75 protein-coding genes, 1 tRNA gene and 1 pseudogene are annotated in these 54372 nt (G+C 37.5%); 10 read left to right on the plus strand and 67 right to left on the minus strand.

Going from position 1 to position 54372, the window contains the following annotated elements; genetic code table 11:
• Positions 1-74: 74 nt before the first annotated feature.
• The 45 genes from ACJQWY_RS02150 to ACJQWY_RS02370 all read right to left on the minus strand — a co-directional run bounded on the left by ACJQWY_RS02150 (position 75) and on the right by ACJQWY_RS02370 (position 31066).
• Entirely contained in the window at positions 75-914 is an 840-nt protein-coding gene (locus ACJQWY_RS02150) for a peptidoglycan amidohydrolase family protein (protein WP_407076118.1), read from the minus strand.
• Positions 915-929: 15 nt separating this feature from the next.
• On the minus strand, positions 930-1442 hold the full coding sequence (locus tag ACJQWY_RS02155; protein ID WP_407076119.1) for a hypothetical protein: 513 nt from the start codon (positions 1440-1442) through the stop codon (positions 930-932).
• A gap of 5 nt (positions 1443-1447) precedes the next feature.
• Complete coding sequence (locus ACJQWY_RS02160; protein WP_407076120.1) at positions 1448-1843, minus strand: hypothetical protein; 396 nt, start codon at positions 1841-1843, stop codon at positions 1448-1450.
• Positions 1844-1845: 2 nt separating this feature from the next.
• Entirely contained in the window at positions 1846-2037 is a 192-nt protein-coding gene (locus ACJQWY_RS02165; protein ID WP_407076121.1) for a hypothetical protein, read from the minus strand.
• Positions 2030-5563 (minus strand): phage tail spike protein, encoded by a 3534-nt coding sequence (locus ACJQWY_RS02170; protein ID WP_407076122.1) that lies wholly within the window; start codon positions 5561-5563, stop codon positions 2030-2032. Before ACJQWY_RS02170 ends, ACJQWY_RS02165 begins: the two co-directional genes overlap by 8 nt.
• Positions 5560-6291: a hypothetical protein gene (locus ACJQWY_RS02175; protein WP_407076123.1), complete on the minus strand. Its 732-nt coding sequence runs from the start codon at positions 6289-6291 to the stop codon at positions 5560-5562. The genes ACJQWY_RS02170 and ACJQWY_RS02175 overlap by 4 nt, the downstream gene beginning before the upstream one ends.
• 7 nt (positions 6292-6298) lie before the next feature.
• The gene (locus ACJQWY_RS02180; protein WP_407076124.1) at positions 6299-10750 is read right to left on the minus strand and encodes a phage tail tape measure protein; all 4452 of its coding nucleotides are present in this window, start codon (positions 10748-10750) and stop codon (positions 6299-6301) included.
• Positions 10751-10924, minus strand: a complete 174-nt coding sequence (locus ACJQWY_RS02185; protein ID WP_407076125.1) for a hypothetical protein — start codon at positions 10922-10924, stop codon at positions 10751-10753.
• Positions 10925-10941: 17 nt separating this feature from the next.
• On the minus strand, positions 10942-11325 hold the full coding sequence (locus tag ACJQWY_RS02190) for a hypothetical protein (RefSeq protein WP_407076126.1): 384 nt from the start codon (positions 11323-11325) through the stop codon (positions 10942-10944).
• A gap of 74 nt (positions 11326-11399) precedes the next feature.
• A complete protein-coding gene (locus ACJQWY_RS02195) occupies positions 11400-12056 on the minus strand; it encodes a major tail protein (protein WP_407076127.1) in 657 nt (218 codons plus the stop codon).
• Positions 12057-12100: 44 nt separating this feature from the next.
• On the minus strand, positions 12101-12478 hold the full coding sequence (locus tag ACJQWY_RS02200) for a DUF806 family protein (protein WP_407076128.1): 378 nt from the start codon (positions 12476-12478) through the stop codon (positions 12101-12103).
• 2 nt (positions 12479-12480) lie between these two features.
• Positions 12481-12996, minus strand: coding sequence for a hypothetical protein (locus ACJQWY_RS02205; RefSeq protein WP_407076129.1), 516 nt, complete (start codon positions 12994-12996; stop codon positions 12481-12483).
• 2 nt (positions 12997-12998) lie between these two features.
• Entirely contained in the window at positions 12999-13349 is a 351-nt protein-coding gene (locus ACJQWY_RS02210; RefSeq protein WP_407076130.1) for a phage head completion protein, read from the minus strand.
• The gene (locus tag ACJQWY_RS02215; RefSeq protein ID WP_407076131.1) at positions 13342-13665 is read right to left on the minus strand and encodes a head-tail connector protein; all 324 of its coding nucleotides are present in this window, start codon (positions 13663-13665) and stop codon (positions 13342-13344) included. Before ACJQWY_RS02215 ends, ACJQWY_RS02210 begins: the two co-directional genes overlap by 8 nt.
• A 23-nt stretch (positions 13666-13688) precedes the next feature.
• Positions 13689-14123, minus strand: coding sequence for an Ig-like domain-containing protein (locus tag ACJQWY_RS02220; protein ID WP_407076132.1), 435 nt, complete (start codon positions 14121-14123; stop codon positions 13689-13691).
• Positions 14124-14181: 58 nt separating this feature from the next.
• Positions 14182-15348 (minus strand): phage major capsid protein, encoded by a 1167-nt coding sequence (locus ACJQWY_RS02225; RefSeq protein WP_407076133.1) that lies wholly within the window; start codon positions 15346-15348, stop codon positions 14182-14184.
• A complete protein-coding gene (locus ACJQWY_RS02230) occupies positions 15341-16078 on the minus strand; it encodes a head maturation protease, ClpP-related (RefSeq protein WP_407076134.1) in 738 nt (245 codons plus the stop codon). Before ACJQWY_RS02230 ends, ACJQWY_RS02225 begins: the two co-directional genes overlap by 8 nt.
• Positions 16050-17285, minus strand: coding sequence for a phage portal protein (locus ACJQWY_RS02235; protein WP_407076135.1), 1236 nt, complete (start codon positions 17283-17285; stop codon positions 16050-16052). Before ACJQWY_RS02235 ends, ACJQWY_RS02230 begins: the two co-directional genes overlap by 29 nt.
• A 15-nt stretch (positions 17286-17300) precedes the next feature.
• On the minus strand, positions 17301-19082 hold the full coding sequence (locus tag ACJQWY_RS02240; RefSeq protein WP_407076136.1) for a terminase large subunit: 1782 nt from the start codon (positions 19080-19082) through the stop codon (positions 17301-17303).
• Positions 19079-19525, minus strand: a complete 447-nt coding sequence (locus ACJQWY_RS02245; RefSeq protein WP_407076137.1) for a phage terminase small subunit P27 family — start codon at positions 19523-19525, stop codon at positions 19079-19081. Before ACJQWY_RS02245 ends, ACJQWY_RS02240 begins: the two co-directional genes overlap by 4 nt.
• Positions 19526-19764: 239 nt before the next feature.
• The gene (locus tag ACJQWY_RS02250) at positions 19765-20190 is read right to left on the minus strand and encodes an HNH endonuclease (RefSeq protein WP_407076138.1); all 426 of its coding nucleotides are present in this window, start codon (positions 20188-20190) and stop codon (positions 19765-19767) included.
• The gene (locus ACJQWY_RS02255) at positions 20183-20572 is read right to left on the minus strand and encodes a hypothetical protein (RefSeq protein ID WP_407076139.1); all 390 of its coding nucleotides are present in this window, start codon (positions 20570-20572) and stop codon (positions 20183-20185) included. Before ACJQWY_RS02255 ends, ACJQWY_RS02250 begins: the two co-directional genes overlap by 8 nt.
• A 25-nt stretch (positions 20573-20597) precedes the next feature.
• Positions 20598-21539, minus strand: coding sequence for a DNA-methyltransferase (locus tag ACJQWY_RS02260; RefSeq protein ID WP_407076140.1), 942 nt, complete (start codon positions 21537-21539; stop codon positions 20598-20600).
• A 456-nt stretch (positions 21540-21995) separates the two neighbouring features.
• Positions 21996-22226, minus strand: a complete 231-nt coding sequence (locus ACJQWY_RS02265) for a hypothetical protein (protein ID WP_407076141.1) — start codon at positions 22224-22226, stop codon at positions 21996-21998.
• 397 nt (positions 22227-22623) lie between these two features.
• Positions 22624-23046, minus strand: coding sequence for a helix-turn-helix domain-containing protein (locus ACJQWY_RS02270; RefSeq protein WP_407076142.1), 423 nt, complete (start codon positions 23044-23046; stop codon positions 22624-22626).
• A 1-nt stretch (position 23047) separates the two neighbouring features.
• Positions 23048-23527 (minus strand): hypothetical protein, encoded by a 480-nt coding sequence (locus ACJQWY_RS02275; RefSeq protein ID WP_407076143.1) that lies wholly within the window; start codon positions 23525-23527, stop codon positions 23048-23050.
• Positions 23528-23696: 169 nt separating this feature from the next.
• Positions 23697-24161, minus strand: coding sequence for a hypothetical protein (locus ACJQWY_RS02280; RefSeq protein WP_407076144.1), 465 nt, complete (start codon positions 24159-24161; stop codon positions 23697-23699).
• An 83-nt stretch (positions 24162-24244) separates the two neighbouring features.
• The gene (locus ACJQWY_RS02285) at positions 24245-24970 is read right to left on the minus strand and encodes a hypothetical protein (RefSeq protein WP_407076145.1); all 726 of its coding nucleotides are present in this window, start codon (positions 24968-24970) and stop codon (positions 24245-24247) included.
• Positions 24971-24988: 18 nt separating this feature from the next.
• Positions 24989-25396 carry a replication terminator protein gene (locus tag ACJQWY_RS02290; protein ID WP_407076146.1) on the minus strand — a complete coding sequence of 136 codons (408 nt, stop codon included), beginning with the start codon at positions 25394-25396 and terminating at the stop codon, positions 24989-24991.
• A 16-nt stretch (positions 25397-25412) separates the two neighbouring features.
• On the minus strand, positions 25413-25625 hold the full coding sequence (locus tag ACJQWY_RS02295) for a hypothetical protein (RefSeq protein WP_407076147.1): 213 nt from the start codon (positions 25623-25625) through the stop codon (positions 25413-25415).
• The gene (locus tag ACJQWY_RS02300) at positions 25604-25855 is read right to left on the minus strand and encodes a hypothetical protein (RefSeq protein ID WP_407076148.1); all 252 of its coding nucleotides are present in this window, start codon (positions 25853-25855) and stop codon (positions 25604-25606) included. The genes ACJQWY_RS02295 and ACJQWY_RS02300 overlap by 22 nt, the downstream gene beginning before the upstream one ends.
• On the minus strand, positions 25855-26193 hold the full coding sequence (locus ACJQWY_RS02305) for a hypothetical protein (protein ID WP_407076149.1): 339 nt from the start codon (positions 26191-26193) through the stop codon (positions 25855-25857). Before ACJQWY_RS02305 ends, ACJQWY_RS02300 begins: the two co-directional genes overlap by 1 nt.
• 2 nt (positions 26194-26195) lie before the next feature.
• A complete protein-coding gene (locus ACJQWY_RS02310) occupies positions 26196-26639 on the minus strand; it encodes a DUF1642 domain-containing protein (RefSeq protein ID WP_407076150.1) in 444 nt (147 codons plus the stop codon).
• Positions 26632-26988: a hypothetical protein gene (locus ACJQWY_RS02315; protein WP_407076151.1), complete on the minus strand. Its 357-nt coding sequence runs from the start codon at positions 26986-26988 to the stop codon at positions 26632-26634. The genes ACJQWY_RS02310 and ACJQWY_RS02315 overlap by 8 nt, the downstream gene beginning before the upstream one ends.
• 116 nt (positions 26989-27104) lie before the next feature.
• Positions 27105-27266 carry a hypothetical protein gene (locus ACJQWY_RS02320; RefSeq protein WP_407076152.1) on the minus strand — a complete coding sequence of 54 codons (162 nt, stop codon included), beginning with the start codon at positions 27264-27266 and terminating at the stop codon, positions 27105-27107.
• Between the two features lie 2 nt (positions 27267-27268).
• The gene (locus ACJQWY_RS02325) at positions 27269-27439 is read right to left on the minus strand and encodes a hypothetical protein (protein WP_407076153.1); all 171 of its coding nucleotides are present in this window, start codon (positions 27437-27439) and stop codon (positions 27269-27271) included.
• On the minus strand, positions 27436-27624 hold the full coding sequence (locus ACJQWY_RS02330; RefSeq protein WP_407076154.1) for a hypothetical protein: 189 nt from the start codon (positions 27622-27624) through the stop codon (positions 27436-27438). Before ACJQWY_RS02330 ends, ACJQWY_RS02325 begins: the two co-directional genes overlap by 4 nt.
• Positions 27621-27812, minus strand: coding sequence for a helix-turn-helix domain-containing protein (locus tag ACJQWY_RS02335; protein WP_407076155.1), 192 nt, complete (start codon positions 27810-27812; stop codon positions 27621-27623). Before ACJQWY_RS02335 ends, ACJQWY_RS02330 begins: the two co-directional genes overlap by 4 nt.
• A complete protein-coding gene (locus tag ACJQWY_RS02340) occupies positions 27799-28053 on the minus strand; it encodes a hypothetical protein (RefSeq protein WP_407076156.1) in 255 nt (84 codons plus the stop codon). The genes ACJQWY_RS02335 and ACJQWY_RS02340 overlap by 14 nt, the downstream gene beginning before the upstream one ends.
• The gene (locus tag ACJQWY_RS02345) at positions 28046-28489 is read right to left on the minus strand and encodes a RusA family crossover junction endodeoxyribonuclease (RefSeq protein WP_407076157.1); all 444 of its coding nucleotides are present in this window, start codon (positions 28487-28489) and stop codon (positions 28046-28048) included. Before ACJQWY_RS02345 ends, ACJQWY_RS02340 begins: the two co-directional genes overlap by 8 nt.
• Positions 28486-28689 (minus strand): hypothetical protein, encoded by a 204-nt coding sequence (locus ACJQWY_RS02350; RefSeq protein WP_407076158.1) that lies wholly within the window; start codon positions 28687-28689, stop codon positions 28486-28488. Before ACJQWY_RS02350 ends, ACJQWY_RS02345 begins: the two co-directional genes overlap by 4 nt.
• Positions 28679-29563 carry a hypothetical protein gene (locus tag ACJQWY_RS02355; protein WP_407076159.1) on the minus strand — a complete coding sequence of 295 codons (885 nt, stop codon included), beginning with the start codon at positions 29561-29563 and terminating at the stop codon, positions 28679-28681. Before ACJQWY_RS02355 ends, ACJQWY_RS02350 begins: the two co-directional genes overlap by 11 nt.
• 9 nt (positions 29564-29572) lie before the next feature.
• Entirely contained in the window at positions 29573-30064 is a 492-nt protein-coding gene (locus ACJQWY_RS02360; RefSeq protein WP_407076160.1) for a single-stranded DNA-binding protein, read from the minus strand.
• Positions 30065-30093: 29 nt separating this feature from the next.
• Positions 30094-30663, minus strand: a complete 570-nt coding sequence (locus ACJQWY_RS02365) for an ERF family protein (protein ID WP_407076161.1) — start codon at positions 30661-30663, stop codon at positions 30094-30096.
• A gap of 10 nt (positions 30664-30673) precedes the next feature.
• Positions 30674-31066 carry a hypothetical protein gene (locus tag ACJQWY_RS02370; protein ID WP_407076162.1) on the minus strand — a complete coding sequence of 131 codons (393 nt, stop codon included), beginning with the start codon at positions 31064-31066 and terminating at the stop codon, positions 30674-30676.
• A gap of 156 nt (positions 31067-31222) precedes the next feature.
• Here ACJQWY_RS02370 and ACJQWY_RS02375 point away from each other — a divergent pair, with 156 nt between their 5' ends.
• The gene (locus tag ACJQWY_RS02375; RefSeq protein WP_407076163.1) at positions 31223-31438 is read left to right on the plus strand and encodes a hypothetical protein; all 216 of its coding nucleotides are present in this window, start codon (positions 31223-31225) and stop codon (positions 31436-31438) included.
• Here ACJQWY_RS02375 and ACJQWY_RS02380 read toward each other — a convergent pair.
• The 4 genes from ACJQWY_RS02380 to ACJQWY_RS02395 all read right to left on the minus strand — a co-directional run bounded on the left by ACJQWY_RS02380 (position 31435) and on the right by ACJQWY_RS02395 (position 32987).
• Positions 31435-31689 (minus strand): hypothetical protein, encoded by a 255-nt coding sequence (locus ACJQWY_RS02380; protein ID WP_407076164.1) that lies wholly within the window; start codon positions 31687-31689, stop codon positions 31435-31437. The two genes, ACJQWY_RS02375 and ACJQWY_RS02380, sit on opposite strands and share 4 nt — an antisense overlap.
• The gene (locus tag ACJQWY_RS02385; RefSeq protein WP_407076165.1) at positions 31689-31856 is read right to left on the minus strand and encodes a hypothetical protein; all 168 of its coding nucleotides are present in this window, start codon (positions 31854-31856) and stop codon (positions 31689-31691) included. The genes ACJQWY_RS02380 and ACJQWY_RS02385 overlap by 1 nt, the downstream gene beginning before the upstream one ends.
• Before the next feature lies 1 nt (position 31857).
• Positions 31858-32115: a hypothetical protein gene (locus ACJQWY_RS02390; RefSeq protein ID WP_407076166.1), complete on the minus strand. Its 258-nt coding sequence runs from the start codon at positions 32113-32115 to the stop codon at positions 31858-31860.
• A gap of 95 nt (positions 32116-32210) precedes the next feature.
• Complete coding sequence (locus tag ACJQWY_RS02395; RefSeq protein ID WP_407076167.1) at positions 32211-32987, minus strand: phage antirepressor; 777 nt, start codon at positions 32985-32987, stop codon at positions 32211-32213.
• A 302-nt stretch (positions 32988-33289) separates the two neighbouring features.
• On the opposite strand from ACJQWY_RS02395, the gene ACJQWY_RS02400 reads away from it, so the two are divergent.
• Positions 33290-33508: a hypothetical protein gene (locus ACJQWY_RS02400; RefSeq protein ID WP_407076168.1), complete on the plus strand. Its 219-nt coding sequence runs from the start codon at positions 33290-33292 to the stop codon at positions 33506-33508.
• A 30-nt stretch (positions 33509-33538) separates the two neighbouring features.
• Here ACJQWY_RS02400 and ACJQWY_RS02405 read toward each other — a convergent pair whose 3' ends face one another.
• A complete protein-coding gene (locus ACJQWY_RS02405; RefSeq protein WP_407076169.1) occupies positions 33539-33766 on the minus strand; it encodes a hypothetical protein in 228 nt (75 codons plus the stop codon).
• Between the two features lie 277 nt (positions 33767-34043).
• On the opposite strand from ACJQWY_RS02405, the gene ACJQWY_RS02410 reads away from it, so the two are divergent.
• From ACJQWY_RS02410 to ACJQWY_RS02440, 7 genes are all read left to right on the plus strand, one after another.
• Positions 34044-34400: a helix-turn-helix domain-containing protein gene (locus ACJQWY_RS02410; protein WP_407076170.1), complete on the plus strand. Its 357-nt coding sequence runs from the start codon at positions 34044-34046 to the stop codon at positions 34398-34400.
• Positions 34401-34406: 6 nt separating this feature from the next.
• On the plus strand, positions 34407-34829 hold the full coding sequence (locus ACJQWY_RS02415) for a hypothetical protein (RefSeq protein ID WP_407076171.1): 423 nt from the start codon (positions 34407-34409) through the stop codon (positions 34827-34829).
• A 47-nt stretch (positions 34830-34876) separates the two neighbouring features.
• Positions 34877-35593, plus strand: coding sequence for an SHOCT domain-containing protein (locus ACJQWY_RS02420; protein WP_407076172.1), 717 nt, complete (start codon positions 34877-34879; stop codon positions 35591-35593).
• 73 nt (positions 35594-35666) lie between these two features.
• Entirely contained in the window at positions 35667-36482 is an 816-nt protein-coding gene (locus tag ACJQWY_RS02425) for an FxLYD domain-containing protein (RefSeq protein WP_407076173.1), read from the plus strand.
• 78 nt (positions 36483-36560) lie between these two features.
• Positions 36561-36881, plus strand: a complete 321-nt coding sequence (locus ACJQWY_RS02430) for a DUF2628 domain-containing protein (protein WP_407076174.1) — start codon at positions 36561-36563, stop codon at positions 36879-36881.
• A 73-nt stretch (positions 36882-36954) separates the two neighbouring features.
• Positions 36955-37410 (plus strand): hypothetical protein, encoded by a 456-nt coding sequence (locus ACJQWY_RS02435; protein ID WP_407076175.1) that lies wholly within the window; start codon positions 36955-36957, stop codon positions 37408-37410.
• Positions 37411-37510: 100 nt separating this feature from the next.
• A complete protein-coding gene (locus ACJQWY_RS02440; RefSeq protein WP_407076176.1) occupies positions 37511-38653 on the plus strand; it encodes a tyrosine-type recombinase/integrase in 1143 nt (380 codons plus the stop codon).
• Between the two features lie 134 nt (positions 38654-38787).
• Here the strand turns inward: ACJQWY_RS02440 and ACJQWY_RS02445 are convergent.
• The 16 genes and pseudogenes from ACJQWY_RS02445 to ACJQWY_RS02520 form a co-directional block, all read right to left on the minus strand.
• Positions 38788-38859: transfer RNA gene (locus ACJQWY_RS02445), tRNA-Arg, on the minus strand.
• A gap of 53 nt (positions 38860-38912) precedes the next feature.
• A complete protein-coding gene (locus ACJQWY_RS02450; protein WP_407076177.1) occupies positions 38913-39368 on the minus strand; it encodes a hypothetical protein in 456 nt (151 codons plus the stop codon).
• Entirely contained in the window at positions 39365-39730 is a 366-nt protein-coding gene (locus ACJQWY_RS02455; RefSeq protein ID WP_407076178.1) for a helix-turn-helix domain-containing protein, read from the minus strand. The genes ACJQWY_RS02450 and ACJQWY_RS02455 overlap by 4 nt, the downstream gene beginning before the upstream one ends.
• Before the next feature lie 466 nt (positions 39731-40196).
• On the minus strand, positions 40197-41075 hold the full coding sequence (locus ACJQWY_RS02460; RefSeq protein ID WP_407076179.1) for a DNA/RNA non-specific endonuclease: 879 nt from the start codon (positions 41073-41075) through the stop codon (positions 40197-40199).
• A gap of 29 nt (positions 41076-41104) precedes the next feature.
• The gene (locus tag ACJQWY_RS02465; RefSeq protein WP_407076180.1) at positions 41105-41668 is read right to left on the minus strand and encodes a DNA-3-methyladenine glycosylase I; all 564 of its coding nucleotides are present in this window, start codon (positions 41666-41668) and stop codon (positions 41105-41107) included.
• Positions 41669-41767: 99 nt separating this feature from the next.
• Positions 41768-43099: pseudogene (gene eno, locus ACJQWY_RS02470) on the minus strand (phosphopyruvate hydratase).
• An 82-nt stretch (positions 43100-43181) separates the two neighbouring features.
• A complete protein-coding gene (tpiA, locus tag ACJQWY_RS02475; RefSeq protein WP_407076181.1) occupies positions 43182-43988 on the minus strand; it encodes a triose-phosphate isomerase in 807 nt (268 codons plus the stop codon).
• Between the two features lie 189 nt (positions 43989-44177).
• A complete protein-coding gene (gene ptsP / locus ACJQWY_RS02480) occupies positions 44178-45902 on the minus strand; it encodes a phosphoenolpyruvate--protein phosphotransferase (RefSeq protein WP_407076182.1) in 1725 nt (574 codons plus the stop codon).
• 41 nt (positions 45903-45943) lie between these two features.
• Entirely contained in the window at positions 45944-46207 is a 264-nt protein-coding gene (locus tag ACJQWY_RS02485) for a phosphocarrier protein HPr (RefSeq protein WP_057754625.1), read from the minus strand.
• A gap of 181 nt (positions 46208-46388) precedes the next feature.
• A complete protein-coding gene (locus ACJQWY_RS02490) occupies positions 46389-46568 on the minus strand; it encodes a hypothetical protein (RefSeq protein WP_407076183.1) in 180 nt (59 codons plus the stop codon).
• 37 nt (positions 46569-46605) lie between these two features.
• Positions 46606-47529, minus strand: coding sequence for a thioredoxin-disulfide reductase (gene trxB, locus ACJQWY_RS02495; protein ID WP_407076184.1), 924 nt, complete (start codon positions 47527-47529; stop codon positions 46606-46608).
• Positions 47530-47685: 156 nt separating this feature from the next.
• Positions 47686-48561 (minus strand): UTP--glucose-1-phosphate uridylyltransferase GalU, encoded by an 876-nt coding sequence (gene galU, locus ACJQWY_RS02500; protein ID WP_407076185.1) that lies wholly within the window; start codon positions 48559-48561, stop codon positions 47686-47688.
• 7 nt (positions 48562-48568) lie between these two features.
• Entirely contained in the window at positions 48569-49588 is a 1020-nt protein-coding gene (locus tag ACJQWY_RS02505; protein WP_407076186.1) for an NAD(P)H-dependent glycerol-3-phosphate dehydrogenase, read from the minus strand.
• A 102-nt stretch (positions 49589-49690) separates the two neighbouring features.
• Entirely contained in the window at positions 49691-50629 is a 939-nt protein-coding gene (gene hprK, locus ACJQWY_RS02510; protein WP_407076187.1) for an HPr(Ser) kinase/phosphatase, read from the minus strand.
• Between the two features lie 14 nt (positions 50630-50643).
• On the minus strand, positions 50644-51003 hold the full coding sequence (locus ACJQWY_RS02515) for a phage holin family protein (RefSeq protein ID WP_407076188.1): 360 nt from the start codon (positions 51001-51003) through the stop codon (positions 50644-50646).
• Positions 51004-51330: 327 nt separating this feature from the next.
• Positions 51331-52761: an MFS transporter gene (locus tag ACJQWY_RS02520; protein ID WP_407076189.1), complete on the minus strand. Its 1431-nt coding sequence runs from the start codon at positions 52759-52761 to the stop codon at positions 51331-51333.
• Between the two features lie 180 nt (positions 52762-52941).
• Here ACJQWY_RS02520 and ACJQWY_RS02525 point away from each other — a divergent pair, with 180 nt between their 5' ends.
• Positions 52942-53391: a universal stress protein gene (locus tag ACJQWY_RS02525; protein ID WP_407076190.1), complete on the plus strand. Its 450-nt coding sequence runs from the start codon at positions 52942-52944 to the stop codon at positions 53389-53391.
• Positions 53392-53472: 81 nt separating this feature from the next.
• Here ACJQWY_RS02525 and ACJQWY_RS02530 read toward each other — a convergent pair whose 3' ends face one another.
• Positions 53473-54330: a peptidylprolyl isomerase gene (locus ACJQWY_RS02530; RefSeq protein ID WP_407076191.1), complete on the minus strand. Its 858-nt coding sequence runs from the start codon at positions 54328-54330 to the stop codon at positions 53473-53475.
• Positions 54331-54372 lie beyond the last annotated feature (42 nt).

Below are 54372 nucleotides of genomic sequence, written 5' to 3' on the forward strand. Positions count from 1 at the left end.
CATTTGCTGTACATAACAAAAAAGCCTACCAACTAGAAATCAATCTAGTCAGTAGGCTTTTTGTTTATTCTATTTTAGTGATTCATTACAGCGTCTGCATCGAACCAAGTACCACCATATGCATTATTCCAAACAATGAATACTCCATTACTTTCGGCATCGTATTGGTCGATAGTTCCGTAGTTATATCCATCATCTAGCTTAACCATAGCTCCGGGCTCAATATTCATATTGTCGCCGCCGTCCACTCGGCTAACGAACGCTAGTGGAATACCTTGATTATACCAATTGGCATCTTCAACTCGAGTGATGCCAGCCATCTCAAAACTAATTCCTTGGTAAATACCTTTATAGAATCGAACAGCGTCAATCTTAAAAGGCTTATAAAGTGTGAATTGGTTCCCAGCTTGCTTAAAAGCTTTAATTGCATCGCTATCATTATCTGTCGAAGGTTGTACCCCAGTATTACGCCAAATCTCATAATACATTCCGGCATTCGTTAGATAGGTATTAATGTTGTTGATTGATACCGCTGTTCCAGCTTGTCCTTGAGTAGTCCAATCAGTTGAAATGAAGTTAATGTCATCCATCATTACACCAACATGGCCACCAGCTCCAGCTGATTCAGCCATTGACGCACCACCAGACATCATTACAATGTCACCTTCCAGAGCGTCCCAAGTACCATTAACACAAATTCGTTCATAACCATTAATAGCCAAATATCCGGGCAATGTAACGGTTGAATACAAGTATCCGTATTCTGAACCACCTGCCTCATAAATGGCTTGCGTCACTGAACCGGAACAGTCTGCTGTTCCATCCGCTCCATTTCTAGAGCCAGACATTGAGTACGTCAAAATACCTTCATGATTGATGAACCATTGTACAACTTTTTCATTATTTACTGTCATTACATAGTCCTCCGTTTATTTAAATTGTTCATTGTCATTACGACTACCATATTTAGACGTTGTCTTATTTTGCTGTTTATCCTTTTTAGCTGAGTTTGGTTCAGTTTCCATTTTTTCTAATTTAACGTGATACTCATCTTCAATATACTTACCGACCCAAGTCGGAGGGTTATATCCCGCCAATTTAGCATTAGCGATAATAGACTTAATCCAATACCAACCAATTAAAACAAACATGGCAAAGGCGATAATATCGAAAATAGCTGGATTAAAGTTCATTTGTAGTCCGGCAATATGATCCGGTGCTAACGACAATGGTATTTCAAAACTCCAAATAATAACCGGCATTAGAGCCAACGGAATTGATTTAATCAATCCACCTAAGCCACCGCCACTGGTAATTGCCACCCCTCGTTTCTTTCGCCACGAATTAGCAAAAATTGTATCAATAATCATGAACAAAAAAAGGACCGACGTTTCAGTTGGCCCGTTAAGATTGAGATACATAAAATTTAAAAATTGTTCCATTAGAATTATTCCTTATTGTCTACTTCTAGCGCATCAAAAAGCACGTCATAGGCATTGGCATTCTCAGCTGAAACTTCTCCGTCCCAATCTTCAAAATATGCTTTTAACGTGCTGAATTGTTCGTTGTATGCTGCTTGAATAATAGGCGTTTCATTGTCTAAATCATAGACTTCTGAATTAGCCGCATCTTTTTCCTTATCTGGAAATGTGACCACTCCTGTTTTCTCATTAATATCACCGTTGTGATCTTTAATAATCTCTTGCCGAGCGTCGTTATATTCGGTTAATCGTTCTTGTAGCGTTTTAACTAACTTAGTGCGTGCTCGTGAAACCTTTGCGGGTAAGGTTAGACTATTTAAAAAATTACCAACTAACACTAATTCATTATTTTTGATTTGCATAATTAAATCTCCATTTCTTTTTTAAATAAGTCAATAATATATTGTTTTATTTCATCAATCTTGAAATTCGGATCTGATGCATCAAGCATCGCTGTTCCTCGAAAACTAATCGAGTCTTCATGATTCAAAACAAACCGTACTTCTTTCGTGTTTTCATCTCGATTGACAATGGCAACAATTTCTAAATTATTCATTCTTTTCCTCCTGTTTTACTAATCTCCGATTCATATCTGCCAGCGCAGGCAATAACGCTACTACTAAACGATCATAGTAAATTGATTGCACTTGTCCAGTTTTCGCATCAACATCAACATATTCAGATAATCCTGCTTGCAACAGATTCTCGGCGATTAGTCCTACATAACGTTTTGGAACAACATCCTCATCATCTGCACCATTCCAGTAAGCTTTCTCAGTTGCTAATTCCTGTTTATCCAGCCAAGAAGTAGGTTTCATATACATCAATGAATAGCCTAAATCAACATCGTTTGTATACTGAATGTCCGTCTTATATCGTCTAGCACTTGAACTAGTAAAAAGCGCCCCACTGCTAGATATAACAGCGTTGGCGCTAGCGGAAGTTTTAGGCGGATTATTCGCATAGTCAATAATCACGAATCGAGACGGTGTGGTTCCGGACATTTGATAAAAAGATAATTGTAAACTTTTTGTTGCGTCCGAAGGGTCATTGCTAAATTCAAACCGTTTAGCTTGAACGAATCCAGTATCAGAATATAATCCGATAGTTGGCTTATTAATATTAGTCCCCATCGCCAAAACATTAGGCGTCATAATTAAATAATTACTTACGTTTTTCCCAACTTGGCTTTTACTTGAAAATACAGAGCTTTGAATTCCCGCTTCTGAAATGATAGTTCGTCCATAAGCTTTGTTACTGCCTTTCCCGCCCAAATCAGTGTGGTACCACATATAACCTGGTCCGGAACTATTCGGTGCGGTTAAATCTCCCATCATGGTAATATTACCGCTAGTGTTCATCGTGACCGTTCCAGATTCTTTAATGGGGATAATTGCTGTTCCATCAGGAGTTCCGCCCCAATACTTTTTATCTGATGAAAATGAAAAATATGAAGAATTAGATGTCCATGTGACTTTCCCACCAGTTGCTATCGTTAGCGTTTTATTGACGTTGATATTAACCCCAGTAAGTGTCCCGGTTGAAATTGAACTAGCATTCATATTGATAATATTCACATTAGCTGCATTCAATGTTCCGGCCGTCATATTAGAAGCGTTTAGATTTTTAAAATTACCACCCTTAGCATAAAAATCTCCGGTCACAGTAACTGTCCCATCTAACACAATTTTCTTACCAGAAATAACGGTCCCGCTGCTATCTCCATTGATACCCGAAATAATATCACCGGAATGATTTTTAATGCCTAAAGCAAAATTATCGTTAAATAATTGTAAGACGGTCGAATTACTGCTTACTGGTCCCGGAGCATATCCACCTTCAGACAACTCAGTTACACCAACGTAAGGACGGGCAATATATAAATTACCATTTCCACGCATTTGAAATGTTAAATTCATAAATTGTGTATTTACATCTAAAGCTATTTTATTTCTATAATTATGCCATTTATTATCAGCCTGTTTGTTAGTTATTGTCCCAATCACATTATCAGATTTAATAAGCGCGCCGGCTTTATCATATTCGTGCAAATAAACAACGAAATAATCTGTCGAAGTTCCACCCATCTTGGCTACAAATAAATCAACCGAAATAAACGTTGTTGCATTATTGTTATTCCCTATTTTATCCATTCGTTGAGAAGTCATAAATGAATATTCACCATTTAAAGTGGTCTGATTATACCCGATTGACGGAACTCCTTTATATGAAGCCCCCTTAGAATAATAATATTTTCCATCAACATGCTTACCACCTTGATTTATTGATTGCCATTGTTCAAGTTGGTTAATAAGTGATGAATCAACAACTTGGTTAATTGCACTCACTGATGCAATGATTCCATTAGCTGTCTGGGTCAGTTGCGTTTGGAGTCCGGTATCGTAAGACTTAATCTGACTAGTAGTAAAGTCTTTTGATTGAGTCAGTGTATTGGCATCACCCGTCACGCGGTCTTTAATTTCCTGTTGAATAGCATTGCTTAGCTGCACTCGTGTTGATGATAATCCTGTTTCTGGATCATTAACTATTTCGGTAATATTATCTATACCTTGTTGAATAATAACGTCTTTGCCATCAGAATGAGCAATTGCATCATCTCTAGCCTGGTCAATCCGCGGCTGAATACTTTCTAGCTGACCATTAACATCATTGATAGTGTTGTTGAAATTATCATTTGTTACTTTATTTAGATTGTCGGCATAATCATTTGCTTCATTTATAGCTTCATCAACGGCTTGATCTATCCGTTCTTGAGTTTTCGAATCTATTACATCTACCCATTCGCCGTTTTGATAAATTTTAAGTCCGTAATTATCGCCATCGGTCCAGTACCAGAGGTCGCCTTCAACAGGGTGGCTTGGTTTTTCTTTACCATAATAAATAGTGTTTTTTCCATTTGCTGATGCAATCGCATTATTTGCATCTTCATGGATTTCATCAATTTTATTTTGCATATCATCAAGTGCATTATGATTGGAATCGGCAAATGATACTTTAGTCGCACCGACTACCAAACTAGTAATACGTTCATTTAATGGATCATAATGCAACTCATTCACAACAGCTGTAACGTTAATTTTAAATTCAGGAACATAAACTGTAACTGTATCAGTCAATTCCACTGTCTCTAAATCTTTAAACTTTTCTTGATAATCGGAGCTGTCTTGCAAACTTAATACATTAATATCAATCGTTACTTTTGGTTCATCTTTGTGCGTATTTTCTGATTTAGTAAACCAGTTTTTAGCATACTCATTAATTTTGTCGATTATTTCTACATTAGTATCTTTATCAGACACAGTGATATTTTGAGAAACGTCGACCTGTTGTACATATATACCCGGATAGTTTTCGATTTTATTACTATTAACAACGTTTCCATAAATATATTCTGTATTTTCGGTCCCGTTTTCGGTTCTAGTGACATACGGAATGATTTGAGTAACCAGACTACTCATATCTACAGAATACTTTAAACCACTTAAATTTTTGCCTAAACGAAAGGACGTAACATTGTCACGTCCTCGTCTATTAAGCATTGAAACTTTACGATTTTCTCGTTTTAGTTCACCACCCCAGATTTGAAGCACTGAACCAGATGTACCAGCTATAGCTTCCATCGGATTAACATTATTTAGTTCTGACTTACCCTCGTGCTGCAAATCAGAACTAAACGTAAACATGTGCGGATTAACAGTAGCATTCTGTAATTGTGACATCACCATCTGACCATTACCTTGCAACACAACATGCTTAATCAAGTTATGCGTTAAATCATAAGTAATAGAATCAGCCGTGATTTGTAAGCTATGGCCGAATACATCTAAGTCAGAAGTCACAATCCTAAAAGCATGTAGCAAACCAGTGGGATATGGCTTAACTAATATGATTCTGCCAACCTCTATTTCCTTATACAGACTTCCCGTTGTTGGATAAGTAGCTGTTAAATTAAACAACCCATTCCGTTGCTCGGCAATGTCTACATTCTGTATTTCTTCTAAAGGTCCTAATCCATTATTCAAAAAATCAATCTCGGTTGACTCGTATAATATTGGTGTCATAGTGTACGCCACCTCGGTTCTATCACGGCTGTTCCTGAACTAACGCTAATCGTATTTTTACCGGGTTTTAGTTCAGGAAATGGACCAATTTTCATTTTACTGTTCTCATTAACGGCTTTACCTGCGTCCATTCGATAAACCGTCTGGAGTGAACTATCTAGCTCGATTGAACCTGTCACGCCAATAAATGAAAACTTCGTACCATTGACAGTCAATGTAATATCTCCGCTCCCTGTTATTTTGATATGTGGTTTTGAATTAAACGATGTTTTGTTAGTAATGGTCGTGCTAGTCGTTCCAAAACTTACCGATGGCGCATCAATCAAATATTTAAAAGGTGCAGCACTAATTGTTACTTCGTACACCCTATTAAACATAAAATTATGATTAGTTGTAGTCGGTTTAATTCCAGTACAAAAAATCTGATATTGATAAGCAGGATCATAATAAAAATTCGCAAGGACATAAGAGCCTTTATTTATTGCATTAAAAAAGCCAATATATCGAGAGTTCATTTCATCGACATTATTAGCCTTAATTTTGAATTTTAATGTGCTTTCTCGATTGGAGTACGTTTTATTATCAGTCAATAAAGAACGGTCAATTCCTAACATATCTGAATTAACTACTATTTTTCTCATGGCCAAAGCAGTATCGGTATGATCGAATAATTCAACATTATTTTTCGAACCAATAAACCCGTTAATATTAAAATCGTATAAATTCATCTAACTATTACCTCCCTCCGTAAACTCTGCTTTTATTATTTTGCTTTCGTGTTATTACGTTTTCTACTCGATCAGAAAGCTTATTAATAGTTCTATCAGTCATATCAGCCATAACGTTAATATTAACTGTGTCCGATTCTTGAGAAGCAACCATTTTGGCTAACTCCGAAATAGCATTCAATATCATTGCACTGTCCAATTGACTGTCGATAATAGCTGGATTGCTCGACCTACTAAAATTATCATTTGCAGACATAACGCTGTTAATTGTTCCACCAGTCGCAAATTTAGGAATCAATGACGGGTTAATACTCTTTCCGGTGTCATAGTGGAACGCAGACATTGATGGCCATATCTTTGTACCAGCGGGCAAACTTGTTAAAGTCCAATCTGACGGCGATACTCCCAACTGTCCATCTGGGGTCATATATGGCTCGTTCTTACCACCATCACCGAGCCATACACTTCCACCTTTATAGTCAGAATCACCAATAGCTTTATGATCAGATCGAGTTCTAAATATCGTTTCAATAACTTTTGAAATAATGTTTGGCTTACGTGCGAATCTCTCTAATGAATCAATAGCACTGTTAATTGACCCTGTTCCAGTGGCACTTCCATGGGCTGTTTTATGCCCAGGATTAGTCCAATTCCAAGCGTCCAAACGACCTTTAGCATTCGTTATACCATGAGCACTGTCAGAACCATGAGCAGTCTTTGACCCGGGATGTGTTCTGTTCCAAGCGTCAGTTCGTCCTTTGGCGTTCGTAATAGCTTGTGCGTTGTCATGTCCTTTGGCAGTTTTATCTTTAGGTTTAGTCCTATTCCATGCATCAACCTTACTTTTAGCGCCCTTAAAATTACCAGATGCCAAATCTTTACCAACGGCTTTTTGTTGCTTTGGAGTTAATTTATTCCAATCTTTAACTGAAATACCAGCACTCTTCAACACCTTAGAGGCAGCATCGTTAGCTTTAACTGTTTTAGGCGGAACATTGAATGCTTTCCATGCGTTTAATTTTTGATTGGCATCGTCTACTTTACCTGATGCCAAATCTTGCAAAATAAGCTTTTTCTCTTCCGGAGAAATTTTATCCCACATCCCGCTTTTTTGAGCTGCGCCCAAAAACTTTTGGGATGCTTTATCATCAACAATCAATGCTTTTTCTTCCGGATTCAAGCTATTCCATTCTTGCGTACCCCTTATCATATCTGATACTGAATCGCCAAACGCTTTACGCATAGCCTTACTTTCTGAGGCAGTTCCGGTCATATCATCAACATTTTTTTTATTGGCTATGTGGAATTGTTTTGAGAACTCGCCCCAGTCTATTCCAGCGGCCTCAACAGAACTTTTCATATTGTCATATGCAGTTCCATATTGCTTAACGCCTTTAGCTGTATCAGACCAATCAATCTTTTTTAACTCAGCATTAAAATTATTAATTAACGGCTTAATTGTCGCCATATTATTTTGGAAAAAGTCTTTCCAAGCTGTACTTTTGCTCAACCCGTTTTTCACTTCTTCGTTAACTTGTGCGACAGAATCAGCCATGGTAGCTTTCATGGCTTTACCATATTCTTTATTAGCCTCTTGCAATCGAGCTAATGGTAATTTGGTGATGTCATCGTTGGACAACATTTTTATAACATCTTCCTTTTGTTTTTTAGTAAGGTCGTTGTTATTATTGATTGCCTCTTTCATCATAGTATTTTTGTCGGCTTCAATTTGTGACAATTCTTTTTTTGTCAGCTTTCTATGATCATTAGCCGCCCCATTTAAAATGTTTGTGACATCATCTTGCGCTTTTTGGATTGTTTCAGAAGAGTTTTTATAGGCATTATCTTTGCCGCGCAAGGCATTTATTTCATTTTGCGCAGCGTTTTTTATCATTTGTGACGTAGATGGATCGCTAATCATATCTTGAAGATTTTTTATTTTCTCTTCATTCTTGGCGATTGAATCTGCGTTATCTCCAGTTAATACATCCGCCCATGATCTCCATGCTGCAGCTGCATCTTTTACGTTTTCAGTATCTAATTTAACATCTTTAATTTTAGATACTTCTTGTTGTACAGCATCAGCTGATTGTTGCAAATTTTCTAACTCAACACGCTGTTGCTTTGTAACTTGCGTACCGAATGCCGCTTCCTGATTGGCTTTCTTTTGTTCTTCGCGAGCTTTCTGTTGATGCTTTGAATAAAGATATAATCCACCTGCTACTAATCCAACTGCTGCTGTGACTGCTGCCGCCGGTCCGATAAATGACCAGAATGCAGTACGTAATCCCGCTGCACCTGCACTAGCCGCAGCCGTCTCAGTTTCAACACTTGAAAGGCCGGCGCTGGCCGCAGTTCCGGATTTACCTGCATTCAATAATGCCGATTTTAATCTGCTCAACAATGGTAAAGCTTTCGAAGTGCCTTTGGCAACATTTTCTGCAGATTTTCCAACTTCAGCCGCTTCTTTAGCGACCTTTCCAGCTGTAGATATAGACTTAACCTTACTTAAAATTTTCAGCAGTCCTAAATATCCATTACCTAATTGACCAATTCCAGAGGTTAGCATTCCCAATGGCTTCATCGCTAAGCCTAGACCTGTCCCCCACAGAGCTGTAGAAACAATTAACTTCTTGGTTCCGTCATCTAAATTACCGAACCAATGCATTAATTTTTCTGCATCTTTCATTGCCGAATTGATTGTTGGCAACAATTCTCGGCTAAATGACATTGATAGATCATCTAATGTAGCCTTGAATATTTTCATTTGGTTAGCTGGAGTTTCCATGTTTGAATCTGCCAAACGTTGAATATATGCTCCAGTGCTTGTAGCGGCATCATTAACTTTAACAATTTCTTTACGCAAGTCCTCGAAATGCCCTGATAAAATACCAGCGGCTTGCAATCCTGTTTGACCAAAAATAGCTTTCAAAGCTCCAAGTTGTTGGTCTTGCGGAAGCTTAGCTAATGCATCATGCAATTGCTCAAAAATATCAGGCATTGCCTTAAACTTTCCACTTGAATCAGTTACTTGTACCCCTAACTCTTTTAATGTGTCGCTAGCAGTTGCAGTAGGTGCGGCCAAAGAAGTTATAACTTTTCTCAATCCCGTACCGGCCTTGTCAGCTTCTAACCCGTTGTTGCTTAAAATACCTAATGCTGATGATGTGTCTGCAACAGAATATCCTACAGAATTAGACGTCTGAGAAACATAGGTCATTGCAATCCCTAAACCGTGAAAATCAGTAGCCGTTGTGTCAGCCGCATAGGCTAATTGATTAGCAACTGTCCTAGTGTCAGATAAAATATCCGTACTATTGGCAGCACCCATATTAAAGCCTTCCATTACTGCAGTAGTAACTTTCAGTGTTTCTCCTAATCCATCACCAGAAGCAACAGAAGCTTGAACAATATCATTCATTGCCGAAACGGCCTGTGAACCATCATAGCCACGGCGAATCAATTCTTCATAACCATCAGCTATTTCTTTTTGAGAAATACCATACTTCAATGAAATTTGGCGCCCATTCTCTCGCATTTCAGAAATGTTTTTTGTCACTTCAACAACATTCTCGCCAGATGTTGACAAAAGATTTTCATTAACTTTATATGCCTTATCAAGTTCCATAACATTTTTTACGCCACTAGCAATGGCAACACCCATTGTCGCCGACATCATAAATGCATTATTACCAATATTTTGCATATGTTGGCCGGTGGAAATCAAAGAATTATTAATTTTTTTGAAACTATCGCCCATTCGATTAACAGCCATATTTGAGCCTAATGAATTAGCTGATAATACCTTAGCTTCATTAGCAAATGAAGTCATTTTTAACTGGGTTTCAGCAATTTCATCTGATAACTTTTTATACTCATTTGAATTTTTACCAAGTTCTGAATCCACTGTTTTAAGTGAATTTTTTTGAACATTAAGCTTTTCGTTTAGTTGACTATACATAGTCATCAAACCATTCATATGAACGCGATTAGCAGTATATTGCTTGCCTTGAGATTCTAGTAATGCTTTATGAACTTTCATTTCGCGATCAGTTGATTGATAACGTCGTTCAATTTCTTGCAAGCCCTGCTTTGATCTATCCAGCGCTACAGCTGCGCGTTTTTGTTGAAGTTGATTTTCATTTAATTTAGAAGTGTTTTTTTGCAAGGCTAGAGTCGCTTTTTCCCACTTTGCTGTTCCTTGCTGATTAGCATTCTCTAAATCTTTTACATCTCTAGTTAGATCTTTTTGCTCATTACGCAGCATCTCTTCTGTGCGCTTCAAACCTTTTAATTTACTCTCATAAGCTTCCGTCCAATTCCCAGCTGTAGACAGTTGACGAAATTCAGACTTCCACATGGATGTGTTGGTCTTTATTTCTCGGCTAATATTCTGCCAAGTACGCACAAATCCACTATCATCCAATATGGCTCGTACAACAATATCATTAGCAGCCATTTAAAAGTCCCCCTTCCCCATATGTCCACCATTAACAAAATCAGCTAAACTCATAGTTTGTTCTTTGTTATTTTCAGATGTATCTTCTTTATTTAACGTTTGGCTAAGCGCATGTACGTCATCGATGTTTTGGTTATATGCTGTTTTCAAATCCCAGCCATAAGTTTGAACCAATGATGCAACCAATTCGTTTACTTGTTGAATCGCTTCATCGATTCCAATACTAAAGACGGGTCGTCATTTTCAGCGTTCTTTTCTTCTTGGCTGGTAACCCAATAAAACACAGCATTATATAAATCAAGAATGTCTTTTGGATCAATCTCGTTTTCAATCTCATCATCAGATAAATCAAATAATGGCTTTAAGAAATCGCTTTTAATATCCAACGATCCAAACTCAAAATCTAGAGTGTCTTTATATGAAAATTCATCTTCTGACTCCATCTTTTTTTGATACTCATCGCTTAAATTTGCTAGCTCTAAATCGCAATTCAAGACTGACTTGTACATTCGAATAGTACGTTGTAATGTAACTTCCTTGCCAAAAGCTTTAAATGTCTTTTCTGATTCAATCATAGTTTTATACCTCATTTATTTTTTATTCGCGGATCAAATATCCGCTATGTATCTCCCAATTAAGGGAGCTACAACTACTTAGTATTAATAGTTGCTGTCTTATCGGTTGTTGCAATACTTTCAACTTCTGGTGCTGTATCATCGTTATCATTCAATCCCGGAATTTCAATTTCAGTTCCAAAGATTAACTTAGTTGCATTAGCTACAGTTACTCCATCAGCACCTTCAGAGCCCTCAGCATAAACTTGCCCCTTGGCGTTTTGTGTAGCGGTATACGTCAATGAATCGTGTGCCTTGTTATTCTTTTCGTTGTTAGTTTCTGGATTAACATCTCCACGAGCAAACATTCCCTTGAACATTCCAAGAAATACTGCCTTTCCGCCGTGGTGAGAAATACCCATAACAGCGGCAGGGATTGGTAATGAGTTTCGCCCGTGAATCCACATACCCGTTGAATCCTTTTGATACCCCATTAACTTAGCTACCAAATCTTGTGGCAAATCTAACGCATTAAATGTTAATTCAACATCACCGGCCCCGGAAGTTGAGACAGAGAACACCCCATCTCCTCCATACTCTTTTTCAGTCGCGGGTGATAGATTTTTAATTGAAAAACCAGTTGGTCCACCTGTTTCCGAATTTAAAATAACAACGTCTTTTGGATCAATTGTGTCATCATTCTGAGATGCCATCGGTCCAATCAATACGTGCGAAAGTCCTTCTAATTCCATGTTTTTTCCTCCTAAATAAAAACGACTAATATAAAGTTAGTCGTTTATCCTGTGTAATAAATTGTAGTCATCAATTGACCTGTTTCTTCATCTAAATCATGGCCAAACTGTTTGGTTTGTAAATAACCAGCTGAACGTAATAATTTATCAAGCTGGGATTCAAATTTCTCATAATCTGTATTTTCAACATAATATATCTGAATTTGATAATCATGCATCTTAACTCGAGGCTCATTGCCACCGTATTCATCATAATTATTACCCAACTCAGTAATTAAAACAGTTGTAAAGTCCGTTCTGTTAGCCAGTTCATGAGGAACATGAAAATTAAAAACATTTTTGGTTTCTACATCTCCAATTATTTGGGACGATAATTCCAAGTTAGAGTTTCTAATCAGGTCCCTCAGCTCGTTAATTTTCAAGTTCAACCCCCTTTACTTTTAATAATGGATATAAACTTCTTCTTCATATCATTTACAGCATCATCTTTACTAGTTTCTATACCAGTATCCAAAAAGTGAAGCCCCCTAAAATGTCTATTTCCATTATTTATAGTTTTCAGTCGATATTTATATTTTCTACCAACCTTAAATTTTTTCCTGTTATCAACTACAAAATGCCCATCTTCAACGAATTTCCAATAATATGAATTATAACCATCAAACGCTACCCCCATATTATCTCCATGCGTTGGAACAATGATTAAATTATTTTCTAATCCAGAAAAATGTTGCTTTAAACTTCTGTAAGTAACTCCATTAACAGTTCGTGATTTCGAACCTCCCGTTTCAGAAGCTGTCGTTCTAATAGAATCGGTTATACCAACTTTAAATTGTCGTGCCCCAGCTTCTGAAACGTCTTCGTGTTCACTAGATGTCAATGTATGTCGACTAACAAGTTCTTCTAAACTAGGCATTTGAACATCTAAATCAAAATCCATAATTAATCACCTATACTATCAGTCTCAATTAAATAAACTAAATCGTAACTATATGGATCAGTTCTATCTACCCGGTCGCTTATTTTATCAATTTCATAATAATGGTCGTCAATTTTGACTATCATTGTTGAATCGATATTAACTAATTCTCGGACAGCAAATACTTTAGTTACTTTTATATCTTTACCAGATATTGAAACATTACCATCATCACTAATTTTGAAAAGCGCCCCCCAAACAGAAAGCATTTCTGAAAAAACACTTCTAAAAACACCGTCTGTTCCTTCGGTTGATTTATTTTTACCAAATGTAAGCAACTTATTATATCGATAAATATCAATTTTATTACTCATTGGACTTCTCCGATTCATACAAAGCGTACGTAGCTTTCAAATCTAAAACCATACTATTATATCCAAATTTAGTATTAAATTGAGCTGTGTCTGATGAAGCTGAACGACTTAAATAGTTGTTCACTGACAATTGAACCACTGCTTGATAAAAAATAAATTTAACATCCTCGCGATTATAAAATTCATCATCCGAACCAATAGCGTTTTTTGTAGATTGAATTGCTGCGTTAATGATGGATGAAATTACCTTATCTTCTGAATTTCCAACTAATCTCAACGAGCCTTTAACGATGGGTAAAATTTCATCGCTATCCATTGATTACCTCCTATCAAATCAAATTAAGAAGCTTCTGCGACAGTTACTGCAGTCTTATCGGTAAATGAACCGTCTGCTGTTGTTACCGTGACGTTTGCTGAACCAACTGCTACAGCGACAATATTACCTGTTGCATCAATAGTGGCAATTTCTTCATTGTCCGATGCGTACGTCACATTCTTGTTTGTAGCATCTTCTGGTGCCACAGTAGCGGTCACTTGCTTTGTGTCGCCGACTTTCATCGACGCAGTCTTTTGCGACATTGTTACTCCGGTTACTGGTACATTAGCTGCAGCCTTAGTTTTGAACGATACTGGCGTTTTATCAGACTTACCAGAATATGAGACTGAGTAATTTGTATATTCAGTATCAGAATTCAATCCATCAATCAAGATTGGCGATGAAACACCAGTTTGTACTTTTGTTTCTCCGTCGTATAAATCAAATGTAGTTGTCATTTACTCTACCTCCAACGTTGCCGTTTTATCCGTAGTCACGATTTCTTTGACTTTCGGATTATTTACTCGCTTCTGTTTCACCGATAATACGGAATGCTGATGGGCGCTTAATTTGTGCATCATACCAAAGAGTGTATTGAACATAAGTAACACCCGTCTTTGGATCACGATATTGTTCCATCATTGAACCCATTGGATCATAATTTCCTTGGTATTGGCTAAAGTTACCAATTACAGGTTTAACAGCTCGTGAAGTGAAATGTACCGGAACACCGAAAATGGTTTCTGGCGCTGCGCCAAACAAAGTAGCTGAACTATTAGAAAGCAACTTAACGATTTTATTGAAATCTGTTCGTGTCATAAAAATAGAGGCTTGGTCTGCATCAGCATCTGACAAGTCAGCTAATGCACCGGTAATCTTTTCATAGAGATCTGCTCCATCGTTCATAACCTTAATTTTATTTGTCGGATCATAAAATGACATATGCTCTTCACCGGCCATTGGCTTGTCAGTGAATGCTCGGGCCAACTCTAATGCGGATGACCCGTTAATTAACTTTTGTTGTGCCCACTGAACTAAGGCCAATGAAGTACCAGCTAAAAGGGTATCCGTCATTCCAACACGAATCTTTGATAAATTACGCCCAAACTCAATGTGATCACCTTTTAATTCAGCATCATTTGCCTCAGCGCCATCATTAACAACAGCCCATGCGTCTCCAAAATCAATATCAGCTTTAGGTAGTCGTAAATTAACTAACGATGAAAAAGTAGCCGCGTCATGCAATGGATTTGGTGTATCTGGTTCAGAGATAATCTCGCTTCCCAAAGTAATGGGCAAAAAGTTATCTCCACCATTTGCGTCATCTGTACCGTTTACGTTTGCGCCTGTGGCATTTTTGAACTCAGCTTCTGAAACTGTGTTTCCCTTCATTACGCCTCGCAAAGTATCAGCATAACCATTAATAGCCTTCATTTTAGGGTCATTCAATGAATTTTTCTTTGCATCTCCGAGGGAAGCTTTAGCTTTGGCGTCCGCCTTTTCATAAGCATCCTTTGCAATTTCAAAACGCTTATTAGCTGTTGCCACTACTTCCTCTTGCTTGTTAATTTGATCTAACGATAAAGTAGTGTCCATCGTCATCTTTACTAACTTCTCATTTTCATTCTTTGCATTCTCACCCAATACATCAGCGCTATGCTTTAAATTAAATACGTTATCCATTTTGAATCTCCTTTTGTTGTGCATTGATTAATTCAATGTGTGCTTTAATTTGTTGACGATATTCATCATCAAACTTAGATTTTGGAGTCTCTTCATCATTAAGATTAGCCTCTGCCTCGGCTTGAAGTTTATCTGGCAACTTCTGATAAAACTTTGCGACATCTTTATCAATACTTGCCGCTACAGCAATTTGTTCATTGGTAGAATCGACCCATCCCTGTTTAAAGGCTTCTTCTGATGTAAGCCATGTTTCAGCGTCCATTAATTGCTTAACATCGTCCTCGTTGAGCCCGGTTTTATCTGTATAAATTGATAAAATGTTATCTCGTAATTTATCTAACGTATCAGCTGTTTCACGTAGGTCTTTAGAATTACCTTGCGCAATAGTCCAAGGATTGTGAATCATCAACATAGAACCAGTATTCATTGTTAATGTATCTCCAGCCATCGCTATAACAGATGCTATGCTCGCTGCTAATCCATCTACAACTACATTAATTTTTGCTTTATGATTTTTTAGCATATTATAAATAGCTACTCCATCAAAAACAGAACCGCCCGGAGAATTAATACTTACGTTAATAGTTTCTACATCGCCTAATTCTTTTAATTCATCACGGAAATCACCGGCCGTCTTAGATGCTGTGTCCCACCAATCTTCACCAATGGTCCCATCAAACGAAACATTTGCTATTTTTTCATCACTTTTGCTCATGTTGTAAAACTTCATTATTATCACCTCCTTTCCGTGAATTAATTGCCTCACTAGAAGCTCCACGACGCTGTTCTGGTGTCCAGTCGATAGGATAAATATCGCCGGAAACATAGTGCTTATCCATCGTTGGATCATCAGAACGTGGACGTCCCATCTGTTCCAAAATATCGTTAGGTGATGAAACTCCATTACGAATTTCTTGTTGAAGCATCGCTGCTTGCGCTTGAGTATCTCCGCGAAGCAATGAACGTTCATCGAATTTAAAATAAAAACCGCCTCTTTTTTGTGAGTCGGTTAATAACTTTTTATTCAATTCAAATTCATACTGCTTCAAGATTGGCATCAATGTCATCTGTACAAAATACATCATGTTATTTTCGCTATCAACTGTTGCTTCAGTTGCATTTAAAAACGATAATGGCACATTAAACGCATTGGCAACTCGTCTGTAAAAAGTGTTATCGTTTCTCGCAACGTCTGTAGTCGCAATGCTACGTTGCATCAACTCAACTTCCGCACCGGGTTCATTAAATAAAACTCCGCCATTGTCTTTTACAAATCTCTTTATACTTTCAACAACAGCATCACGCCGTGCCTTATCTAAGTTCCTATCATATGTGACAGAAAAACTATCTCTTTTCATCATTTCACTCAATGAAAATTGTTCGAACGCTTGGTCATATTTTAATGAATCAGATAAAACATTTAAGGGAGAAATTCCCATTAGTCTATTTGAACCAGTGATGTTTTTTAAATGAATAACATTTGATGAATCAACAACAATTGAATTGCTTTTACCTCTAATTCTATAAAATAACGCATTGGTATCTTCATCTTGCAAAACAACTACGTCACTTGCATTAATATTCCATAATTTTATAGGTTGATAATATTCATCTCGTTCTATCAAAATAAATGCATTTCCATGCTCATTTCTATCTGTTTCGGCTTTATTCCATAAATCAAATGCGCTAAAAATCGGGTTAGGTTCTCGACCGACCAACACGGAAACATCTTCGTTGTTCACCGGTTGTCGTTTTGAATTAAATAAATTCAACGGCAACGTAGCGATAGTATTTGAAAGCCTAGATATAACACCATATATTGCCGCGTTAGAATTAACCGGGTCATCCGAAAACTGAAATCCATTACCTAATGACGGTTCAAAGCTGCTTTTATTTTCAGTGCCTTTTCTGGCAAATAAATTGTTCCAAAATCCCATGTCCTCCTCCTTTCATTACTTCATTAAGTCATCAAATGAGACAAATTTAACTTCTGGTACTTCGCCTTGGTCAATTGATAACCTTGGCGCAATTTTAACGTGCGCATTCAACGCAGCTGCAAAACCGTCTATTTTTCTTTTTTTAGATGATTTTTCAGGCATCCAGTTATTATTTCGATCAGTTACCACAGCTGTATTTGATAAATACCATTTGAATATAGAACTATTGTTGAATATAACCTTTTTATCAAGCATTAATTCCTTGAAATTTTGTAATGCCGGTCCTAAACTCTTAAATCCTTGCCGAGTTATTTCCGTTTTAAATCCATAACTTATCAACATTTCATTCAACGTAATTGCTTTAGCTGGATCGTAATTAATTTGTTCAATTGGGTATTTACTATCTTGTTCAATAAGCCAATCATATACAGCACCGTGGTCTACGTGATATCCAGGTAATACAATCATTTCACCAGAATTAATCCAATCATCAAATCTACGCTTATACTGCTCTTCTCTGTCATATCGAGCCTGAGGAATCCAAGTTTGTTGTTTAATAAAAATACGACCATCCGGAAGTGGAAATTCCAACACCGCAGCCGTAAAGTCTTCTGTATCAGACAAATCAAACCCAGCCACTGGCGTAATACCTAATAATGTCGATTCATCAATAACATCATTATTTTGTAAGATGGTCTCATTATCAAACAAAGAATTCGCGCCAGATTCGCTAAAAATATTGAAACGTTTTGTTATCCAATCAGCTTTTAATTGAGGAGTACGACGGTCTCGTCGATAATCTTCGACCATTGTTTTTACAGGCATCATTGGCATATTAGGATTAGCTTTAATCCACATTTCGGGATTATTGGCTTCATTTTTATCATCTAGTTTAGCCATATAATAAAACGTACTCATATCGCTATCAGATTCATAGTCGCTCAACACTTGTTGACCTGCTTGAAAATAATCAACCATTGGACCGTCTAATACATACCCAGCCGTTGAAATAAAGAAAGTCAATGGCTGTTCTCGCATCCCCATAGAATTACGCATAACATTAATCAATTCATAAGTTTTAAATTCATGAATTTCATCAAATACTGCAACTGATGCGTTATATCCGTCTTTATTATGCTTTTCTCCACTCAGTGCCACTATTTGTCCGTCCGATTCCTTATGGACAATATCATCACGTCTAACTTTGAAATCATCTGCAATTGTTGATGATTGATTAATCATATTCTTGGTTTCTTTAAATAGAATCTTAGCTTGGTCCTTAGAGTTGGAAAGTGCATAAACCTCTGCCCCTTTTTCACCATCATATCCAGCCATATATGCTGCCAAGCCACTAATCAGGGTCGTTTTACCATTCTTACGCCCTAAGTATATGTGTGCTGTTCTGTATCGCCTTAGATGCGTCCGCTTATCTTTCCACCCAAATATTGACCCAAAAATAAAGTGCTGCCAAGGTTGCATATTCATTTGTCCATTATTAGATTTACTTGGCTTAATATGGTCTTCAATAAATTTAATCGGCTTCCACGCGGCATCTTCATCAAAATAATAAGGAAAGTCAGCGTCATCTTGACGTTTTAGATCATTTAAATGACGTTGAGCTGATTGAATTACTTCCTTGTTGGCGGGAACTTCTCCGTTAACAACAAGTTGAGCATAGTAGGTCGTGAGTAACATTTCTGATTGCCCCTCAATGTAGTACCAATCTCGATATTTATCAATAAAACCCTGTGACCACTTATACAATTCGTTTTCGCTGCATTCTAATGGATTAATCATACTCTATCCTTCCCGCTCTTATTACTTTCCACTATGATTGCCGTCCGAGCTTCAGGAGTAATTCCCAACTTATCAGCATACTTCATTGCTAAAATATCTGCTGCTCTTGCTTCTTTTAATAATGGGTGTGCTGATAATTTTCCATTATTATCGGAAAGTGAATATCCTTCCTCTGCAATAATATTATTAATTTCATTAGCCATGTCAGAGTATCGGGCAAAACCGGCCACAAGATAAATATCAGCAGAATTTAGTGCTCCCATTTTATTCAACGCTTTCTTAACAGAATAAAAAATTTTTCTAGCTGATTCCTGCAAATCATCTGGAGCTAAAAAGTTCTTAAATTCAAATGAATCCTCGTTAGCTTCTTCGGTCAAATTTTTGTTATTATCTGGCTGCTTTTTAATTGGAATCACGTTTTTTCTCATTTGATCTACAGCCATTAAATCACCTCCTTTTCGTCTTATTTGAGCGGAAAATATCCGTTTATATCCCAAAATATCCGTTTATATCTGCTTAAATCTGGTCGTTTTTTGTGTTTTTAGAAACCTGAACCCCCACCTATAGCCCTTCGCGCATCTATAAAAAGTAAATTGTTTTGAAATCATTGTTTGTGTACAGGATGGGCTGACCCGTTCAATGATAAAAAATATAAAGCCATTTAAAACTTGTAGGGGGGTACCTAGAAAATTTCATCCTGAACATCTCTAGATTTCACTGAGTTTTTAACTTTAAAATCATCAATTTTATAACGACTTTTATTTAATTTTTTATTACCTTTTTCAATGTGTTCACGATTATGATTGCTTTTACTAATTGTTTCAAGATTATCTATGTCATTGCGTAACTCCCAGTGTTCTCGTATCTCTACTATATGGTGCACTGTGTCTCCCGGTATCAGCCTGCCACGCTCTGTTAACTCCCGTTGGTCTATGCCATGGTCTCGCTCTAGTACTGCTTGACGTATCTGTCTCCACTCATTGGAACGGTAGAACTTAATAACTTCTTCTTCTGTTGGATATTGCTTTGCATTAGTAGCATTACTAAATGCTTTACGCCTACGATTGTTAGCTACTGATTGCAGATTAGTTATAAAATCGCTAACCATTAATATCTTCACCCCAATTTACAACAAGCTGATATAAGAGTTCTTGACCCGCATAAAGTCCATTAATACCCAACTCAGCTTTATATCCTAACCTAATTAGATAATCAGCTAAACGTTTAGCATTAACATCATGAGCAACAAAATATGTAGTAAGTTCCGTCTGATATTCACCACGTTTAATCGCTTCATTAATTTCTTTAAACGCTTTATCCCGCAGTAATTCAAACGCTTCGTCCATTTCGTCAACGGTTCTATTCAACGCTTCTTCTGCGGTAAATGGTTCAACAGGTTCTTCTCCTAAATCATCTGGTGCAGTATAAATATCTGGTCCCACCGGTGGTCCGCTAATCGTCCCTACTTTTTTCGTTTTACTTCCAAACATGTTAATTCCTCCTACAAAAAAACGCCTAACATTTGTTAGACGTTTCGATTCTATCCACAGCTATATCAAAAAAATGTTTATCTAATTCGATCCCGATAAAATCCCGATTGGTATTCACACAAGCCACACCCGTTGAACCGCTTCCCATTGTGTTATCAAGCACTACATCCCCTTCATTTGAAAATACTTTAATTAAATATTCTAGTAATTCAGTAGGCTTCTGTGTCGGATGTACTGAATGGGTAGGCTTATCAAATGCTAATTTATTCGGTATGTGTTTAGCTCCATCAACCATATTAAAGCGCCTGGCAATTTTGTTATGCGCATTGGTTTTTTCATTATCAAATATCATCTTTAAATCTTGATAACTTAAAAGCATTTCCCATTTATCTAAATCATAATACCTAACAAATGATTCATAAGCTTCTTTGCTTGGTATTCCAAATTGAACACCATCACTACTTAAAAAGTGTGATAGTTTGAAATTCCCAAACGGCTTCATAATTTCGCTTTTTTTCATATTGCCCAGGTATGTTCTAACATCGCGTGAATACTTGCGTGTCATTGGTGCTTGTACACTGTTTCTATCATCATTCTTATTGAATACCGATATATCTTCAATGTACGAAAGAGGCGCCCTTTTAGCTTGCAACGGATTGCCAAAGCTATTTTTTATCCAATACATAGGGTACGCATAATTTAAAACACTGGTGCTTTGGTCCCTCGTTTGTTGCGTGAAGCCATTGTTACCAAACATAATCAAGCGACCACCAACTTTCAGCAATCGCTTATACTGGTTGAACATTTCATCCATATCCACCAACACATCCCAATCAACATTTTTCATGTCCGTTGTTTTGTCCACCCCTTTAATCGTTCCATATGGTGGGTCCACCAACACTAAGTCAATGCTCTCGTCAGGGAGCTTAGCCATTTCTTCCAACGTTTCGCCGTTAATTAATTTCAAATATTTTCCCTCCAGGTAATCACGCAACTATATGCGTCGTCTCAATATAACAAAAAAAGCAACAACCTGAGTCATTGCTTTAAACTCTTTAATTTTAAAACCACTCGATTTCGAGGGGTTTAATATAGTAGGTAAGGATTTGCACCTTACATGTTAACTCTTACCCTTGAGGTGGTCGACTTACGACAAGGAAGTGTTAACAGAGGGAGCGTTTAAAACACTCGTTGCCTCATAACTCTAGCGTCTACCTATTCCGCCACTACTATAATGCGCACGCCTTTTTTGCCACTCTCGGCGTAGGATTCGTACGACTTCTGATAATCAAACCAAGTAAAACTTTATCAGCCGGCTCATCTAATCGTCCGTTTTTGTTTGTGCACCCTTGGAACTTTATTAATTATTCGATACTAACATAATAGCATCATTTGCGCCCTAGTGATGACCGCTAAAATACCGCTATTCTCCCGTTTTTAGAATTTCTTTACGTTCATCAATTAATCCCAATAACTCATTAATATCATCATTGGTCGCTTGTTTCTTAATGAATGAGCGTGCTGCCGATCGGTTGCGTAAATATCTTGCACGCTCTCGATTCTTTTCCTGCCATGCCTTATTAGCTTCATTTTGAGCCGTAGTCGATGGCTCTTCATATTTTTTAGGCCGTCCTACTTTATGTTCTCGTTCCATAAAGTCCCCCTTTATTTGAACACAGCAATCGCTAATGTAATTATCTGAATAACAATCATAGCCGTTAATAACTTCTCTGTTCTGTTGAATTTTTTCATTTTAATATGTTAATATGAGTACACCAAAAGAGGTCATCTCTGACCTCCGAAGGCAAGAGCCCTAACTAAGCAACTCTTTGATAAGACTGATTAATGAGATTACCACACCTATTAATGACAGCTTATCTGACCTTGACCAGGGCTCTTTTTGTTTTACCCTAGTTTTCCTTGATTTCCTTGATTTAATACTCATATCTCCCTCCTTTCTATATTTATATTATACTACCGATATTATATAAATACAACCATTTTTGCAAAATAAAATGACTTAATTTATTGATATTAAGTCACCTATCCAATTAATTTAATTTTTCAATTATCTCTTCTAAAGTCGTGACCATATTTTTTAACGCCACTTCTGCATTTTCATTTGTGTCTTCTTCTTCATCGTAATAACGATTAAAAGTTACATTAGAAACATCAACATTCTTGAACTTAACTTCGTCCAAAACACTTTGAACATCTTGGATAATATTTTTATTGATAAAAGGATGAGCCTCAATGAAATTAGCTATTGGGTCGCCTTCTAATTCAATGAGGCTATCCAAAACCTTACCAGGCGTGTCTGCGGTTGCCATAGCCAATGCTTGAAGCGTTTTAACAGTCATTCTATTAATAGGACGCTTCTTAGCGTCAGACAACGTGCTGGGTTGAATTCCGCTAATTTTAGCTACTTGATATCTTGTTAGATTTTTCTGTTCTAGATACTTATCAATTTGCATTTTAGTCCTCATCCTCTTCTTCATCCTCAATAACAACGCCTTCAAATTCTTTCATTTCAACGCCCAAATCTGCCAAAAACTTTAATTCATATTCAAAATCTGTATAAGCGTCACGTAAAGGCTTAACAACCGGTTCATTTTTAGACCAATCGTCTAAGGGCAACATTTCATCCAACGGTGTAAAGATTAACTTGCCATCCTTTTCTTTTCCGTTTCGATCGATATAGTCTTCTTCTTCGTAAGCTGAAGACATAAAATAATCTAAAGCATAAAAATACTCTTGATAAGCGTTCCGTAATTCTTCAAATGTGATTACATCGCGACCGGCTAGGCTGTCTTCATCTTCGTTCATTTGTAAATAATCTTCGCGGACTGTGAAGCGCCCATCAGCATATTCAACTTTTGGATTGGCTTCAATCATCTTTGTAAGTGCTTCGTCGCTCAAAATCTCGTTAATGTTTAATGCTGTTAATTCAACCATTTTATTATCCTCTTTTTTTCTGTTGTTTTTAATTACTTATCTAACTTACATAAATTATTATAATACGTTATAACGTATTAATCAACATGATTTATTGAATTAATTTAATTCTTTTTCGCGTTCATCAAGCAACATTTTTATTCGCAACCCCTTTATACAAAAAAGACCACTATTTTTTAGTGGTCTCTTCTTCTTTTTCATAAAATACAAGCAAGTTCATATGATTAACAAAGTTATAAGCAAACATTACTAAGGCTTCAATTAGTATCTCTTCGGCTCTTGTTTTTTCGAAATGAGTTTCTTTACATATTTTTGACCATTTCATACGCTTAAAGCATCTATATTCAAGAATGGTACGATGATCATTTGGCATATTCCTAGAAGCTCTCAGAATGGCGTCTAACGCGTCTTGCGCTTGTACGTGTAAAACAACCTTATCTTCTCTAGCGTTACCGTCAGGGCTCCCAGTGGGCATTCCGGATATGATTTGACCTTTAGCACTAGTAAAGTCTTCACCCGCCATATACATAATACGTTGCATTCCATTATCCATAAACCGTTTTGCTTTTTTATAAGTTTCATATTTGTTCAAAGTACGTTCATCTTCATCAAATAAATCAAACAATTCGTCCACTAACCTACGCCTCCATGGTAAAATAGAATTATCGTTTATCTACTTAACCGCCGGCGTGAGCTGGCTTTTTTATTTGCAATAAATTAAGCGATGACTACCATATCAGGCAATTTTTCAACTAGATAATCATGAATATTTTTCATTGCCTGTAATTTCCATGCTCCACCGTCTGCTTCAAATAGTGCCATCTTCATATCGCCGTTTGAATTATTAATCCGGTAGATAAATTCACTTTCTGGTTGTGCTACTTCCATAAACGTTCGATATGGTTGTAATTCCGCTGGGGATGGGACTTCTGCATTGGTCTTGCTTGCTACTCCTGACTTGACGATTGCCTTTTGGGTAATTCCATCATCTGAATAAGCTTGCTCATTGTTATCTACCAAATCGCCCGCAAACTTAATCAAAATATCTCGGTGATTGTTTTGAATAAACATTGACCGCATTTTAATTTGAAAGTCTTCTTGCTTGATGAAACGCTCAAACGGGAAATCCGGAATTAACGCGTTCGATTCTGCCAAAATAGGACGATTACCGTATTCATCTACAAAACCAAATACCCGGACTTCTGTTGGACTTACGACTTGTAATGAAACAACCTGTGCGGATAAAGCATCTGTTTTAATAGCTGTGACTAATCCTGTTAACGTGTGCATATCAATCGTAGCTGGCGCTCCGTTTGGTTCAAATCGTCGCACTTGTCCATTTTCAAGTAAAAATGTGTTGTCGCCATCGTGGATGATTGCCTTTTCGGCTGCTTGTACTGATTGGTTGTTCAAAAATTCTAGCGCTTCTTTAGTCATTGTCATAATAGTTAATCTCCCTTATTAGATGTATTTCTTAGTTGCTGTTTCAATTGGTGCTACTGTCGTTTCCCCGTGTACTGGCTCACCAGTATCAGTTAATAATTGGCCCGACTCTGGATCAATCATTGTCTGACCCGGAACATCTGTGTTCATCTCTCGCATTTCAATATTACCCGCACCATTTTCTCCAACTAAAACGCGAGTAATCTTTTCTTCTCGTGGCGCAAGTTTTGACTTAACCTCACTCGTCGTCACAATTGTTCCATCTGCGTCAATTTTAAAAGTGATTTTCAAGTTCAATTCACGTTTTGCTGATTGCTTAACATTTGGGTCAATCAAGTTGCGACCAACCTTTGCTAACTCTTCATTGATGTCTTCAGCTAACGCTCCCTTCGCCAAGCTGTTTAAATTCAAGTCAATTTTATTCATAATATTTATCCTCTTTCTATTTTTTGTTAAATTCAACAGCACTTAGCCAAGTGCCAATTAATGCATTCACACCATTTTCAGTGAATGTCATTTCAATAATTTTGTCCTTCTTACGTGGATAAGATTGTTTGGCTGTGATGGTAAATGTTCCGTCATCATTTGGTTGTAAGCCTAAAACAGATTCAATTACACCTTTTTGAACCATTGCTACATTTTCATATTGTGACATTTACTAACCCTCCAATAATTCTTTGTTCCTTTGACGATATAGTCGCCAACATCAGCTTCCATTTTACCTTCTAGAGTTCTAATGACCGTACGATCTCTTCGCACTTCAAAATCATGATAAGGAAATTGAATTTTACGTCGACCCGCATAGTACCTTACCCACGGTGGTAACTTTTCCGTTAAATCAATTTGCCATACATCAAGAACAATTGGCTTCTTTTTGGCTTTCATTAGCCAATCTCCCGATTAATTATTAATTGTGTAACTCCATCCCCAGTTTCTACTAGTTCAATAGTGACATCCATTTCAACGCACGTATGCTCACGTTCAACTACAACACTATATATTTCCAAAAGGAATGGGTTACCATCATGGAAGTCCTGTACGAAACCAAAAGTTGCTTCTAAGGATAGTGGAAAGGCATAATTTTCGCTCACTACTTCCGGTATCTCAAACGTTAGGACACCATAAATTTGATTAGTAATTCGCTTTAAATCATCTTTGTTTCCTGTTTTAATATCCTTAGCATTCGTACTCGTATTCCAAATTGTTTGTTTTGAAAATGTCATAACTATTCCTCCACCTCAATCGCATCAAAGTCTTTGTATGCATATAGCAGGGCATCTTTCAATTTTGGGTCTGTGATACGTGTAGCATAAGCAATGGCAGTCTTTCTAAGTGTCCATTCTTCGGTGTGCCAATATTCGGTAAGACCATTATCACTTAATTTTAAGACCAGCCAACTTGGTTCATCATAATCATGCTTATTTATAATTACCCAAGTCGGTGTTTTAACTTCAAACCCATAAATCCACGCTTTAGCAAAATTTTCTTGATTACCATCAATCACCCATTCGTACACATTATATACAGACGCTGGAACTGAGACCCCATTGTTACGACGCAACGCAATCTGTTCTAGATGTGTGAATGCTCCAAATAACGTATATCCTTCCTCTTTTTCATAGCTAATATAATCAGCCACTGCTTGCGGTACTTTGTATTTATCAGTCATTGTATTTCACCTTAACTTCCATTAAATCTGAAACCGTGTCATATACTCCGTTAGTAAGGTCTTTAGATTCAATAATTCGTTCATATTCCAATAATTTTTGATATCGATCATGATCTACAACGACTTTAATACCTGCAAATTTCAACTTACTTGTATCGTCTTTGTAAATAAAATCGAGTACAGCTATCTCTTTTTTAAATCCTTCAACTGGATCTGTTCCAATAAAATTTGTATATTCATTAAAGAAACTTAATTCGTTCAAAGTAGTCCTTGGATATAATCCAAATTCCAAATATTTTTGTTTTGCTTCTTTAATAATTTTTGATAATTCTGGTGTTAATTTATACATCATTTGTTCTCCAATCTTTTAATCAGTCCGCCAATATTTATCAATAACTTTTAATAGATTCTGTCTGTATTTCTAGTTGCTTTTTTGCACCACTACTAACAAACATCGAAGCCATTTCACCACTCCATTTCCTCAATCGTCATTTTAAAATTGTGTCCGTTATACGAGAACGAAAAAGTACTCTCTTTAAAATATTGACTATTGCTGACGTCAATCGCTTTTTCTGCTGCTTGCTTACCTAATGTTTTCTGCAATTCAATAAACTTTGTATCAGCCATTTTTATACCCTTTCAATCGTATATCCACTTTTTGTAGCATTCCTTCTTGAAACCGCACAGTAAACTGAATCAACTCTCATTCCTAAAAAATCAGAAACATCAAATACATCGCCAAACGTCACAGGCAGTTCGTCTCGGTCATAAACTACATAATTTGCTCTTTTGCCCTTCATAGCTCAACCTCCTCGACTTCAAAACCATCAAACTTGCTAACAACATGTCGCCCATACTGCGCCGTATTAATGCGTTCTGTGTAGGCTTTGCGTAAATCATCAGTAAACTGCCATGACCGTTTTCCATTTTCTAAATAGTGTTCTTTGAAATACAGCCCATCTTTATTTTTATATGCGTACTTCATTGTTCATAACCCATTAAATAGTCTGAACTAACTTTGAAATAATCAGCTAAAAATTTAACAGCGTATCTCGAAGGTTTTCTTTTACCAGATTCCCACTGACTAATCGTGTTCTGTGGCATATCGAGTTTTGTAGCTAATGACGTTTGTGAAATTTTTTGATTATTTCGCAACTCTTTAATTCTGTTCATCTTTGAGCCTCCGAAAATCTTCAATTAGCCTTTTAACAATAAACACCGAATAAATAACCATCAGTGCAAAAATCAACGCTCCACCGGCCGTAAAAATGTATCCAAGCGAGACTATCTTCAAAGCGAAATCAGAAGTCACAATTACCCAGTAAGTTGATAGGGCACAGACCACCAACCATTCCAGCATTAAATACAATGTTTTGATTAAATTGCGTGCTTTGTTTCTATAATCCTTATCCATCTTTCTTCCCCTGTTCCAATTCGAATAATTCCACTTCAATTCGTGGATCTCCAAAACGCTTTTTGGCCACAATATCGACAATCTGGCTATCATCGTGCCACAAAACAGTATTTAATCCATCTTCAAACGCCTTAATGTAATTCGACAAATCCGGCTTAGTGACTGGAAACCATTTTCCCAGCTTAACGAGCGCTCTCTGCCATTTTGTTGCACTTTTAGGTATTTGACGATAAAACGTAACTTCAAGGCGAATTGGTACCTTCTCGTCGATTTTAGGCACACTATTAGCGAACTTTGTTCCCATTAAACGTAACTGCTTTTTATAGTTAGCTGTTTTAATTGGATCGTAGACTTTAACAAAACTTCCCCGTTTCGAAAAACGAGGGCGCTCTTGTTGTTGTGGTTCAATGTTAAAACTGAATTTATTGTGAATCATTCGTAATAGCCTCCACACTCGATAAAGCGATCTTGGGCGTTATATTGTTCATTCAAATCCATTAAATCTTCAAGTAACCCTGGCACTGCAGCGTCACCAGCATACAGATTCGATAAGTCTTTAACCTTTTCATCAAACTCACGCGCCAGTTCATCTCGTTCATCTTCAAGCTTTTGCAACTCAAAGTTACTAATTGCCATTACTAATACCTCCGCTTGAAATCGCCGTATTCACTCTGTCTATTAATCCGTTTTCAAAGTACCGGCCAAACATATTGAAATTAGCTAAACGTGGCTTCATGTACTCTAATTGAGCTTCTGCCGCCTCTTTAATCACTGCTAGTATTCCTTTATCTTTGCCGTGTACTTTTTCTTTGAAATTTAGAACCTCATTGCCATCATCTAACAACGTTCTTAATCGCCAATACTGACTAACGACCGCATTAATTGCTTCAAAGGCTTGGTCTGGATTATCTACAATCAAATCTGAAAACAAGTCATTAACTAATCCTTCTACTTGTGGATTGTCATCTAGCAATTCAGCTATTGTTGTTTTGGGAAATGCTTCTGCTGATTTTTGAATTTCTAATGATTGATTATATTCATCATCATCCTTAACCTGTACTAGACTAACCTTACCTAACCTACCCTGTTCTAGAATTTTTCTAGAAATAAATTGCCGACTTTCTAGAATATTTCTAGAAACATCCTCAAGTATTGATGTATCTGCGTTTTCATCCAACTCATAACGCTTATTAATACTTCGTAACTGTGCTTTTTCGTATTTGGCATTTGTGATAGTTTTTTTAGACGGCTCTACTCGATTCATAGTAGGCCAATCAGTAATAACTACATACCCAGTTTTAAAAGCCAAAACATATCCTTTACCCAACAGCACATCAAATACATTTTCGCCATAACCTAACATTCTTCGAATTCGTTTTGGATTCGAAACAAACCCATCATCATCAGCTCGCACCGTTAAATGTGAAAATAAATTTTGTGACTCTGATGGCATTTCTAAAAAGTCGTCGCTATCATAAATATCTAGACTTATCATTCTTCTCTTTGCCATATTTCACCTCTAAAATGGTAAATTATCATCAACAGCTTGATCACTTACAAACGGGCTATTTTGACTTTGCGCGACTTGTTGTGTGAACGGGCTAGCCTGTGCATTGCCGAAATTAACATTGCCTTGATTGTTAGTTGGAGCTGTATAACCATTTTGATTGTCGCTACGCCGCGATTCAGATTCAGCTCGTGTTTCGATTAAATCAAAATTATCAACTACAACTTCCGTCGTATAAATTTTCTGCCCTTGATTATTTTGATAACTGCCCGTTTCAATCCGGCCCTCAACTGCAACCCGTGAACCCTTTGAAACAAAATTAGCCAAATTCTCAGCGCCTTTGGACCAAATTTTGCAGTTAATAAAATCTGTCTCACGCTCTCCGTTTTGGTTTGTACGACGACGGTCAACAGCCATCGAAAACGAACCAACTGCTGTTCCAGATTGGGTATAACGCAATTCAACATCACGAGCCAATCGACCCACTAATACAACTTTATTCATTGATCTCACTCCTTTTTGATTCTATATTTCTAAAACGGTAACTCATTATCATTCACCTTTTGCCCATTATTAAATGGACTGCTTTGTTGATTGATTGGTTGCTTATATCCTGTATTATTTCGACCTGCAGCGTTTCTACGAACGTTTTGATTGTTGTTAGGATAATTATTTCTATTATTATTTTGATAGCCTTGTCGACCTCTTTGGTCTGTCTTAACAGCGTTCCCATCATCATCAATATCGGCAGCGATGCCAAAGGCCATACTCAATGAGTAACGCCGCGCGTAAGTTAATGCGCTTCCTTCGGCTTGAGCCGCGTTTGTACCACGATTGCCTAGTCCATCAGCAACTCGACTTCCTGGAAGTTCTAAAACCTCTCCATAGCCGTAAATAGTCGTATACATAAGCCCATCTCGAACTGTATTAGTCCAGAAGAACTTTGCTCCAGCTTTCTTTTTAGCGTTGTTGATAGCGGCCACGACTCCATCCAAATTCACATAACCAGATTTAAACATTGGATTTTCAGACGTTTTTTTAGGCTGCTCAATATTCTCTTGAGTCGCACCCAGCGCTTCGTAAATTGTATTGAATTCAGTCATTTCGTAACCCTCACTTTAAATTTAAAATATGCGTAGGTTTATAGACCGTCACTTTATCTAAGTCCGCTTCAATATCTTCTCCAAACTTAGTCTTTAATTGTTTTGGAGTTTTAATAGCAAATGCATCTAACCCGTACTTTTTAAAAAACGCCTGTTTATTCTTCTCGTTGTCGGGTATAGTAGTCCGCATACTTTCTGTATATTGAGCGTGATTAAATTTTTGACCTGACTCAAAACGCTTCTTCAATTCATCCTTGGCGGCTTTAAAAGTGGGCTCAATATACTTACTTATATAAGCAAATTCTTCCAATTGTTCGTTAGACATATTCGCTATTTGTTGTTTAGTTAATTGGCTCATTCCGTAAATTTCACCAAATTCAGTTACAATTTTTAGTTCATTCATGTTAAAATTCTCCTCGTATTAGTACATGACTAGCTAAGCTTGGCGGCGGCTAGTCTTTTTTGTGTTTGCGACTTTTTCATTGTTGTTCTCTCCTGCTTTGATACAATTAATTTACCGGCTCATTTGCCTAGTCCCTAAATGAAAGGAGAAAGCGATATGAAAGCAGTAACAGGATTTATTCAAGAAGCTCTTTCAAACAAGAACTCGGTTGAAATTCACCTAACATCTGGTGAACATTTTAAAGCCAATAAATTTTTGGGTTTAACTGACATTCTAAAAGTTTCACTAGAAGTTTCTGATTCTCTTGGTGATCATGAAACTAAATATTTTATTGACCCTGACAGTGTCACATATTTTAAAATTCACGATTAATCAGTAGTTACATCTAACAACTTAGCAATGGCTGCAACCATTTCTGAGTTGTTTTTTGTTTTGTCCCCTAATGTCTCCACGACGAATTTTTTAACGGCATCGATAATATGTTGATTGTATTCTTCTACTACACTCAACATATCAGCAATGCTTTCAACCATCCCGGGGCTATATTTCGTTTGTTCATCTTCAAGTGTCGATATGACAAATTTTTGAACTGTTTCACTTACGTTATAATCAATTTTTTTCATTACTTCTCTCCTGAAATATGATTGTGCCACTGGTCTGCCACTTGCCAGGGCTCTAAGTTATGCTGCTCTGCACGTCGATTAGTAGGCGTTTCAATCAACCGTTCTGCAATCAACATTGAAAATAGAATCGCTATAGCTCCTAAAATAAAAAATACTAATTCCGTCATTTCACTTACCTCCTATTTTCGATGAATAACTTTCCAGCCATTCATCCAGTTCTCTTTTGTCATAAAAATCAATTGCTATTCCTTGATCTACCAACGTCCTATATGGAATTTCGGCATTCTTTTTTAGTTCATAAAAAACCGTTCTACCGAATGGCAGATATGCAATAGCTTTTTTATCACTATCTATCCAAGGTGAATCGCTATTTTTTTCGCGAATAGCATCGGCTAAATCGCGAATTACTTCAACCATGCTGTTCATATTATTTCTCCAAGCCGGGATGACTTTTTATTTGTCTAATAATTTAGTTGTTGGGATAAAGTTATAGGGCGTTAATTCTTTTACACCCACCACACTTATGCAACATCATTACGTTCAATGGTTGGCAACACTCCGTCATTTTTAAGCAAGTTATAAATGAATACACGACCTTTTTGTGTCCACTTCGTATTCATCTTTACGTCATTGCTGCCATCTTTTTTAGTGATGTCGACAGTTTCGCTGAAAGTGTACCCGTGATTTTTATGTTTGGCGTAAAGCAACCACTGTCCGCCAACTTTGTGCTGAACACCTAAATCATGCAACTTAGCATTCATTTTCTGTGCCGACCAGCCATAGTCTTCAGCAATCTGACTAATCGTTACCAATGACTTTGACTTCATAATCCGGTCATAATAATCAGCTTTGGGACGACTTTCAGCAACTTGCTGTTGTAACATTAGCTTTTGATTTCGTTCTTCTTTTAACTGTTTTGCCAAATTAATAATTGTATCTGGGTCAGTAAGAACTTCTTCAATTTTTGAATCAGTTAGATAACCACCGTTTTTACGAATGGTTGGAAGGACATCAGATGTTACCCACTTCTTAAAGCGCTTTGCTGATTCTAGCTTCGATCCAAAGATTAATGAGTAAACGCCAGATTCATTAATTACTGTCATACTCCGTTTTTGACCTGACCCGCTAAATTGGCGGGTCAGCTTTTCATCTTTTTCAATATGATCACGAACCGCTTTATCTGAATCTTTATATCCCAATACTTCAGCTACATCTTTACCAACGAAATATGGTTCATTTTCAATTAACACCGTTCGAACATCTGACTGTTCAAAATTAAAAATTTGTACTTCATTCATGTTTACTTCTCCTTAATTTATGATTGATAATTTTTAAATATTAACAATATTACAACGTTGTTATATAATAAACTTACTTATTAAATTGCCCTCTTAATTAGCGATAATTAAGTAGCATCGGGTGAATTCAAGGAAAGCCTAAACTGATACAACAGCAAGGTAACCCTGAGCCAAGCGTTATATGTCTTAAAGAATAACGAAGGTGCAACGCATAGATGGTGACTGACATAAATAATCCATCCACGAGCGCCCGACAGCCTTAATGGTTGAAAAGATATGCTGAGCTAAATAGAAATATTTAGATGTTAGTGATAAAAAACTCTAACGATAACAATTTGATTACGTCTGTACATGCAAACGCTTTACCTAATGTAGAAAAGATGATGGGAGCTGACTTTATGAAAAAAAACAAAACATTTGCGTCAGCTCAATCTGCAACACAGCAACTTGCTAAAACATTTACTGAAAATGGAATACATTCTCTTGCATACAATGTTTCAAAGGCAAATGGTAATCATTAATAAGTATTTAGCTCCATTAGGAGCTTTTTTTTATACATTTTGACTAACTTGATTTTTTTTAAATTCAATAAATTCAAGAATTTCTGCCCAAATCTCTTTATCTCGTTCAGTTGCTGTTTTTCCTTCACCGACAACCATTTTTTTAACCAAAGTTGAAATCTGTGGTACTGGACTATTTTCAAAAAAATGACGTCCAATGTCTGATTGATTTAAATGCGCTTTAGCTAATTCTTCTCGCCAACTCCAAATATCTGACATACTTTCTAGCCTCCTTTTAGTAATTTTGTTACTTTTTTTGTAAGTTATATATTTACAAGTTACAAGTTTAATACTATAATTACATAATAAATACGCATAACAAAAAGCCTTATCTTACATTTATCCCTCCCCCAAAGATTGATAATTAAGTAAGCTCTTTTATTATGTTTTTTGTAACTAACTAACTTACAAGAATAGTATAAACTACAAGTTTGTAACTTGTCAATACGTTTTTATCAAACTTGTAACCATATACTTATAAACGAGGTTTTAAACAATGTCTTTATATGAACGAACAAAACAAGCTGCAGACGCTCGCAAATTATCTTTAAAATATGTAGCATCCCAAGCCGGATTAGCCGAAAATGCGATTTATAGATGGGATACAAATAATCCTAAATCAGAAAATTTAAACAAAGTAGCTAATGTATTAAACGTTTCTGTCGACTATCTATTAGGTAATACAGACGACTTGAACTCAGCAAGGACTCATGCCGGGTGGTCTGACGCAGACTTAAACGATGCTATTAGCAACGCGCAGGCTTTTAATGGTAAACCAATCACTGAATCCGATAAAAAGAAAATACGGGAATCATTGATTGCATGGTTAGATAGTGACGACGACGAGGAATAACAATTTATGGATAAATATAAAGATAAAGCGAAATCAGTTGGTGTTAAACTCATTTGGGTTAACAAACCTTTACTAAACGGCGGATATAACATCGCTGGCGAATTTAAAGGTTTTCATACTGGCGTTATTTTTATTCAAAGCGATCTTTCTTCGTCAGAGATAGATTATGTATTTAATCATGAATTGGGGCAGCTTTTAGACGGTTCCCCTATCACTAAACTTTCATCAACTATGCTACACAGTCAAAGTGAAGCTCGAGCTAATGAATACATGATTCATCAAAAAGTAATTGAATGGCTTAAAACATTCGAAGGAAATTACGATACGGGTCTTTATCCAGAAAGATTTCTTCGCTGGGCTGGACTAGATATTAGAAAATTTTATTATGTTGCTGAAAAAGAAATTAAAGAGGTCATTTCAGCAATTTAATTGTGAAAATATGATCTATGCAGTCAGACTGTAATCAAGGAGCTAGTATGAAATTATTTAAAACTAAAGAAGAAAAACAAAGAATTAAGGAAGAAGAAGCAAAAATACAGCAAGAAGAAGAAAAACGACAACAAGAATTAGAGTTAAAATTCGACTTGCTCGTTAAGAACATTACCGACACCCCACTAGATGATTTAGCCCAATCAACAGACGAAGTTATTCTAAAAAATACTGAGAGATTATTTTTTAAAGTCGACTTTTTAGTCAATTGGCAAGAAAACAGGACGAGAACAGAACGCGTTGGCTATTCAGGATTATCTTCTAATATTAAAATCACCAAGAACATTAGCTATCGTGTTGGAAATATAAAACCTATGGTAAACACAATTACTGAACAAAAGATAATAAGACAAGGGAAAATCTACATAACAAACAAAAGATTAATAATGGCTTCAAGTCAAAACCCTGGAGAAATATCTTTATCTTCTATTGTGAATATAATTCCCTATACTGATGGTATTGAATTTCAAAGATCACGGGGTAAGAATATTATTATGACCGGTTTTAACGGCCTACCTGTTATGATCATTATTCAAAGATTGATTTCTGAGGGGTGGAAAGTACCAAAAAATAATAAGAATACTAAGTCATTAGATTCATCGCTTATTGCAGATGAAATTAGAAAATTGGCAGAGTTAAAAGAACAAGGTTTCTTAACACAAGAAGAATTTGACGACCAAAAACAGAAATTATTAAACAAATAAATCACTCCCCGCCCTGCGGGATACATATGTGCTAAGCATCCACACTAAAAGGCTTATTTTAAGGAGCTATATTATGAATACCACCCCTTGGTTTAAGAAGAAACCTTTTATTTTTTCTTCAATCGCTATTGTTTTAATCGCTATTATCGGAACTATCTTCTACTTTACTACTCAAAATAAAGAAGACCAAACTTACGACGATCAATTCATGTCTAGCCTTAGCAAAGGTTTAGAACGTCGTTGGGATATCACCGATTCAACCCCTGATGATGAATTTGGTAAAGCTGAATACAAGAAATCTATTAATGCCGAATTGGATTCTGTTGAACAGTATCAGGACAAAAAATTTAAAGATTCTAAGTTAAAAGAACAAGCTGTTTCATATGTTAATGTTCTTAAAGATTCAAAATCAACTTTAGATTCTTATGGTTCTGACTCATTTCACGATGATTGGGAAGCTCAATATAACAAACGTACTGGTATCTTAGTAAAAATTAATAACATTCAAAAAATTAAAGTTTCAAAGAAATATCAAGATAATCTTGATGAGATTCTGGGTTCTGGCCATGCTGCTAATAAAAACGATACATTTAAAACTAATTTAAATAACATCTTTAAGTCTGCTGATTTCCAAGCGCAACCTGATGAAGACTATGAGGAGGGCGACTACTTAGACTACACAGCAACTGTTAAGAATACCACCGGTGAAGACATTGAAGATTTTACCGCAGATATTAAATTAAAAGATGAAAGCGGAACTGTTGTAGACACTGATTATATTGATGCTGATTCTTGGAATAAAGATGAATCAGTTAATTTTGAAATTTCAACTGATAAGCATTTTTCTTCTTATGAAGTAAAGATCACTAATGCTACTATTGCAAAATAAATCACTCCCCGCCCTGCGGGATACATATGTGCTAAGCATCCACATTAAAAGGCTTATTTTAAGGAGCTATATTTATTTATGAATGTTAATTTAAAGAACCCTAACACTAATCAAGTTAAACAAGCTAAAATCGGCTATTCGTGGACTACTCTATTTTTTGGATTCTTTCCAGCCTTATTTCGAGGTGATTGGAAATGGTTTGCCATTATTGCATTAACAGGGATAATCGTAGGTGCACCATGCTCGGTAGTTGGAAGTATGGCTGTCTATATTGTATATTCATTTATTTATAACAAATTATACATTAAAGAATTGCTAAATAAAGGGTTCGTAGCAATGGATGATGCATCGCAAGATATTTTAGTAAGCAATGGTATTATAATCCCAAATAATAATTAGAAATATTCTCCGCCCTGCGGGATACATATGTGCTAAGCATCCACACTAAAAGGCTCATTTTAGGGAGTATGGTTTGAGTAAAAATTATAAGAAAATATTGTTGGGACTAATTACATTAATTTTCATTGGTGTTGTTGGATATTTAATTGCTAACAACCAGCATCAAAGCTCTAATGACGTTGCAAAGTCAAGTAGTCAAAAGAGTTCTTCAAGCAGTTCTAAAAAGCAAAAATCAAGCTCAAGTGAATCTTCTTCCTCTGTTTCTGAATCATCTGTGAGCGAATCAGAACAAAGCAGCGTAGAAAATGCCCAAGAGCAACAAACGCAAGTACAACAACAAGCACCAGTTGAAAACAGCCAAGGTTCAGATGAACCTGCTACTTTATCAGAATTTGTGAATAAATACGGTGTTACTCCTGCTGTATGGTTAATGCAAAATAAAGGTATGTCTGCCCAAGATGCGCTAGCCGCTACTCCAGATTACATGGAAACATCGGGCGAAATTCAAACTGAGTTTCTTGGACAATAAATGCCCCTACCCGCTCTGCGGGATACATATTCGACCTGAGCAAGTCGTTAAACTACTTACTCATTAATTTCTCCAAGCCGGGATGCAGGAGGAAATTAAAATGAGTTATAAAAAACAAGCTGACGGAACATATTCTGTTCGCGTCCGTTATACCGATTCTCTTGGCAAGCGCCATGAGAAAAAGAAAAAAGGCATCAAGTCCGTCACTTTGGCCAAAAAGTGGGAACGAGATGTCTTAAACAGAATTGATGCTGGAGAGTTTGATAAATTTAGTTCTGATATGACGTTAAATGACGCATTTGATATGTGGCTAAAAAATTATAGAAAACAGGTTAAACCAGTCACATATCGAAAAACAGAACGTTTTATCAATAATCATATTTTAACATCAAATTGGTTTGATCAGGTAAAAGTCGATAAAATCAATTTAATCGCCGTACAATCATTTTTAAATGATTTAAGCACGACCAATACTGATTATCGAAAAAATATTTACCCATTCAAACAAACTTTGAAAATGTTGGTATCACTTGAAATTATCAAATCTAATCCATTTGATAAAGTGACATATCCAAAATCTAAAGCTAAGCCCGTATTTTTGGATCGAGTTGATTATTATACTAAGCAACAACTTTCAACTTTTCTTGAAGAAACTGAAAAATTATATGGTAATCAAAAATATTATTATATATTCGCGTTGTTTAGATTATTAGCTTTTACAGGAATGCGCCGAGGAGAAGCGTTAGCTTTGAGTTGGGAAGACTTTGATTTCAAAGATAATACAATCGTTATTAACAAAGCGTTGTCGATTGATGTTAAAGCTCACACTATTCTTAGCACTCCCAAAACCAAGGCTGGATATAGGACTGTTAAAGTTGACTCAAAAACAATGTCTATTTTAAAACATTGGCAAGCTCTCCAAGCATCAATTATTTTAAAGATAGGTATTTCATCCAAAAATTTAGTATTCACCGGAAACGACTTTCAAAGTTATTTAACAGTCACCAAGCCTAGACGCTGGTGTGAAAATATAACCAAAAAAGCTAACCTTCCTAGAATTAAAATTCATGGATTCAGACATACCTACGCAACGCTTTCAGTACAAGCTGGAATGAATGTCAAACAATTGCAGTATCAACTTGGCCACGACGATGTTCAAACTACGCTTGCAATTTATACAGCCGTAACCGAAGAAATGAAAGCGACCACTGCGGATATTTTTACTAGTTTAGTTAACTTCTAAAAGTCCCCACTTCAGGTCCCCTTTTATTCGGACTTCAACGTACTCCTGCGGACTTTTACGGACATGTATAAACAAAAGAACCCCCGTTATATCAACGATTATGCTGATATAACGGGGGTTCTAAATGTTAATGATGCGCACCGGGGGAATCGAACCCTCATCTCAAGAACCGGAATCTCACGTGATATCCATTACACTAGGCGCGCCTTAACAACTCAATAAGTATAGCACACATATCCGCATTTTGCCTAGTATTAATTTATGAAATTATGCCTCTTTGGCGGTAATGATCAATCGTTTGCTCAGCAAAATCTAAGTCATAACCTAATTCATCCATCAAAATCCACGATTCAAACGGCTGATCAGAATATTTATACGCCAAATGTAAAATGACATCCTCATCAGCTAGATATTCAATAATAGAATCCCGTGCATCTACTTCATCGTTTTGAGCGCGAATCTCATCATAATCTAAATGATTTCCTAAATCCGAAATCGCATGGAAATATTCTTCCACCAAGGTTTTTGATTTTCGGAAATAATCCAATGTTTTATCAATAATAATAAAGCATCGACCGCCCTTAATAAAGGTAACCCCATCTAATTTAGTTTCATCATATAGCGGTACCGTATCTAAAATAACAGGCTGCAAATGATGTTTAATTAAGTCATTTTCGACTCGCATTAATACTTCATCATATTCTAAGCTATTCATAGGTGATCCTCATAATCTGCGACCAAGCCCTCCACATAAGATTTAGCGCGATCGATAATCCTTTGTCGATCTTCATCAGGTACACTTGATAAGTCCACACCCCAATGTGCAGCCATTAACGTTGGTTCCGCTTCTTTTTTTTCATCGCGATTTTCAACTAGCTCTGCCTTAGAAACACCAAAGCAATTAGCCATTAGTTCTAATTTATCAATCCGCGGATACGTTTTTCCATTTGACCAATCCGAAACGGTGGCCGTGGATACTCCAACCATCTCAGCTAATTTAACCGCAGTCATATGTTGCTGTTTTAAGAGACGTTTAATATTTTGCCCCATAATCATCCGTCCTTCAGAACTCGTCATTGTTATATCCACCTTTTATGTTATTTTTCTTTATTATAAACTGAAACTTAACACAAAACAAGTTTAACCTAATTAAGTCTTGATATTAGGTTTTGCCTAATATATAATAAAGCTATACTTAATCTTGATCTTTTTTGGAGGGTATTATGAACACCTATTTAACATCTTTACTTATTATTTCATTCTTCTTCATCTTAACCATAGTTGGTTTTACTACTATTGCTATTTTTGTAATTGATAACACTGAACGTTACTGGCGTGGATTTTATCGCCTGAGTATCTATGTTTATCAACGCTTCATCGGTACACCTAAGCAGAGCGCCTTTTCGATTGCATTCCGACATTAATATTAATAACAACTTAACCTTTGGCATTGAGTAATTCTCAATGCCTTTTTTATACAATTTAAAAAGCATAACCTTTCATAAAAATTATGCTTCATTATATGTGTGTATTACACGTTTATTTATTGAACTAACTGTGCTGAACCATCCGCATAATTAATTTTAACCCCTGGTTGCACATTTGGTACAAAAACATTAATATTTAACGTTCCATCTGTTGATTTAGCCTCAATATGTGAACCAGATGGAACTAGGTTTTGACCTTCATATAACGGCGTGACCCGATAACGAACGCGCTTATTAGCATCTAAAGCTCGACGTACCAACGTTTCATAATAGTTTTGTCCTGTATTTTTGTCATTGCCATTTGATGATTGATTGGCCCACGCCGTTTGCGTAGTAATATTTTGTGGATTCGCCTCACTCGCATCAAAACTGTTAATATTACCAGCTAGGGCGTATCCAATCGAATGCCCTCGATTATACAAAACTTTGTTATGCCCATTAATTTTCATTTGACGCCAACCAACAGGGTTAATCGTCTGAGAATTACCGGTCTCACTTCGATTCCGATATTGCCGACTGGCTTTAGTTAACCAGGCATTTGCTGGCCCGGGGCGACCTAAAGTATCTTGTCGTGATAATTGAACGTATGGTGCTGAAGCAACATCAGTGTTCAACGTATTTTTATTCTTATTCAGCACAAACGCGCCGGCACCATTATATTCAATCGTATCAGCTTTTAATTGTTCTTTAATCGTATCGCTTAAAACCGAACTAGCTAAACTTTCTGTCGGATGCTGCTCTTGCGCCGTCCCATACTGGACTGTTCCATTCGTATCCGCCTGCTTTTGTGTGGCATAATTATTCGATCCTGGTATCCACTGCTGTATCTTTTGAGGATTTTCCACCCCTAAAGCACCGGCTAAAATTACAATCAGCGTTGTCGCTAGTCCCAGCCATTTTTTATTTTTAGTTATCCTTTTGCGCCTTTTTGCCATTCATCTATCCTTCATTTCTTTTTCAACTATTAATGAAATGTACACTCTACTTCATGATCATTATACAAACCAGCAGCTTGCATAAATGAATACACCGTTACCGGCCCTAAAAACTTAAAGCCTAATTTTTTCAAATCACGTGCTAACGCTTTGGCAATTTGGTTAGAGCTCGGGATGGTTTGTAAATCCGTCACCTGATGATCAATTGGATGATAATCAACCCGTGACCATACCAAATCCGTTAAGTTCTTCCCCTGAACGTGTAATTTTTCAATTTGTTGGGCATTATTAATCGTAGCGGACAATTTCAAGCGATGCCGAATCAGATTTTTATTTTGCATTAACAAATCTAAATCTTGCTCTGTCATCGCCGCGACTGCTCCAATTTGATAGTTATGAAATGCTTTTAAAAAGGCTGCTCGTTTATTTAACACAGTTTGCCAGCTCAATCCCGCTTGATAGCTTTCTAAACACATCAATTCAAATAACTTTTGTTCATCATATTCAGGACGTCCCCACTCTTCATCATGGTACCGTTTTAAATTTTCTGGCGTCTGTTCTAAATCAGCCCATTGACATCGTTTCATTAGCATCACACTTTCAATCTTTAATTGCACTTCGACAAAATATTATCAAAAAACAAAAAGCCCGCCTTTAAAGCAAGCTTTTCATTTATAAATAATTGGATTTAATTACTTATAGTTAACAATTGCATCTTTAGCAGACTTATCAATGTTGTAGAAACTGTTGATTCCCTTGTAATCAGCAACGTCTTCAGTTAACAAATCTTCAATCCGCATCAATTGGTTATACTTAGCAATCCGGTCAGTTCGTGACATTGAACCTGTCTTGATTTGTCCGGCGTTAGTAGCAACAACCAAGTCAGCGATAGTTGTGTCTTCAGTTTCTCCTGAACGGTGTGAAACGATGGCTGTGTATCCAGCTTCCTTGGCCATTTCGATGGCTTCCATAGTCTCAGTCAAAGTACCAATTTGATTAACCTTAATCAAAATAGCGTTGGCTGCGCCCATGTCAATTCCCTTCTTCAAATACTCAGTATTTGTAACGAAGAAGTCATCCCCAACAAGTTGAACCTTATCACCCAACTTGTCAGTCAACTTAACCCAAGCATCCCATTCGTTTTCATCAAGAGGATCCTCGATAGAAACGATTGGGTACTTTTCAACTAAGTCTGACAAGTATTCGATGAATTCGTCAGTAGTGTATTCCTTCTTATCAGGCTCACCTTCTAAGACATAAACACCGCGCTCAGCATCGAAGAATTCTGATGAAGCGACGTCAAAGGCAATCGCAATATCCTTACCAGCCTTGTAACCAGCGTTATCAATCGCCTTCAACAAATATTCAAATGGTTCTGCATTTGACTTGAAGTCAGGAGCAAATCCACCTTCATCTCCAACAGCAGTTGAGTGTCCTGAAGCCTTCAACAATGCTTGCAAAGCATGGAAAGTTTCTGAACCCATACGAACAGCTTCAGCCATTGACTTCGCCCCAACAGGCATAATCATGAACTCTTGGAAGTCAACAGAATTTGAAGCATGGGCTCCACCGTTGATAACGTTCATCATTGGAGTTGGCAAAGTGTGTGCATTGAATCCACCAAAGTAGTTGTACAAAGGTGTTCCCAATTCATCAGCAGCCGCACGTGCAGCGGCGATTGAAACACCAAGGATAGCATTGGCACCCAACTTAGCCTTAGTTGGTGTTCCATCCAAAGCGATCATGGTCTTGTCCAACAAAACTTGATCAGTAACGTCCATTCCAATCAACTTGTTCTTGATGACTGTATTAACATTTACAACAGCCTACAACACACCCTTACCAAGGAAACGACTCTTGTCGCCGTCACGTAGCTCAACAGCTTCGTGCTCACCAGTTGATGCACCTGAAGGTACGATTCCACGACCGAAACCACCTTCTTCAGTATAAACTTCAACTTCAACAGTAGGGTTACCACGTGAATCTAAGACCTCACGTGCGTAAATATCAGTAATTGCAGACATTTTGTCTTCTCCTTACGCTTTTATAGAATTATTAACTGAGATGTAATCTCATTCACAAAAAAATTATACCATAATTTCGCGGTTAAAACTCATCAAGTCGGCTAATTTTTGTCAAAAGAGCCTGGTTCGCAATTTGACACAAAGCAATAAATTGGTCGGGGTCTAACGCGGCGTTTCCCACTAAAACCCCATCAATATCGTCTTGAATCATTAATTCATAGGCATTATCAGGTTTCACCGAACCACCGTACATAATTCGCACAGCCTTTGCTACATCCCAATTATACATATCCGCTAACGTCAAACGAATCCGGCGGAGCGCAAATTGAGCAAGCTCTGGAGTCATAGCTTGTCCACTTCCAATCGAAGCGGTGGGCTCGTACGCCAAAATTACCGTCTTTGCTGTTTGCGCCGAAATTCCTTCAAAAGTTTCAATCACTTGATTGACGACCCAATGTGAACGATCATTTTCATTACGCGGGATAATTGCCTCATCAAGCGCAATGATTGGAATCAAATTATGCTGCAAAGCGGCCTGGGCTTTCCGATTCACCATTTCATCTGTCTCATGAAAATAGTTCCGGCGTTCAGAATGCCCTAAAATCACATAGCGGATTCCTAAATCAGCTAAGGCAGCTGGCGAGGTCTCACCAGTAAAAGATCCCTGATCTTTCCAGTACATATTTTCCGCCCCAATTGAAATATTGGTACCACGGGCGGCATGAATCATTCCAGGCAAGAGAACATCTTGACCAGCCAAGACTGGAATCACATCCGGAAATTGATCTGCTGGTTTCTCAATCTTATCAATATAAGCTGCCGATTCGCTGGGCAACTTGTTCATTTTCCAATTAGCCACTACCAGTGGTCGCCGTCGCATCATTTCCATCTTTTCATCAACTCCTCACATTTTGTTCGACTTTAAGCCAATTTGATGAGTCATTAGGCCTCTATTGATACTGATAGATAACAAATTTTTTGAAACCTGACTAATCACGTTTAAATTAATTATACTAAATTTTCAGCACCTTTTTAGCTAATAAAAAACGAAGTTGTTCACAACTTCATTCAATAAAATTTAAATTTTAACAGATGCCGCTACCAAAGATTTAACTTCTTCATTAGTATCCATATTCAATGCCTTTTCAGCTAACTTAGCCATCTCTGTTGAATCCAATGCCCGAAGTAATGCACGTGTCTGAAGAACTGAAGTCGATGACATTGAGAATTCATCAAGTCCCATTCCTAACAATAATGGTGCTGCAATCTGATCACCAGCCATCTCACCACACATAGCAACAAACTTGCCATATTGATGAGCTGCATCAATAACTTGTTTAATTAAGCGCAAGATTGATGGATTATAAGGTTGGTAAAGATATGAAATGTGTTCGTTACCACGATCAGCAGCCATTGTGTAAGCAATCAAATCATTGGTTCCAATTGAGAAGAAGTCCACTTCTTGTGCAAAACGATCAGCCAACATAGCAGCAGCTGGAATCTCAATCATAATTCCCAATTTAATATCATCAGAAATTGCTACACCTGCTTGCTTTAAGTCTACCCGTTCTTCTTCAAAAATCTTTTTCGCTGCGCGGAACTCATTAATTGTGGCAATCATTGGGAACATAATCCACAAATCACCATAAACTGAGGCTCGCAAAAGCGCCCGTAATTGCGTCCGGAAAATATCAGTCCGATCCAAAGAAATCCGAATAGCCCGATACCCCATAAATGGATTCTCTTCTTTAGGGAGCGGTAGATATGGTAAGTACTTGTCTCCACCAATATCCATTGTCCGTACCGTGACTGCCTTACCATTCATTCCTTCCAAAACGGCTTTATAAGCTTCGAATTGGTCATCTTCAGTTGGTAATTCAGCTGAATCCATGTACAAAAATTCCGTCCGGTATAGGCCAATACCTTCTGACCCACTGGCCAAAACTCCTGCAAGATCTTTGGGCGTTCCAATATTAGAACCCACAACTAACTTCCGACCATCAGCTGATTGAGAAGGCTCATTCCTTAACTTGGCCCACTCACTCTTTTGTTCAGCATACTTATCGGCTTTGGCTTGTGCCAACTTAATTTCTTCAGCTGAAGGATTGATTGTGGTCACTCCTTCTAATCCGTTCAAAATTAAAGTATCACCCGTACTGATTTGATTAGTTGCATCACCAGCACCCACGATTGCAGGAATCTCCAGGGTTCGCGCCATAATAGCTGCATGCGCTGTCCGACCACCTAAATCAGTAACGAAGCCTTTCACGTACTTGCGATCAAGTTGGGCAGTATCTGAAGGCGTCATATCTTTAGCCACAATGACAACTTCTTCTTGAATAAGGGCTGGGTTTGGCAACTCTTTACCAAGTAAATGTGCCATAACTCGCTTAGTCACATCACGAATATCAGCGGCCCGTTCAGCCATATAAGGATTATCATCAGCCATGCCTTCAAACATACCAATATACATATCCGTTACGTTTTGCAAAGCTGCTTCGGCATTAAGCTTATCTGTCTCAATGGCATTCTTAATTCCGCCAATTAATTCTGGATCTTCTAAAACCATAATGTGGGCCGTAAAGACTTCTGCTTCATCGGCTCCCATGTTTTGCATCGCCTTATCTCGAATTTGTTCCAATTCTGTCTTGGCAACAGAAAAGGCCGCTTCTAAGCGACCCTCTTCTGCTTGCACGTCTTCAACGTTCACTTGCTCAAAAGACAAATCAGGATCTACCAACTTATAGGCTTTAGCAATTGCCACTCCATTTGAAGCCGCAATTCCATTGATAACTTCCGCCATCATAGACTCCCTTCATACTCGTGCAATATTCAGTGTCGGATTTATGCTAATCCTTCATTTGTCATCGTTTGTGCGATGGCTTCAATTGCTTCAGCGGCATCATCACCATCTGCAGTAATCTTAACATCAGCATGTTGTCCCACACCAAGTGACATTACACCCATGATTGACTTCAAGTTAACATCCTTACCATCGTATGATAATGTGATGTTTGATGAAAACTTTGACGCAGTTTGAACCAACAAAGTTGCTGGACGTGCGTGGATACCTGTTTCGGCTACAATGTGAAATTCGCGTGATTCCATGATAGAATACTCCCTTTTAATTATATTCATTATTCTGTTGATAATTAGGAGCTCACTCCTACTTACAAGAATAATTATAACGATGTTTTATGTTTTTTGCAAACGTTTACAATTTGCACGCACATTTTTTACATTTGGTAATCAATCTAGCTAAAAAATTATTCACTAAATGCTAATCTGATCACATTGGTTTTGCGCGTTGATAGGTAACAAGGCCCCCTCGAGCAGCTACCCCTCGGAGTAAATTTTGATAAGGATAATTGCGCCAGGCTTCATAAAAAGTTGGAAATTCAGCTGGCGCTAATTGAAACTCATCAATCTCACCCCGACGGAGTTGCTCTAGTAATTTATTATAATCCATGACGTCACCACCTTGCATCATTTTTTTGAAAAATTTGCTAATCCTTTAATTGTTCATGATAAGCAAATGCATTTTGCCCGGCAATCGCTGCATCTCCCACAGCCGTTGTAATTTGCCGTAAAGTTTTGGCTCGAACATCGCCTAAAGCAAAGATACCTGGTTGCCGTGTTTCCATTTGCTCATTGGTTTCAATCCAACCTTCTGAATTCGTAATGGCTAAATCATGAAAAGGTTCAGCGACCGGTAATAGTCCTACATAAATGAAGACCCCAGCCACAGCTAATTCGGACGTGGATTGCGTCTGATTATTAACGAGTTGCAGCTTTTGAACTTTTTTATCATCGCCTTCAATTTTAATCACTTCGGTATTCCACATAAAATCGATTTTGTCATTAGCAAATGCGCGATCTTGTAAAATCTTTTGGGCCCGTAATTGATCTCGCCGGTGAATCACCGTAACATGATCCACAATTCCCGCTAAATAACTGGCTTCTTCCAAGGCCGAATCGCCACCACCAATCACCGCTACATGTTGTCCTTTAAAGAACGCCCCATCACAAACCGCACAATATGAAACTCCGCGACCTGCGTAATTATCTTCACCAGGTACTGCTAACTTCCGATACTGTGAACCTGTCGCAATAATAACGACATCCGCGGTATATTGATCCATGTCCGTCTGTACTATCCATTGCTGGTTTGCTCGTGTCACATGTTCCACATTTCCAAACGCATACTCCACGCCTAGTTGTTCTGTCGAAGCAAACATTTTTTCTGCCAGCTCAGGGCCTTGAATACTAACATAGCCCGGATAATTTTCAATTTCAGCAGTATTATTCATCTGTCCGCCATAAATCCCACGGTCTAACATTAAAGTCCGTAAATTAGCCCGAGCGGTATAAATTGCTGCTGTCATACCACCAGGACCAGCTCCAATCACAATCGTCTGATAATGTTCCATTTTACTGCCGCCCCTTTCAGCACACTCTCGCATGCTCTAATGAATAACCATGATTTTATCACAAAATGCTAAAAGATTATAGTTGCTCACATTTCGTAAATAATTTAACAAATAAAAAAGGCTAGATTTAATCAATCTAACCTTCAACACTCACAATTAGTCTAACTTTTTAGCTAAGTCTTTCAAATATGCTTTTAAAGCGGCCCCCGTTTGTGGATGTTGTAAACCAAATTCAATATTAGTCGTTAAGAAACCAATCTTTGAACCAATATCGTAACGCTTTCCAGTGAATTCGTGGGCATAAACATGTTGCCGTTGATTCAATGTATCAATCGCATCGGTCAACTGCACTTCGTTTCCCTTACCAGGCTTAGTCTTTTCTAATTCTTCAAAAATCTCGGGTGTCAAAAGGTAACGTCCGATAATAGCCAAATCAGATGGAGCCTCTTCAGGCTTAGGCTTCTCCACAAAACTTGAAACTTTATGCAAACCAGGGGTTACTTCAGATTCAGGATCAATCACACCATATTCTGATACTTGATCATGCGGAACTTTCATAACGGCCAAAGTTGAATCTCCCGTTTGCTCATAGCGCTCAATCAATTGCTTAGTCAAAGGCTTTTCGTCTGTCATCAAGTCATCACCTAACATCACCACAAAAGGTTCGTTTCCAATAAATGACTTAGCTGTTAACACCGCATCCCCAAGCCCACGAGGATGCGATTGACGAATAAAGTACAAATTAATGTCAGTCGTTTCTTCAACTAACTTCAATAATTCATCCTTACCCTTTTCTTTCAAATTATTTTCCAACTCTGGATTTGAGTCAAAGTGGTCTTCAATTGAACGCTTTGACTTTCCGTCAACAATCACGATATCTTCAATTCCAGAAGCCAAGGCCTCTTCAATAATAAATTGAATCGTAGGTTTATCCACAATCGGCAACATTTCCTTAGCTAAAGCCTTTGTTGCAGGCAAAAAACGGGTCCCTAACCCGGCAGCTGGAATAATCGCTTTACGTACTGGTTTCATATTAAATTTACTTCCCTTCTTGTTGTAATGGACGTTCCATTAAGTTATTAATTGCTATTTTAGGATCTTTTTGTGCATACAGCACCTGATAGACAGCTTCTGAAATTGGCATTTCAACCCCTTTTTGTTGCGCAAGATCGTGCACCACCTTGGTTGTTGAAATTCCTTCAATCACCATACCCATATTGTCAACTACTTCATCCATCGTCTTTCCTTGACCAAATTGCATACCGGCCTTGAAATTTCGTGAATGTTCAGAAGTTGCTGTTGCAAACAAATCACCAACTCCCGCTAAGCCCATAAAGGTCATAGCGTTGGCACCATACGATCGACCCAACTGGGTCATTTCGTTTAAACCACGCGTAAACAGTGCTGCTTTAGCATTGGCATCATAGCCTAAGCTTTGCAACGTCCCTGCCGCAATTGCAATGACATTTTTCAAAGCACCCCCGAGTTCGGCTCCAACGACATCATCATTGGTATAAACACGGAAAGTGGCATTACTCATCGCCGCTTGCACTCGTTCGGCAATCGACAATTGCTTACTAACCGCTACGACCGTCGTTGGATCATGCTTAATAACACCTTCAGCATGTGAAGGACCTGCCAAGACCGCTAAGCCTGTTAGATTTTGTGGCAGAATTTCTTCTTCAATCATCTGTGAAGCAAATTTATAAGTTTTTGGCTCCAAACCTTTGGTAGCTGCTACAATAATCACGGATTGTTGCAACTCTACCAGTGCTTGGTTCAGCTGCTTGGCCACTTCGCGCGTTGCCTTTGTAGGAACAACACTCAAAACAATTTTTGCACCATCAACGGCTGTCTTTAAATCCGTAGTCGCTTGAATATTGGCTTGTAGCACGCGGTCACCTAAGTATTGTTTATTCGTATGCCGAGAATTAATCTCTTCTACCGTAACAGCACGGTGCGCCCAAAGCATTACTTGATTCCCATTTTCAGCAGCGACATTTGCTAAGGCAGTTCCCCAAGATCCAGCGCCGAGCACTGCAATTTTTATTTGTTTCAAAAGTTTCCTCCTCAGTAATCACACCAATTACTGTACTAGATTACCATACTTTTATGAATTTTCAAACGGCTAATAAAGCGTTTACATGTTTTTCATGCTAACCTACTTTTCTTTTGGTGAATTTTTTTCAATCAGCTTATTCAAATTTTGGTTAAACGTTTCTGTCGCATCAAAGCCCATTTTCTTAGCACGGAAATTCTTAGCGGCCGTCTCAATCAACACAGCTAAGTTCCGTCCAGTCTGAACTGGCAAAACCATGCGTGGCAGACGGACTCCTTGCACGGTAATATAGTCTTCACCATTGCCTAAGCGATCAAATTTAGTATCTTTGTCCCATTTAGCTAAATGCAAGTTAAACGCAATCGTGGAATGATCACGTACCGCTCCGGCTCCAAAAAGATTTAAGACATCAATAATTCCTACCCCCCGTAGTTCCATTAGATGTCTTAAAATCGCAGGAGCTTCACCGACTAAGTTTTCTTCATCACGTTGATAAATGTCGACCCGATCATCGGCAATTAAACGGTGCCCCCGCTGAACTAATTCTAAGGCCGTTTCAGATTTACCAACCCCTGAATCACCAGTAATCAAAACCCCAAGACCATAAATGTCCACTAACACCCCATGCATGGATTGCCGATCAGCCAATTGTCCAGATAAGTAATAAGTCATATTAGCTAAAATTTGAGACGAAGTTAATTCAGTCTCTAGAACGGGAATTTTAGTTTCAGCTGCAATTTGTAAAAATTCAACTGGTAATTTACGCCAAGTTGACACCACAAACGCCGGTGTTCGCGGATCCATCATTTTACGCGCAATCATCATCAGTTCATCATGCGTCATCCGCTGCGCAAAAGTGGTCTCTGTAATGCCCATTAATTGAATTCGCTCAGGAGCATAATAATCAAAATAACCCGTCATTTCCAAACCAGGCCGTGAAATATCAGCGGTCGTAATGGGACGGGTTAAATATTCTTGACCTTGCACCACACTTAACCGTGTATTGGCTAGTAAATCTTTAACTTGAATTGTTTTTCCCATAATCGGTGCTCCCTTTAGCGACTGAAATAATCCGATAAAATTGCATTTATAAATGACATAATTAACGAAATTAGAAACGCCCAGCCAAAACTCGTAAACTGAAAGCCGGGTCCCACGAACCAACTCGTCAGCCATAAGACAAAAGCATTAACAACAAATGAGAATAGTCCAAACGTAAAGAACGTCAATGGTAGACTCAAAATTTGCAAAATTGGCTTAACAAAAATATTTAAAATGCCCAAGACAATTGAGGCTAAGAAAGCCGTCCAAATATTTTGAACATAAAGGCCTTGTGAAAACAAACCTGCTAAAGCTAATAACATAATGGTATTAATGATTAACCGTTGCCAGAATGAAAAACGTGTTATTTTCATAATAAATTCCCTTCAAATCAATTTACATTGGCTTAAAAAACTATTTAAACCAAAGGATAACTTCATTATAACAAAAACCCTACAATCTGTAACAGAATGTAGGGTTTTATGTTTGGCAATGTTGATGTAAGACCTGCATCAACTCAGGAGTTAGCAAAGCTAACTGTCAACGTACACTATTTGTAAACAAATATTAGTCATGTGCAGCAAATTCAGTTCCACAACATCCTTTGCACCAACCACCATACGGGTGTTAACGTTGGCCGTTTAGTAAAAGATTAACGCATTAATCTTTCTCGACTCATCGCATACTTTAATTATAGCAAATTAAATTTTGTTTTTCAACCGCAAGATCAAGCGATAGCCCGTTAGTAACCATGCAATAATTACTAGCATCATTCCAAAGAACATAGAAAAATGTAACCCGTTCACAAAAACGTTGGGATGTGCCACTGGAAAAGTTGTAACTTGACGTCCTAATTGATGCGACATTGAAATATACAAAGTCGTAGTAACAATCGTGGTTCCTGTAATCATTCCCACATTTCGCGCTAAAGCATTCACGGCTCCAGCTACACCGAGCTTATCTTGCGGTGCATTTGACATCGTAATCGCATTATTAGGTGAATTAAAGAACGCCGTTGAGAATCCTGTCAGAGCGCTCAAGAAGACTACCCAATACATTGGATTATTTTGCCCCATCCAAAGCCATCCTGACATTCCTAAAGCAATCCCCGTTAACGCAAAGAAAGTAACATATTCCCGATCGAACTGATCAGCTACCATTCCCGCAATTGGGGCCCCTAGTAACATTGCCAAAGGAAAGGCCATCATAAACATTCCAGCTTTTCCTGGCTCGATGTGGCGCAAATTTTCCAGATAGAAAGGTAATAATACATTAATAAAGAAGCCTGACGCAAACACCAAAAATGATGTAATGATTGATAAGGTAAACATCTTCGTCTTAAAAATAGTCAAATCAATCAAAGGGTACTTAACTTTTTGTTCCCATTTAATAAAGAACCATAACAATCCCAAACTAACAACATATGATACGATCGAGATTGGCGCAGTAAAGCCTTGTTCTTGCGCCACATTAATGCCACCAAAGAAAATCGCCACTAAGGTAAAGAAGGCCAAAGTTCCCCACCAATCAATTTGAACTGGTTGCTTAGCGCGGTGAGACTTAGGAAAAATAAATGAGCCTAAAATAATGGTCACAATCCCTAAAGGCACATTAATCCAAAAAATAAATGGCCATGATAGGACTGATAAAATTAAGCCTCCCACAGCGGGGCCAGCAATCGAACCTAGCGAAACGAACATAGCAATCGTTGCCATTGCCCGTGCCCGCATATACGCAGGTGCAACCGTCGTGGAAATTCCAAATGAATTACTCATCGTCATGGCTGCCCCAATTGCTTGTACTACCCGAGCAAATAATAAAAAGCCCAAGCCTAAATTAATTCCAGCCAAAAATGAACCTAATGTAAAGATATACGTCCCCCACTTAAAGACTTGAATCTTTCCAAGTTGATCCCCTAAGTTTCCAAATAATGTCAATAAACCTGAAATTACAATTAAATAAATCGAAACTGACCAAGTTGCTTGGTTCATCGGAATCGCTAAATCTTTAGCAATCACCGGTAACGCGATGTTGATAATAGATGAATCCAAAGTCGACATAAAGGTGAACATCCCTAAAGCGACTAAAATCCATCTAACCCGTGTTGGTGACAGTGATGTTTCTTCTGCCATTTTTAAACCTCTTTTCTATTTTTCACAATATTAATTCTCATCGCTTTAGAATACCACCATTTTAACGCCTTGTCCTGCCCTTTTTATGACATAAATTTAACCTTTTCATGTGTAACCCCTTACATAAAATCAAATTTACGGTATAATTAAATTAAGTTATAAATGAAAGAGGAACAGATTATGAAAAATGGAACTTATGAACGCGTCTTAGCTCCGATTGACGGCTCAGATATCTCTGAACAAGTTGCTAATAAGGCTGCTTCCATCGCACACCGCGATTCAGCACATCTGGATTTACTCTACGTAATTGATACTAATTCTATGTCCGGTATTGCTTCAATGTCCGTGACGGGAGATGTTGTCTACCACTTGGTTCAAGATTCACAAACTAAGCTTGAAGGTTATCGTGATCAAGTCCTCGAACTATTCCCTGATTTAGATATTGATATTCACATGCGTTTTGGTTCACCAAAGAAAGTAATTGCAACTGAGTTCCCTCAAGATCACGACAACGACTTAACGGTGATTGGAAAATCAGGACTAAGCCGGCTTGAACGGCTAATCGTAGGCTCAGTTGCTTCCTTTGTGGTTCAAAATTCAAAAACAGATGTTATGATTGTACAAAATTAAAGCCTATTCAACAAAACTTTATCAATAAATAAAAGAAGATCTTCTTACAAGAAGACCTTCTTTTATTTTCTGTAATGCAGCTTACTGAACATTGGCTGCCGTTTGAACAACTTGAATCCCCTTAATCTTCACTGGATCTTTAGGCTTTGAATTTTCACCACTTTGATTTGTGGTTGCATCAGCATTCGCAATCTGATCGACAACCTCCATCCCGGCTGTAACCTGCCCGAAAACAGTGTAGTTCCCATCTAAATTCGGATTTCCACCTTTTTTATATGCTTCAACAATCTGGTCAGGATAACTATCGGTATCTAATTCAGATGTCATATCTTGTCCATTTTGATTAATGAAAAATTGAGACCCATTCGTATCAGGCCCAGCGTTGGCCATCGACAAAGCCCCCCGCAAATTATACAAACTATATGAAATTTCATTTTTAAAACCGTTCCCAGAATCGATTTTGTGATTTTGATGCGTACCAGACGCCCAAATAGACTTACCGCCTGCTCCTAAATCATCAGCATTGGGGTCCTCGGCTGATTTTGGATCGCCCCCTTGAATCATGAAATCCTTTAAGACCCGGTGGAAGCTTGTATTATTATAATATCCTTCTTGCGCATGCGTGATAAAATTTTCAACCGCTAATGGCGCATACTTTGGGAATAATTTAATATCTATATCACCCACCGTCGTTTGTAATTTTACGACCGCTTCATCCGCCGTCACTGCTTCTGACAACTGAGGTAATGGTTCTTGGTTCAGCTTATCCTTACTTTCCGTTTGCCGCTTTGAGCTTTGCTCACTTGATTGCCGTTCAGTACTAGCTTGATTGGTGTTATCTGCTTGCTTATTTTGCATCAAACTCCACCCCACTAATCCTACGATAACTATTGCCCCGATGCTTCCTACTATGATACTCCAGCGTTTTGACTTGTTCATTTGCTTCTTGCTCCTTATCTATTTAAATGTCTTTTACCAAGA

Source organism: Weissella kandleri, from assembly GCF_045504165.1.
GTDB classification, from domain to species: Bacteria; Bacillota; Bacilli; order Lactobacillales; family Lactobacillaceae; genus Weissella; species Weissella kandleri_A.

Bases quoted from the DNA above. Each gene is read 5' to 3' on its own strand.
- ACJQWY_RS02150 (WP_407076118.1), bottom strand. From the start codon at position 914: ATGACAGTAAATAATGAAAAAGTTGTACAATGGTTCATCAATCATGAA.
- ACJQWY_RS02155 (WP_407076119.1), bottom strand. From the start codon at position 1,442: ATGGAACAATTTTTAAATTTTATGTATCTCAATCTTAACGGGCCAACT.
- ACJQWY_RS02160 (WP_407076120.1), bottom strand. From the start codon at position 1,843: ATGCAAATCAAAAATAATGAATTAGTGTTAGTTGGTAATTTTTTAAAT.
- ACJQWY_RS02165 (WP_407076121.1), bottom strand. From the start codon at position 2,037: ATGAATAATTTAGAAATTGTTGCCATTGTCAATCGAGATGAAAACACG.
- ACJQWY_RS02170 (WP_407076122.1), bottom strand. From the start codon at position 5,563: ATGACACCAATATTATACGAGTCAACCGAGATTGATTTTTTGAATAAT.
- ACJQWY_RS02175 (WP_407076123.1), bottom strand. From the start codon at position 6,291: ATGAATTTATACGATTTTAATATTAACGGGTTTATTGGTTCGAAAAAT.
- ACJQWY_RS02180 (WP_407076124.1), bottom strand. From the start codon at position 10,750: ATGGCTGCTAATGATATTGTTGTACGAGCCATATTGGATGATAGTGGA.
- ACJQWY_RS02190 (WP_407076126.1), bottom strand. From the start codon at position 11,325: ATGATTGAATCAGAAAAGACATTTAAAGCTTTTGGCAAGGAAGTTACA.
- ACJQWY_RS02195 (WP_407076127.1), bottom strand. From the start codon at position 12,056: ATGGAATTAGAAGGACTTTCGCACGTATTGATTGGACCGATGGCATCT.
- ACJQWY_RS02205 (WP_407076129.1), bottom strand. From the start codon at position 12,996: ATGGATTTTGATTTAGATGTTCAAATGCCTAGTTTAGAAGAACTTGTT.
- ACJQWY_RS02210 (WP_407076130.1), bottom strand. From the start codon at position 13,349: ATGAGTAATAAAATTGATATTTATCGATATAATAAGTTGCTTACATTT.
- ACJQWY_RS02215 (WP_407076131.1), bottom strand. From the start codon at position 13,665: ATGGATAGCGATGAAATTTTACCCATCGTTAAAGGCTCGTTGAGATTA.
- ACJQWY_RS02220 (WP_407076132.1), bottom strand. From the start codon at position 14,123: ATGACAACTACATTTGATTTATACGACGGAGAAACAAAAGTACAAACT.
- ACJQWY_RS02225 (WP_407076133.1), bottom strand. From the start codon at position 15,348: ATGGATAACGTATTTAATTTAAAGCATAGCGCTGATGTATTGGGTGAG.
- ACJQWY_RS02230 (WP_407076134.1), bottom strand. From the start codon at position 16,078: ATGAAGTTTTACAACATGAGCAAAAGTGATGAAAAAATAGCAAATGTT.
- ACJQWY_RS02235 (WP_407076135.1), bottom strand. From the start codon at position 17,285: ATGGGATTTTGGAACAATTTATTTGCCAGAAAAGGCACTGAAAATAAA.
- ACJQWY_RS02240 (WP_407076136.1), bottom strand. From the start codon at position 19,082: ATGATTAATCCATTAGAATGCAGCGAAAACGAATTGTATAAGTGGTCA.
- ACJQWY_RS02245 (WP_407076137.1), bottom strand. From the start codon at position 19,525: ATGGCTGTAGATCAAATGAGAAAAAACGTGATTCCAATTAAAAAGCAG.
- ACJQWY_RS02250 (WP_407076138.1), bottom strand. From the start codon at position 20,190: ATGGTTAGCGATTTTATAACTAATCTGCAATCAGTAGCTAACAATCGT.
- ACJQWY_RS02255 (WP_407076139.1), bottom strand. From the start codon at position 20,572: ATGTTTGGAAGTAAAACGAAAAAAGTAGGGACGATTAGCGGACCACCG.
- ACJQWY_RS02265 (WP_407076141.1), bottom strand. From the start codon at position 22,226: ATGGAACGAGAACATAAAGTAGGACGGCCTAAAAAATATGAAGAGCCA.
- ACJQWY_RS02270 (WP_407076142.1), bottom strand. From the start codon at position 23,046: ATGCAAATTGATAAGTATCTAGAACAGAAAAATCTAACAAGATATCAA.
- ACJQWY_RS02275 (WP_407076143.1), bottom strand. From the start codon at position 23,527: ATGGTTGAATTAACAGCATTAAACATTAACGAGATTTTGAGCGACGAA.
- ACJQWY_RS02285 (WP_407076145.1), bottom strand. From the start codon at position 24,970: ATGACAATGACTAAAGAAGCGCTAGAATTTTTGAACAACCAATCAGTA.
- ACJQWY_RS02290 (WP_407076146.1), bottom strand. From the start codon at position 25,396: ATGAATAAAATTGACTTGAATTTAAACAGCTTGGCGAAGGGAGCGTTA.
- ACJQWY_RS02295 (WP_407076147.1), bottom strand. From the start codon at position 25,625: ATGTCACAATATGAAAATGTAGCAATGGTTCAAAAAGGTGTAATTGAA.
- ACJQWY_RS02300 (WP_407076148.1), bottom strand. From the start codon at position 25,855: ATGAAAGCCAAAAAGAAGCCAATTGTTCTTGATGTATGGCAAATTGAT.
- ACJQWY_RS02305 (WP_407076149.1), bottom strand. From the start codon at position 26,193: ATGACATTTTCAAAACAAACAATTTGGAATACGAGTACGAATGCTAAG.
- ACJQWY_RS02310 (WP_407076150.1), bottom strand. From the start codon at position 26,639: ATGACTGATAAATACAAAGTACCGCAAGCAGTGGCTGATTATATTAGC.
- ACJQWY_RS02315 (WP_407076151.1), bottom strand. From the start codon at position 26,988: ATGTATAAATTAACACCAGAATTATCAAAAATTATTAAAGAAGCAAAA.
- ACJQWY_RS02320 (WP_407076152.1), bottom strand. From the start codon at position 27,266: ATGGCTGATACAAAGTTTATTGAATTGCAGAAAACATTAGGTAAGCAA.
- ACJQWY_RS02325 (WP_407076153.1), bottom strand. From the start codon at position 27,439: ATGAAGGGCAAAAGAGCAAATTATGTAGTTTATGACCGAGACGAACTG.
- ACJQWY_RS02330 (WP_407076154.1), bottom strand. From the start codon at position 27,624: ATGAAGTACGCATATAAAAATAAAGATGGGCTGTATTTCAAAGAACAC.
- ACJQWY_RS02335 (WP_407076155.1), bottom strand. From the start codon at position 27,812: ATGAACAGAATTAAAGAGTTGCGAAATAATCAAAAAATTTCACAAACG.
- ACJQWY_RS02340 (WP_407076156.1), bottom strand. From the start codon at position 28,053: ATGGATAAGGATTATAGAAACAAAGCACGCAATTTAATCAAAACATTG.
- ACJQWY_RS02345 (WP_407076157.1), bottom strand. From the start codon at position 28,489: ATGATTCACAATAAATTCAGTTTTAACATTGAACCACAACAACAAGAG.
- ACJQWY_RS02350 (WP_407076158.1), bottom strand. From the start codon at position 28,689: ATGGCAATTAGTAACTTTGAGTTGCAAAAGCTTGAAGATGAACGAGAT.
- ACJQWY_RS02355 (WP_407076159.1), bottom strand. From the start codon at position 29,563: ATGGCAAAGAGAAGAATGATAAGTCTAGATATTTATGATAGCGACGAC.
- ACJQWY_RS02360 (WP_407076160.1), bottom strand. From the start codon at position 30,064: ATGAATAAAGTTGTATTAGTGGGTCGATTGGCTCGTGATGTTGAATTG.
- ACJQWY_RS02365 (WP_407076161.1), bottom strand. From the start codon at position 30,663: ATGACTGAATTCAATACAATTTACGAAGCGCTGGGTGCGACTCAAGAG.
- ACJQWY_RS02370 (WP_407076162.1), bottom strand. From the start codon at position 31,066: ATGAATGAACTAAAAATTGTAACTGAATTTGGTGAAATTTACGGAATG.
- ACJQWY_RS02375 (WP_407076163.1), top strand. From the start codon at position 31,223: ATGAAAGCAGTAACAGGATTTATTCAAGAAGCTCTTTCAAACAAGAAC.
- ACJQWY_RS02380 (WP_407076164.1), bottom strand. From the start codon at position 31,689: ATGAAAAAAATTGATTATAACGTAAGTGAAACAGTTCAAAAATTTGTC.
- ACJQWY_RS02385 (WP_407076165.1), bottom strand. From the start codon at position 31,856: ATGACGGAATTAGTATTTTTTATTTTAGGAGCTATAGCGATTCTATTT.
- ACJQWY_RS02390 (WP_407076166.1), bottom strand. From the start codon at position 32,115: ATGAACAGCATGGTTGAAGTAATTCGCGATTTAGCCGATGCTATTCGC.
- ACJQWY_RS02395 (WP_407076167.1), bottom strand. From the start codon at position 32,987: ATGAATGAAGTACAAATTTTTAATTTTGAACAGTCAGATGTTCGAACG.
- ACJQWY_RS02400 (WP_407076168.1), top strand. From the start codon at position 33,290: ATGTTAGTGATAAAAAACTCTAACGATAACAATTTGATTACGTCTGTA.
- ACJQWY_RS02405 (WP_407076169.1), bottom strand. From the start codon at position 33,766: ATGTCAGATATTTGGAGTTGGCGAGAAGAATTAGCTAAAGCGCATTTA.
- ACJQWY_RS02410 (WP_407076170.1), top strand. From the start codon at position 34,044: ATGTCTTTATATGAACGAACAAAACAAGCTGCAGACGCTCGCAAATTA.
- ACJQWY_RS02415 (WP_407076171.1), top strand. From the start codon at position 34,407: ATGGATAAATATAAAGATAAAGCGAAATCAGTTGGTGTTAAACTCATT.
- ACJQWY_RS02420 (WP_407076172.1), top strand. From the start codon at position 34,877: ATGAAATTATTTAAAACTAAAGAAGAAAAACAAAGAATTAAGGAAGAA.
- ACJQWY_RS02425 (WP_407076173.1), top strand. From the start codon at position 35,667: ATGAATACCACCCCTTGGTTTAAGAAGAAACCTTTTATTTTTTCTTCA.
- ACJQWY_RS02430 (WP_407076174.1), top strand. From the start codon at position 36,561: ATGAATGTTAATTTAAAGAACCCTAACACTAATCAAGTTAAACAAGCT.
- ACJQWY_RS02440 (WP_407076176.1), top strand. From the start codon at position 37,511: ATGAGTTATAAAAAACAAGCTGACGGAACATATTCTGTTCGCGTCCGT.
- ACJQWY_RS02450 (WP_407076177.1), bottom strand. From the start codon at position 39,368: ATGAATAGCTTAGAATATGATGAAGTATTAATGCGAGTCGAAAATGAC.
- ACJQWY_RS02455 (WP_407076178.1), bottom strand. From the start codon at position 39,730: ATGACGAGTTCTGAAGGACGGATGATTATGGGGCAAAATATTAAACGT.
- ACJQWY_RS02460 (WP_407076179.1), bottom strand. From the start codon at position 41,075: ATGGCAAAAAGGCGCAAAAGGATAACTAAAAATAAAAAATGGCTGGGA.
- ACJQWY_RS02465 (WP_407076180.1), bottom strand. From the start codon at position 41,668: ATGCTAATGAAACGATGTCAATGGGCTGATTTAGAACAGACGCCAGAA.
- tpiA (WP_407076181.1), bottom strand. From the start codon at position 43,988: ATGGAAATGATGCGACGGCGACCACTGGTAGTGGCTAATTGGAAAATG.
- ptsP (WP_407076182.1), bottom strand. From the start codon at position 45,902: ATGGCGGAAGTTATCAATGGAATTGCGGCTTCAAATGGAGTGGCAATT.
- ACJQWY_RS02485 (WP_057754625.1), bottom strand. From the start codon at position 46,207: ATGGAATCACGCGAATTTCACATTGTAGCCGAAACAGGTATCCACGCA.
- ACJQWY_RS02490 (WP_407076183.1), bottom strand. From the start codon at position 46,568: ATGGATTATAATAAATTACTAGAGCAACTCCGTCGGGGTGAGATTGAT.
- trxB (WP_407076184.1), bottom strand. From the start codon at position 47,529: ATGGAACATTATCAGACGATTGTGATTGGAGCTGGTCCTGGTGGTATG.
- galU (WP_407076185.1), bottom strand. From the start codon at position 48,561: ATGAAACCAGTACGTAAAGCGATTATTCCAGCTGCCGGGTTAGGGACC.
- hprK (WP_407076187.1), bottom strand. From the start codon at position 50,629: ATGGGAAAAACAATTCAAGTTAAAGATTTACTAGCCAATACACGGTTA.
- ACJQWY_RS02515 (WP_407076188.1), bottom strand. From the start codon at position 51,003: ATGAAAATAACACGTTTTTCATTCTGGCAACGGTTAATCATTAATACC.
- ACJQWY_RS02520 (WP_407076189.1), bottom strand. From the start codon at position 52,761: ATGGCAGAAGAAACATCACTGTCACCAACACGGGTTAGATGGATTTTA.
- ACJQWY_RS02525 (WP_407076190.1), top strand. From the start codon at position 52,942: ATGAAAAATGGAACTTATGAACGCGTCTTAGCTCCGATTGACGGCTCA.
- ACJQWY_RS02530 (WP_407076191.1), bottom strand. From the start codon at position 54,330: ATGAACAAGTCAAAACGCTGGAGTATCATAGTAGGAAGCATCGGGGCA.